Origin of the sequence: Chryseobacterium aurantiacum (genome assembly GCF_003020585.1) — a bacterium.
Lineage (GTDB): Bacteria > Bacteroidota > Bacteroidia > Flavobacteriales > Weeksellaceae > Chryseobacterium > Chryseobacterium aurantiacum.
This window is the reverse complement of the sequence record NZ_PXUE01000001.1, coordinates 403,701-461,371: the sequence shown is the minus strand read 5'-3', so window position 1 is coordinate 461,371 and position 57,671 is coordinate 403,701. Positions and strand designations below refer to the sequence as shown.

General features: G+C 35.4%; 52 protein-coding genes and 1 tRNA gene (1 of these 53 only partly in view). 36 read left to right on the top strand and 17 right to left on the bottom strand.

Annotated features, from left to right (window positions below; translation table 11 throughout):
* Positions 1 to 177 precede the first annotated feature (177 nt).
* The 3 genes from C7D53_RS02050 to fmt all read left to right on the top strand — a co-directional run bounded on the left by C7D53_RS02050 (position 178) and on the right by fmt (position 4,685).
* A complete protein-coding gene (locus C7D53_RS02050) occupies positions 178 to 1,617 on the top strand; it encodes an OmpA family protein (protein WP_106914737.1) in 1,440 nt (479 codons plus the stop codon).
* A gap of 78 nt (positions 1,618 to 1,695) precedes the next feature.
* A complete protein-coding gene (locus tag C7D53_RS02045; RefSeq protein ID WP_106914736.1) occupies positions 1,696 to 3,603 on the top strand; it encodes a RecQ family ATP-dependent DNA helicase in 1,908 nt (635 codons plus the stop codon).
* A 131-nt stretch (positions 3,604 to 3,734) separates the two neighbouring features.
* Positions 3,735 to 4,685 carry a methionyl-tRNA formyltransferase gene (fmt, locus tag C7D53_RS02040; RefSeq protein WP_106914735.1) on the top strand — a complete coding sequence of 317 codons (951 nt, stop codon included), beginning with the start codon at positions 3,735 to 3,737 and terminating at the stop codon, positions 4,683 to 4,685.
* A 117-nt stretch (positions 4,686 to 4,802) separates the two neighbouring features.
* On the opposite strand, the gene C7D53_RS02035 is transcribed toward fmt, so the two are convergent.
* The 3 genes from C7D53_RS02035 to C7D53_RS02025 all read right to left on the bottom strand — a co-directional run bounded on the left by C7D53_RS02035 (position 4,803) and on the right by C7D53_RS02025 (position 7,680).
* Positions 4,803 to 5,384 carry a Crp/Fnr family transcriptional regulator gene (locus C7D53_RS02035; RefSeq protein ID WP_106914734.1) on the bottom strand — a complete coding sequence of 194 codons (582 nt, stop codon included), beginning with the start codon at positions 5,382 to 5,384 and terminating at the stop codon, positions 4,803 to 4,805.
* A 102-nt stretch (positions 5,385 to 5,486) separates the two neighbouring features.
* Positions 5,487 to 6,608, bottom strand: a complete 1,122-nt coding sequence (gene ribB, locus C7D53_RS02030; RefSeq protein ID WP_106914733.1) for a 3,4-dihydroxy-2-butanone-4-phosphate synthase — start codon at positions 6,606 to 6,608, stop codon at positions 5,487 to 5,489.
* A 67-nt stretch (positions 6,609 to 6,675) separates the two neighbouring features.
* Entirely contained in the window at positions 6,676 to 7,680 is a 1,005-nt protein-coding gene (locus C7D53_RS02025; RefSeq protein WP_106914732.1) for an LLM class flavin-dependent oxidoreductase, read from the bottom strand.
* A 284-nt stretch (positions 7,681 to 7,964) separates the two neighbouring features.
* On the opposite strand from C7D53_RS02025, the gene C7D53_RS02020 reads away from it, so the two are divergent.
* The 3 genes from C7D53_RS02020 to C7D53_RS02010 all read left to right on the top strand — a co-directional run bounded on the left by C7D53_RS02020 (position 7,965) and on the right by C7D53_RS02010 (position 9,981).
* On the top strand, positions 7,965 to 8,444 hold the full coding sequence (locus C7D53_RS02020; RefSeq protein WP_162926056.1) for a hypothetical protein: 480 nt from the start codon (positions 7,965 to 7,967) through the stop codon (positions 8,442 to 8,444).
* 44 nt (positions 8,445 to 8,488) lie between these two features.
* Positions 8,489 to 8,917 carry a hypothetical protein gene (locus C7D53_RS02015; protein ID WP_106914730.1) on the top strand — a complete coding sequence of 143 codons (429 nt, stop codon included), beginning with the start codon at positions 8,489 to 8,491 and terminating at the stop codon, positions 8,915 to 8,917.
* 215 nt (positions 8,918 to 9,132) lie between these two features.
* Positions 9,133 to 9,981, top strand: coding sequence for a M12 family metallopeptidase (locus tag C7D53_RS02010; RefSeq protein ID WP_106914729.1), 849 nt, complete (start codon positions 9,133 to 9,135; stop codon positions 9,979 to 9,981).
* Positions 9,982 to 10,019: 38 nt separating this feature from the next.
* On the opposite strand, the gene C7D53_RS02005 is transcribed toward C7D53_RS02010, so the two are convergent.
* The gene (locus C7D53_RS02005; RefSeq protein ID WP_106914728.1) at positions 10,020 to 12,146 is read right to left on the bottom strand and encodes a helix-turn-helix domain-containing protein; all 2,127 of its coding nucleotides are present in this window, start codon (positions 12,144 to 12,146) and stop codon (positions 10,020 to 10,022) included.
* 82 nt (positions 12,147 to 12,228) lie between these two features.
* Here C7D53_RS02005 and C7D53_RS02000 point away from each other — a divergent pair, with 82 nt between their 5' ends.
* Entirely contained in the window at positions 12,229 to 12,681 is a 453-nt protein-coding gene (locus C7D53_RS02000; RefSeq protein WP_106914727.1) for a hypothetical protein, read from the top strand.
* 157 nt (positions 12,682 to 12,838) lie between these two features.
* Here the strand turns inward: C7D53_RS02000 and C7D53_RS01995 are convergent, their stop codons facing one another.
* On the bottom strand, positions 12,839 to 13,375 hold the full coding sequence (locus tag C7D53_RS01995; protein ID WP_106914726.1) for a gamma carbonic anhydrase family protein: 537 nt from the start codon (positions 13,373 to 13,375) through the stop codon (positions 12,839 to 12,841).
* A gap of 166 nt (positions 13,376 to 13,541) precedes the next feature.
* On the opposite strand from C7D53_RS01995, the gene C7D53_RS01990 reads away from it, so the two are divergent.
* The 4 genes from C7D53_RS01990 to hemH are packed head-to-tail and all read left to right on the top strand — an operon-like array spanning position 13,542 to position 16,010.
* Positions 13,542 to 14,420: a NifU family protein gene (locus tag C7D53_RS01990; protein ID WP_106914725.1), complete on the top strand. Its 879-nt coding sequence runs from the start codon at positions 13,542 to 13,544 to the stop codon at positions 14,418 to 14,420.
* A 10-nt stretch (positions 14,421 to 14,430) separates the two neighbouring features.
* Positions 14,431 to 14,700 carry an NADPH-dependent FMN reductase gene (locus C7D53_RS01985; RefSeq protein ID WP_106914724.1) on the top strand — a complete coding sequence of 90 codons (270 nt, stop codon included), beginning with the start codon at positions 14,431 to 14,433 and terminating at the stop codon, positions 14,698 to 14,700.
* Positions 14,634 to 14,960: an NADPH-dependent FMN reductase gene (locus tag C7D53_RS01980; protein ID WP_106914723.1), complete on the top strand. Its 327-nt coding sequence runs from the start codon at positions 14,634 to 14,636 to the stop codon at positions 14,958 to 14,960. The genes C7D53_RS01985 and C7D53_RS01980 overlap by 67 nt, the downstream gene beginning before the upstream one ends.
* A gap of 15 nt (positions 14,961 to 14,975) precedes the next feature.
* A complete protein-coding gene (hemH, locus tag C7D53_RS01975; protein ID WP_106914722.1) occupies positions 14,976 to 16,010 on the top strand; it encodes a ferrochelatase in 1,035 nt (344 codons plus the stop codon).
* A 71-nt stretch (positions 16,011 to 16,081) separates the two neighbouring features.
* On the opposite strand, the gene C7D53_RS01970 is transcribed toward hemH, so the two are convergent.
* Complete coding sequence (locus tag C7D53_RS01970; protein WP_106914721.1) at positions 16,082 to 18,037, bottom strand: M4 family metallopeptidase; 1,956 nt, start codon at positions 18,035 to 18,037, stop codon at positions 16,082 to 16,084.
* A 330-nt stretch (positions 18,038 to 18,367) separates the two neighbouring features.
* Positions 18,368 to 19,582 (bottom strand): type IX secretion system plug protein, encoded by a 1,215-nt coding sequence (locus C7D53_RS01965; RefSeq protein ID WP_106914720.1) that lies wholly within the window; start codon positions 19,580 to 19,582, stop codon positions 18,368 to 18,370.
* Positions 19,583 to 19,653: 71 nt separating this feature from the next.
* Between C7D53_RS01965 and C7D53_RS01960 the strand changes: the two genes are divergently transcribed.
* Positions 19,654 to 20,292, top strand: coding sequence for an MBL fold metallo-hydrolase (locus tag C7D53_RS01960; RefSeq protein WP_106914719.1), 639 nt, complete (start codon positions 19,654 to 19,656; stop codon positions 20,290 to 20,292).
* Positions 20,293 to 20,445: 153 nt separating this feature from the next.
* Here C7D53_RS01960 and C7D53_RS01955 read toward each other — a convergent pair whose 3' ends face one another.
* The 3 genes from C7D53_RS01955 to C7D53_RS01945 are packed head-to-tail and all read right to left on the bottom strand — an operon-like array spanning position 20,446 to position 25,624.
* Positions 20,446 to 22,887, bottom strand: a complete 2,442-nt coding sequence (locus C7D53_RS01955) for a TonB-dependent receptor (RefSeq protein WP_106915546.1) — start codon at positions 22,885 to 22,887, stop codon at positions 20,446 to 20,448.
* Positions 22,888 to 22,910: 23 nt separating this feature from the next.
* Positions 22,911 to 24,392, bottom strand: a complete 1,482-nt coding sequence (locus tag C7D53_RS01950; protein ID WP_106914718.1) for a trehalase family glycosidase — start codon at positions 24,390 to 24,392, stop codon at positions 22,911 to 22,913.
* A 2-nt stretch (positions 24,393 to 24,394) separates the two neighbouring features.
* On the bottom strand, positions 24,395 to 25,624 hold the full coding sequence (locus C7D53_RS01945) for an MFS transporter (protein WP_106914717.1): 1,230 nt from the start codon (positions 25,622 to 25,624) through the stop codon (positions 24,395 to 24,397).
* Between the two features lie 123 nt (positions 25,625 to 25,747).
* On the opposite strand from C7D53_RS01945, the gene C7D53_RS01940 reads away from it, so the two are divergent.
* Positions 25,748 to 26,611 (top strand): AraC family transcriptional regulator, encoded by an 864-nt coding sequence (locus C7D53_RS01940; protein ID WP_106914716.1) that lies wholly within the window; start codon positions 25,748 to 25,750, stop codon positions 26,609 to 26,611.
* Between the two features lie 286 nt (positions 26,612 to 26,897).
* Here the strand turns inward: C7D53_RS01940 and C7D53_RS01935 are convergent, their stop codons facing one another.
* Positions 26,898 to 27,452: a thioredoxin family protein gene (locus tag C7D53_RS01935; RefSeq protein ID WP_106914715.1), complete on the bottom strand. Its 555-nt coding sequence runs from the start codon at positions 27,450 to 27,452 to the stop codon at positions 26,898 to 26,900.
* Between the two features lie 156 nt (positions 27,453 to 27,608).
* On the opposite strand from C7D53_RS01935, the gene C7D53_RS01930 reads away from it, so the two are divergent.
* The 4 genes from C7D53_RS01930 to C7D53_RS01915 all read left to right on the top strand — a co-directional run bounded on the left by C7D53_RS01930 (position 27,609) and on the right by C7D53_RS01915 (position 34,645).
* Positions 27,609 to 28,205, top strand: a complete 597-nt coding sequence (locus C7D53_RS01930; protein WP_106914714.1) for a TetR/AcrR family transcriptional regulator — start codon at positions 27,609 to 27,611, stop codon at positions 28,203 to 28,205.
* A 371-nt stretch (positions 28,206 to 28,576) separates the two neighbouring features.
* Complete coding sequence (locus tag C7D53_RS01925; protein WP_106914713.1) at positions 28,577 to 29,737, top strand: efflux RND transporter periplasmic adaptor subunit; 1,161 nt, start codon at positions 28,577 to 28,579, stop codon at positions 29,735 to 29,737.
* A gap of 140 nt (positions 29,738 to 29,877) precedes the next feature.
* Positions 29,878 to 33,060, top strand: coding sequence for an efflux RND transporter permease subunit (locus C7D53_RS01920; protein WP_106914712.1), 3,183 nt, complete (start codon positions 29,878 to 29,880; stop codon positions 33,058 to 33,060).
* A gap of 172 nt (positions 33,061 to 33,232) precedes the next feature.
* Complete coding sequence (locus C7D53_RS01915; protein ID WP_106914711.1) at positions 33,233 to 34,645, top strand: efflux transporter outer membrane subunit; 1,413 nt, start codon at positions 33,233 to 33,235, stop codon at positions 34,643 to 34,645.
* A 380-nt stretch (positions 34,646 to 35,025) separates the two neighbouring features.
* On the opposite strand, the gene miaA is transcribed toward C7D53_RS01915, so the two are convergent.
* The gene (gene miaA / locus C7D53_RS01910; protein ID WP_106914710.1) at positions 35,026 to 35,940 is read right to left on the bottom strand and encodes a tRNA (adenosine(37)-N6)-dimethylallyltransferase MiaA; all 915 of its coding nucleotides are present in this window, start codon (positions 35,938 to 35,940) and stop codon (positions 35,026 to 35,028) included.
* Between the two features lie 106 nt (positions 35,941 to 36,046).
* On the opposite strand from miaA, the gene C7D53_RS01905 reads away from it, so the two are divergent.
* From C7D53_RS01905 to C7D53_RS21280, 4 genes are all read left to right on the top strand, one after another.
* Entirely contained in the window at positions 36,047 to 36,892 is an 846-nt protein-coding gene (locus C7D53_RS01905; protein ID WP_262497849.1) for a YicC family protein, read from the top strand.
* 52 nt (positions 36,893 to 36,944) lie between these two features.
* Positions 36,945 to 37,508, top strand: coding sequence for a guanylate kinase (gene gmk, locus C7D53_RS01900; protein ID WP_106914708.1), 564 nt, complete (start codon positions 36,945 to 36,947; stop codon positions 37,506 to 37,508).
* A 106-nt stretch (positions 37,509 to 37,614) separates the two neighbouring features.
* Positions 37,615 to 38,634, top strand: coding sequence for a quinolinate synthase NadA (gene nadA / locus C7D53_RS01895; protein WP_106914707.1), 1,020 nt, complete (start codon positions 37,615 to 37,617; stop codon positions 38,632 to 38,634).
* A 52-nt stretch (positions 38,635 to 38,686) separates the two neighbouring features.
* Positions 38,687 to 38,848: a bacteriocin-like protein gene (locus tag C7D53_RS21280; RefSeq protein WP_438829981.1), complete on the top strand. Its 162-nt coding sequence runs from the start codon at positions 38,687 to 38,689 to the stop codon at positions 38,846 to 38,848.
* A gap of 53 nt (positions 38,849 to 38,901) precedes the next feature.
* On the opposite strand, the gene C7D53_RS20815 is transcribed toward C7D53_RS21280, so the two are convergent.
* The 4 genes from C7D53_RS20815 to C7D53_RS21275 all read right to left on the bottom strand — a co-directional run bounded on the left by C7D53_RS20815 (position 38,902) and on the right by C7D53_RS21275 (position 39,867).
* Positions 38,902 to 39,105: a bacteriocin-like protein gene (locus C7D53_RS20815; RefSeq protein WP_162926055.1), complete on the bottom strand. Its 204-nt coding sequence runs from the start codon at positions 39,103 to 39,105 to the stop codon at positions 38,902 to 38,904.
* Positions 39,106 to 39,167: 62 nt separating this feature from the next.
* Positions 39,168 to 39,377, bottom strand: coding sequence for a hypothetical protein (locus tag C7D53_RS01885; RefSeq protein ID WP_106914706.1), 210 nt, complete (start codon positions 39,375 to 39,377; stop codon positions 39,168 to 39,170).
* A gap of 53 nt (positions 39,378 to 39,430) precedes the next feature.
* The gene (locus tag C7D53_RS20810) at positions 39,431 to 39,601 is read right to left on the bottom strand and encodes a bacteriocin-like protein (RefSeq protein WP_162926054.1); all 171 of its coding nucleotides are present in this window, start codon (positions 39,599 to 39,601) and stop codon (positions 39,431 to 39,433) included.
* 71 nt (positions 39,602 to 39,672) lie between these two features.
* Complete coding sequence (locus tag C7D53_RS21275) at positions 39,673 to 39,867, bottom strand: bacteriocin-like protein (RefSeq protein ID WP_106914705.1); 195 nt, start codon at positions 39,865 to 39,867, stop codon at positions 39,673 to 39,675.
* A 334-nt stretch (positions 39,868 to 40,201) separates the two neighbouring features.
* Between C7D53_RS21275 and thrA the strand changes: the two genes are divergently transcribed.
* From thrA to C7D53_RS01845, 7 genes are all read left to right on the top strand, one after another.
* Complete coding sequence (thrA, locus tag C7D53_RS01875) at positions 40,202 to 42,652, top strand: bifunctional aspartate kinase/homoserine dehydrogenase I (protein WP_106914704.1); 2,451 nt, start codon at positions 40,202 to 40,204, stop codon at positions 42,650 to 42,652.
* 10 nt (positions 42,653 to 42,662) lie between these two features.
* Positions 42,663 to 43,592 (top strand): homoserine kinase, encoded by a 930-nt coding sequence (locus C7D53_RS01870; RefSeq protein WP_106914703.1) that lies wholly within the window; start codon positions 42,663 to 42,665, stop codon positions 43,590 to 43,592.
* A gap of 14 nt (positions 43,593 to 43,606) precedes the next feature.
* Positions 43,607 to 44,911, top strand: a complete 1,305-nt coding sequence (gene thrC, locus C7D53_RS01865; RefSeq protein ID WP_106914702.1) for a threonine synthase — start codon at positions 43,607 to 43,609, stop codon at positions 44,909 to 44,911.
* 5 nt (positions 44,912 to 44,916) lie between these two features.
* Positions 44,917 to 45,285, top strand: coding sequence for a dihydroneopterin aldolase (gene folB, locus C7D53_RS01860; protein WP_106914701.1), 369 nt, complete (start codon positions 44,917 to 44,919; stop codon positions 45,283 to 45,285).
* A gap of 34 nt (positions 45,286 to 45,319) precedes the next feature.
* Positions 45,320 to 46,684 carry a DUF4403 family protein gene (locus C7D53_RS01855; protein WP_106914700.1) on the top strand — a complete coding sequence of 455 codons (1,365 nt, stop codon included), beginning with the start codon at positions 45,320 to 45,322 and terminating at the stop codon, positions 46,682 to 46,684.
* Between the two features lie 126 nt (positions 46,685 to 46,810).
* Positions 46,811 to 47,224 carry an RDD family protein gene (locus C7D53_RS01850; RefSeq protein ID WP_106914699.1) on the top strand — a complete coding sequence of 138 codons (414 nt, stop codon included), beginning with the start codon at positions 46,811 to 46,813 and terminating at the stop codon, positions 47,222 to 47,224.
* A 59-nt stretch (positions 47,225 to 47,283) separates the two neighbouring features.
* A tRNA-Cys gene (locus C7D53_RS01845) sits at positions 47,284 to 47,354 on the top strand.
* 827 nt (positions 47,355 to 48,181) lie between these two features.
* Here C7D53_RS01845 and C7D53_RS01840 read toward each other — a convergent pair.
* Positions 48,182 to 48,628, bottom strand: a complete 447-nt coding sequence (locus tag C7D53_RS01840; RefSeq protein WP_106915545.1) for a hypothetical protein — start codon at positions 48,626 to 48,628, stop codon at positions 48,182 to 48,184.
* Between the two features lie 354 nt (positions 48,629 to 48,982).
* On the opposite strand from C7D53_RS01840, the gene C7D53_RS01835 reads away from it, so the two are divergent.
* From C7D53_RS01835 to C7D53_RS01800, 8 genes are all read left to right on the top strand, one after another.
* Positions 48,983 to 49,540 carry a YMGG-like glycine zipper-containing protein gene (locus C7D53_RS01835; RefSeq protein ID WP_106914698.1) on the top strand — a complete coding sequence of 186 codons (558 nt, stop codon included), beginning with the start codon at positions 48,983 to 48,985 and terminating at the stop codon, positions 49,538 to 49,540.
* Positions 49,541 to 49,594: 54 nt separating this feature from the next.
* Complete coding sequence (locus C7D53_RS01830) at positions 49,595 to 51,229, top strand: LIC_10190 family membrane protein (protein WP_106914697.1); 1,635 nt, start codon at positions 49,595 to 49,597, stop codon at positions 51,227 to 51,229.
* Positions 51,230 to 51,279: 50 nt separating this feature from the next.
* Positions 51,280 to 52,350 (top strand): chorismate synthase, encoded by a 1,071-nt coding sequence (aroC, locus tag C7D53_RS01825; RefSeq protein ID WP_106914696.1) that lies wholly within the window; start codon positions 51,280 to 51,282, stop codon positions 52,348 to 52,350.
* A gap of 17 nt (positions 52,351 to 52,367) precedes the next feature.
* A complete protein-coding gene (locus C7D53_RS01820) occupies positions 52,368 to 52,931 on the top strand; it encodes a thioredoxin family protein (protein WP_106914695.1) in 564 nt (187 codons plus the stop codon).
* Between the two features lie 9 nt (positions 52,932 to 52,940).
* Positions 52,941 to 53,480 (top strand): TlpA family protein disulfide reductase, encoded by a 540-nt coding sequence (locus tag C7D53_RS01815; protein ID WP_106914694.1) that lies wholly within the window; start codon positions 52,941 to 52,943, stop codon positions 53,478 to 53,480.
* An 84-nt stretch (positions 53,481 to 53,564) separates the two neighbouring features.
* Complete coding sequence (locus C7D53_RS01810; protein WP_106914693.1) at positions 53,565 to 53,909, top strand: YkvA family protein; 345 nt, start codon at positions 53,565 to 53,567, stop codon at positions 53,907 to 53,909.
* A 119-nt stretch (positions 53,910 to 54,028) separates the two neighbouring features.
* On the top strand, positions 54,029 to 55,408 hold the full coding sequence (gene pyrF / locus C7D53_RS01805) for an orotidine-5'-phosphate decarboxylase (protein WP_106914692.1): 1,380 nt from the start codon (positions 54,029 to 54,031) through the stop codon (positions 55,406 to 55,408).
* A gap of 53 nt (positions 55,409 to 55,461) precedes the next feature.
* Positions 55,462 to 57,671, top strand: the 5' portion of a protein-coding gene (locus tag C7D53_RS01800) for a gluzincin family metallopeptidase (RefSeq protein ID WP_228422145.1). 613 nt of this gene lie beyond the right edge of the window; the window shows 2,210 of its 2,823 coding nt (coding positions 1-2,210); the start codon lies at positions 55,462 to 55,464; its stop codon lies beyond the right edge, outside the window.

Here is a 57,671-nt window from a genome sequence, read left to right as displayed (position 1 = left end):
CTTTTCGGTTTATTTTTTTTCTACTACGAAATATTTTACATACCTTTATATCATTTTCAGGGCAATATGTCCCAAATAAACAAGGTATTAGCATTGTTGATTTGAAAAAAAATAACACAAAATCACTTTTTAGCGTAAAAAATCATTTAATATAACTTAACTTAAAAAAATAACACTATGAAATTAAGTTTAGCAATTGTTGCATTAGCATTGGCTATTCCTACCGCCAGCTATGCGCAGCAAGACTCAACGGCAGTTTCAAATGGAAAGTACCCAAATACTTTTTCTTCCGGGTCTGCCAATGTTTCCCCATTTACCAATCAATCAAAAAGGTTTAATGACTGGTCTATTTCTGCAGGGGTTGGAGTACCACTAATGCAGTCAGCAGATTTAACCTCTATCAAGAATGGTAACGGTAAAAACCTTTTTGGATACTCTGCTTATGTAAGTATTGATAAGGCAATCACCCATGCTTTTGGTATTAACTTACAATATGACAGAGGTGAAACAAGACAAGGATGGTTCAATACCAAGGATGCTGCACCTGACGCAACCGCTGTAGGCGCAAGAACTCAGTATGATGCAATCTCAATCTTGGGAGATATTAACTTCTCTAATCTTTTGAGAAGAGTTGATAACCATTCTCCTTACAGATGGGCTCTTCACGGATATGCCGGTATTGGTACCATTGCGTACAGAGCATATCAGAAAGACATCAAGGGACAAAGTTTGATGACTGAAATCAAGCCTTTCCAACTTGGATCTATGTTTATGCAGACTGGTGCTGGTTTGAAGTTTAAGGTAAACAGAAGAATTGACATTGAAGGTAGATTAATGTATGTTGTTACCGGTGATGATGAATTTGATGGTGGTGGTGACAAATACAGTGCGATCAACAGACGTGAAGAACAGGTTTCTGATAACTTCTTCAATGCAACGTTAGGTCTTTCCTTAAAACTAGGAAAACATGAATCTCACTTAATGTGGCATGACCCGCTTCAGGAGATTTATTACAAGCTTGATGTATTGGCTAATAAAAATCAAGACATTGAAGTATGTAAGAAAGGTGATGCTGATAATGACGGAGTATGTGATGATTGGGACAGACAGCTTGACACTCCTGCCGGTGCAAGAGTAGATGGTGCTGGTGTTGCCCTTGACACAGACCTTGATGGGGTTATTGACCTTTACGATAAGTGTGTAACTGTTCCTGGGCCTGTTGAAAACAATGGATGTCCTACAACCACTACAGGAGCTGTAGTAGAAACAGAAACTAAATTAGAAGGAATTGAATTTGATTTAAATTCTGACAGAATTTTACCTTCAAATACTCCTATTCTAAACAATGCTGTAAATTATATCAACTCTTCAAACGGTTCTTATAACGTAGTAGGTGCAACTGATACAAGAGGTACTGATGCTTATAACAAAAAACTATCTGAAAGAAGAGCAAACAACGTTAAGAGTTATCTAATCAAAAACGGAGTTCAATCTGGTAAACTAAACGCAGTAGGTAAAGGTGAAACAGACCTTAAATACCCTGAGTGCGAACCAGCAACTAAATGCCCTGAATGGAAAAACAGAGCAAACAGAAGAGTATACTTCGAAGCTAAATAATAAACTTATTAATTTATTATACAAAAGTCACGCATTGCGTGGCTTTTTTTGTCATAATTCTTTCCTTATTTTTACATCATGATTTCTTCACAGGATTTTCAAAAGCTAAAATATGATACTCTTAAGTATTTCTGGGGTTACACAGGTTTCAGAGATTCTCAGGAAGAGATTATCAATGCTGTTATTAATGAAAAAGACACACTGGTACTACTTCCTACAGGTGCCGGGAAGTCACTATGCTATCAGCTTCCGGCTTTACTTAAGGAAGGAACCTGTCTGGTCATTTCTCCTTTACTGGCCTTAATGAAAGATCAGGTGAATCAGCTTAAGTTTAGAGGCATAGAAGCAGAATATTTATCCTCAGAACTTGACGAATATGATGCGGAGACCATTTATAACCGTTGTAAAGAAGGGCTTACAAAGCTTCTTTATGTTTCCCCGGAAAGATTGACCAACACCCAGTTTCTTCAAAACATAGAGGAAATTGAATTATCTTTCATTGCTGTAGATGAGGCTCATTGTATTTCAGAATGGGGACAGGATTTTCGTCCCAGCTACCAAAATATTAAAGGATTCAGAAGCAATAATCCTGAGATCCCTTGTCTGGCTCTCACTGCCACGGCTACTCCTAAGGTTCTTAAAGAAATTAAAAACAAACTTGAACTTAGAAATCCCACTGTATTTCAAAAAAGTTTTAAAAGAGACAATATCAAAATCTTTACAGAAGAGGTTTCCGATAAGTTTCAAAGAGTGCTTGATATTCTGAAGTATAATAACGATTCTGGAATTGTATATGTAAGAACGAGAAAAGAAGCAGAACTTTTAGCCGAGTTTCTCAAAAAAAACCAATTAAAGAATGTTGATTATTTTCATGCAGGATTAACAACAAAAGAAAAAAATACAAAACAAAACATTTGGAATAATAGCGATAACCAAGTCCTTATTTCAACCAATGCCTTTGGAATGGGTATTGACAAGGATAATGTACGATTTGTTCTTCACTACTCTCCTGCTCCATCACTGGAAAATTTTTATCAGGAGATTGGAAGATCAGGACGAGACGGAAAGGAAAGTTTTGCATTCATGTTATGGAATAAACAGGAGCTTCTGAATTTTGATCAGATCCTAAAAAATCAGATTCCTAATAAGGCAGAATTTTTAAAAATCATCAGCTACCTCTACTCTATCTTTCAGGTTGCAGAATTTGAGCTGCCAGAAAAAACATTTCAGCTGAATACAGTTGGAATACAAAACTTCACAAGATTATCCAAAGCAAAGATCAACAATGTTCTCAACTTCCTGCACAATCAGGAAATCATTTATTATAACGCCAACAAAAGCCTTTCATCTTTAGAGCTTTTCATCAAGGCGGATGAAATAGATCAATTGCCACAAAAAGATGCTTATTTTATAGAGCTTCTTCTCCGTACCATGTCCGGAATTACAACCCATAAGGTATTGTTCAGTGAACAACAGGTAAGTAATAAGATTGGAGTGAGTGTCCCATTAATCAAGGAACGTTTGAAAGAGCTTCAACAAAAAGATTATCTGGAGTATATAGATGGAGCATTATCCAGCATAAAGTTTTTAAAACCTCGCGATGAAAGGGTTATTCATAACGCCTATTGGAAACTTTTCGAACATATTCAAAGAAATAAGATCCAGAAATGGGAAGAAATGAAGTTTTACGTGGAAGACAATGATTATTGTAAAATGAAACTCATTCTTGCTTATTTTGGCGAAAAAAATTCCAAAAACTGTGGACATTGCTCTGTATGTGAGAAAAATAAACAGTCTATTTTTGGTAAAAATATATCTCAGCAGATCATCAATCTATTGGCCAAGAAATCTTCAACTATAGAAGAGCTTTCTGTACAGCTAAGTTATCATTCCAAGGAAAGTATTTTGGAAAACCTGATCTTTCTGCTGGATTCCGGAAAGGTAAGAATGTTGAATTTCAGAACATATGCTCTGAATCAGGGGTAATAAAATGTTGTGAAATTTTAAAAATTTAATTCTATTTCAACGACATATTTCAATCATGAAATCTGTAACTTCACTTAGTATATAACACGATCCTCTTTCTCAATTTTCAACTAAAAACTTATCTTTGTAGTATGAAATCATTGAAAGTCGTTTTTTTAGGAACTCCTGAGTTTGCAAAAACTTCATTGGAGGCTATTCATCAATCTCATCATAACGTGGTAGGTGTTGTAACTGTAGCAGATAAAGCAAGTGGCCGTGGGCAAAAGATTAACCAATCAGCGGTAAAAGTATATGCTGCAGAAAATAACATTCCTGTTTTCCAACCTGAAAAATTAAGAAATCCTGAATTTTTGGAAGAACTGAGAAAACTTGATGCCGATGTTTTTGTAGTGGTAGCTTTCAGAATGATGCCTAAAGTTCTTTTTGAAATGCCTAAAATGGGAACATTCAATCTTCATGCCTCTTTATTGCCTGATTATAGAGGTGCAGCGCCTATTAACTTTGCCGTGATTAATGGTGAAGAGAAAACGGGTGCAACAACTTTCTTCATTAATGAAAAAATTGATGAGGGAAATATTCTTCTTCAGAGCGAGCTAGAGATTCTGTCTGATGAAAACGCAGGAAATCTTCATGACAGATTGATGGAAATGGGTTCTGAATTGGTTGTAAAAACCTTGGACGGGCTAGCTGAGAATGCTATAGAGGAAAGACCTCAGCCACAAGTAGAACATCCGAAAAATGCTTATAAAATCTTTAAGGAAGATACTAAGATCAATTGGAATGCACCATCAAAAACGGTTCATCAATTTATCCTTGGAATGTCACCCTATCCTGCAGCTTTTACCACTTTAAAAATTGGCGAGGAAGAAAAAGGATTAAAAATATTCAGTGGTAAATTTGAAATTTCAAACCACGGGAAACATCCAGCGACCTTAGAGATTTCGAAAAATGAATTTAAAATCTATACCGAAGACGGGATTTATTATCCACAGGAGCTTCAACTAGAGGGTAAAAAAAGAATGAATGTGAAAGATTTCCTAAATGGTTTCAGAAACTTTGATGAAATAACTCTACAAGATTAAATACATACTTATTTAAATCTCAAAATAAAGAAAATTTTCAACCACTTTAGTTATTGTAAGAAATAAACTTTATACCTCTTAAAGTTCACTTATCATAACTAAGGTGGTTTTTTTGAATCAATTTCTATTGACAATTTTTCTACGAATTCTACTTATAAATTCCGGTGTTACTCCCAAATAAGCTGCAATCTGAATATTGGTAAGACGATGGGCAGTTTCTGAATAATCCTTTAAAAATTCAATATAACGTTCCTCTGAAGATTTACTTAAATTATCTATAATTCTCCTTTGCAACGCTATAATAGACATTTGAAACTTAAGCCTCATCAATCTTTCTACTTCCGGCATTTCCTGATATAATTTTTCTTTATTTTCCTTTGATATAAGAAGAATTTCACTATCCTCAAGAGCCTGAATATTTAGCTTTGAAGGAATACTATTGATAAAACTATCAATATCTGAAATCCACCAGTTCTCAATACCAAAATACAGTATCTGTTCAGAAGCATTTCGATCGGTATGGGAAACTTTAAAACAGCCATTGACTACAAATCCTTCAAATTCACAAATATGACCTTCCTTTAAAAGAAAATCCTTTTTCTTTATTTTTCTAAGAATAAATGCATTACAATATCTTTCCAATTTTTCATCTGAAATGTCCACATATTCCCGGACGTGCGTTTTTAAAGATTCTGTCATAATTCAAAAATAAAAAAAGGTTTAGAAAAATCCTAAACCTTATGTTCTATATGATAAACCATCAGTTACTGTGAACTCAATTCACCACTGATTATTTACGTATTATAATTGTACCAACTCTGTAACCTCTACATCATATCCTCCAACCTGAGGCTTGATATTAGGGTTTTGAGTGATTACTTTAAACTTATTAATTCCTAGATTCTTTAAAATCTGCGTTCCAATACCATAATCTCTATAGTTGTACGCTAAAGTAGGATGCTGCTCCTGCCCATCCTGATAGTTTAGGAACTGCTGAAGTTTTCTTAATGTATTTTCAGAGTTTGAAACGTTGTTGATGAAGATAATTGCTCCTTTACCAGCTTCGTTCACCATACCGGTTACTTTTTCCAATAAAGGTTTTTCACCATTATTCAATCTTGTTAATACATCAAAATAAGAATCCGAAGACTGAACTCTTACCAGAACCGGCTCATCTACTGTCCATGCTCCTTTTGTCAATGCAAAGTGGATCTGATCGTTAGAAGTCTCTCTGAATGCATAAAAATCAAAATCACCGTAGTGGGTCTTTACTTTTTTCTCTTCAAGTCTTTCAACAAGGTTTCCTTTTTTAAGCTGATAATGAATCAAATCTTCAATAGAAACAATCTTCATATCATGCTTTTGAGCAAAAGCGTGAAGTTCAGGTAAACGGGACATTGTTCCGTCTTCATTCATAATCTCACAGATTACCCCTCCTTCTTTTAATCCTGCTAAATGCGTAAGATCAATGGCAGCTTCTGTATGTCCTGCTCTTTTTAATACTCCTCCTTTTCTGGCACGAAGCGGGAAAATATGGCCCGGTCTCATAAAATCTGTAGGCTTGGACTTTTCATCCATTAAAGCTAAAATAGTTTTTGCTCTGTCACCTGCAGAAATACCAGTGGAAGTTCCATTACCCAGAAGGTCAACAGATACTGTAAAAGCAGTTTCTTTAGGGTCACTGCTTCTGCTTACCATCACCTCAAGACCTAGTTCATCACATCTTTTTTCAGGAAGCGGCATACAGATTAGTCCTCTTCCATAAAGTGCCATGAAGTTAATAATTTCAGGTGTTGTCAGCTCTGCTGCACAAAGAAAATCTCCTTCATTTTCTCTATCTTCATCATCTACTACTATGATTATTTTACCATTTTTAAGGTCTTCAATAGCCTCTGGAATAGTATTTAATTTAATATCAGACATTTTTACTTTTTATTTTTGCAAAGATACTCATAAAAATAAGCATCTGCCAATTAATATGAATGGTTTATTACGCTTTGAATAGAGAGTTCACAGCATCTCTTAAAATCTCGTAGGATCTTAATCTTTTCTGATGATCATAAATATGTGAATTGATCATCAGCTCATCAACATTGAATTTTTCCTGAAAATCCTTAAGCTTTGCCTGAACTTCTGCCTGATCTCCGATAAAAGTATATCTCAGCTTCTGCAAAACCATAGATTTTTCCATTGGAGACCAAATATCATCCATGTCATCTACCGGTGGTGCAAAAGGTTTTCTATCATTTCTTACGATATTGATAAATGCCTGAAATAAAGTAGTGGAAATTCTATGGGCTTCTTCTGAAGTTTCGGCTGCTACTCCATTTACACAGGCAATGATATAGGGTTCGGCCAGATATTTTGACGGTTCAAAATGTTCTCTGTAAATTTTAAAAGCCATTTCCATCTGTTCCGGAGCAAAATGACCTGCAAAAGCATAGGGCAGACCAAGCTCTGCAGCCAGCCATGCACTGTCTGTACTCGATCCTAAAATATAAATAGGGATATCCAATCCCTCACCAGGAATAGCACGAACCATCGCATCAGAATTTTCCCTGGAAAAATATCTTTGGAGTTCCAAAATTTGTCTTGGAAACTGTTCATTAATGATCGCTGGATTTCTCCCTAGTGCCTGCGCTGTTAAACCATCAGTTCCGGGCGCTCTTCCTACCCCAAGATCAATTCTTCCCGGGAAAAGAGACTCCAGTGTACCAAATTGTTCAGCAATAATCAGAGAACTGTGATTCGGAAGCATTATTCCTCCTGACCCTACTCTTATTTTTTTTGTTCCATTGGCAATAAAACCAATTAAAACAGAGGTAGCAGAACTGGCAATGCTTTCCATATTGTGATGCTCAGCCAGCCAAAATCTTTTATAGTCTAAGTTTTCAGTGTGATTGGCTAAGGACAGACTGTCCTGAAAAGTATCATGAATGCTTTTATCTTGCTTTACCGGTGCAAGATCTAAAACAGAAATTTCAAAATTTTTCATATTGAGAAGCTAATTTTCAAAAGGTGATACGGAATCTCCTTTATTGATTTCATAATTCTAAATTGGGTTTTTAAAAACCAAACAAATTTAAAACATAAAAACTGCATTAGTTACTTTTTGTAATTGATAGGATTGATTGCTTAGTTCAGGGAAAAACTATTGAAATTCAATTTTTATTTAACCTATTTTACTTATACATTTTCAAGCTTAGCATTTTTAATTCATTTTGTATATTTGGAACCTGTAGAAAAAATCAAAAAACGTCAAATCAATTGAAGAAAACCATGACAAATTCAGAATCCAGAATTGATTTTATCATGAAAGAGTCAGAAGCTTCAATAGAGGACAGAAAATCAATTCACAATAAGAATACAGGAAAGAATAAAATTAAACTGACAAAATCCCAATATGAAGAAACTTCTATTCTGTGGAGACTGTCCCGATTTCTAAAAATGGAGGAAGATAACGGAATTGATTTTCAGTATAGGTCTTCAAGCACTCAATTGACTAGTGGGTTATCGCATGAACCTATTCTATCGTTACTCAACTCAAAAGCTGTATTTGAAAGTTATCAACCGAAAGAAAATGATTCTTTATTGATATGGATAGAGTATAAATATGCTGAAATCAACAAAAAGCCCCGACCTTATATTGGGAATTATATATCTTTTATCTATCATCATGAATGGACATTGAATAATGGATTTGATTCTATTTACGGTGATTATGAAACCTTATGTGAGGGAGAAATAAAAATTTCCTAACCATTATCTTTATTATATTTGAAAAACTAATATTATATAAACTTATGAAAGAAGAAGTAAAATTCAAAAGAAGAATATTTAACATAGACAATCACCCTTTTGAATTATGGATCAATACGAGTGTAATGGATGACCCTAATAAAGGTGACTTCAGCTGGTGTTGGCGTGTTGAGCTGCAAAAATTTGATGATGTTGAAAACGATGAAGCCCATCTTCAGCAATTAATGATTGAAATTGTCCAGAGAATAATGGCTATTTCTAAGATTAAAGTCACAGCAATTACTCTTCACAAAAATCGATACGAAATCATCTTTTATGCAAAAGAAGAGGATTTAAAAAATATCGCGGGAGAATTTATTGAACTTCCTCAAGAAATTGAAGACAGAGAAAAGAGATTTATTGGATATCATTCAAAAAGAGATCAAAACTGGGAAAATGTAAAACTTTATTTTGAAGCAATGACTAGAAAATAATAGTGATTTTATTTTCATAAAAATATAAGAGATTTTGACAGTAGCCAAAATCTCTTTTTTATTATTTACAATTTTTATTTACTACGCAAGAAACTAATAATCATCAAAAAACACAATATTTTAACACATATAATTCATTGATAAGAGAAATAAATTATTATATTAGTATTAAAATTTAGCCACACCACATTTGACACCATTTTAAAAATATTAATATGAACAGACAACATAATGACTTATTTTCTCAGAAGACACTGACTAAAAGAACAATCTTCATGAGTTTTATTGTTGCAGCTACTTTAATTTCTTGTAGTAAAAATAATGAAGAGATAGCAGCAGAAGCACAAACAACGGCTTCCAATATGGAAAATGTTATAAAAGGCCAATTGAATGGTCAGGAGATTAATTATGAGAAAAAAAATGGGATGAATTTCTTTCAGGGAGATATCGTTCTTACGGACCAGCAATTAACAGAGGGAGGTTCATCCAATAAAGGAGGGGCCAGTTTTTCAAGATGGCCGGGAGGTAAAATTTATTATACTGTTGCAAGCAACATGGGTTCTATCAACGTAAATAAAATCAATACCGCTGTTAGTGAGTATAATTCTAAAACCAATACCCAATGGATTCCCCGCACCAATCAGAGTAATTATGTAGAATTTATTTTCGGAAGTTCATCCGGAGCAGATGGATGGGCACATATAGGTTATCAGGGCGGAAAACAGACTGTTTCTTTGGATCAATACATTTCTGTAGGATCAGTCATTCATGAAATGGGGCATACAGTAGGGCTTTATCATGAACATTCCCGTAAAGACAGGGATCAGTATCTTAGTATTCAGTGGAATAATATTCAGGATGGACAGGCCTATAATTTCAATATCTACAACTCAGGAACAGACATAGGTCCTTTTAATATTAATTCAGTAATGATGTATTGGCCAAATTCTTATTCTAAAAATGGACAACCCACCATCAAAAGAGCCAATAATACCACCTTTACATATAATAGAACCGGCTTTACAACCGGAGATATCAACACCATCAATACGATGTATCCATAATATACAATATCAAAGACTTAAAGCAGGAAAAGAATTCTTTACGAATTCTTTTCCTTTTTATAATTATAATGATTGATCAAAATTCTGATCTCATTAAACTCAAAATTGCTTGGCAATGCATTCTTCCATTCGGTTAAGGTTTCGTGTGGATTTTTATAGAACTCTGTTTCAAATGCCTTGATTTTATCGGAAACAATTACTCTTGAGATATCCAGCAATCCCTGCTCTGCAAACTTCGCAAGATGCCCGATAACGGTTTCTTTTACCAATCCCCTTTCCAAAGCAATTTCCCCAATGGTTTTACCTTGTTCAAATAACTGAAAGGTTAAAACCTGTGATGGAACTTTTGCTATTTTCAAACTGACTTCTTTATCATTCTTTTCGTCTAAAAGCTTTGTGTCGAGAAGATGAATTTCTTTCAGACTATTTAAATATTCTTCAATATCTTCCAGCCAGCCTTTGAATTCTTCATTGTATTGTTTCAGACCTTTTGCACCTTTTATTTCAGCATAAAATTCTTTTAGCGGATCGAAGATTTTATTTCTTGTTTCAGTAAAAAAGAAGTTAACGGCTCCTTTAGACTTGCTCTCAATCTCTGTCCATTCTTCTTTTTGTTCAATGAAATTATTGACTTTCTGAAAAATTATTCTTTCTAACTTTTCGAAGATTTTCCCAAGATTGGTTGCTTCATGTTTCAATTGAAGATAAAGTTGATTGGTCTTTGCATGATCAATATTTTTAGTAACAATGGATAGTTTATTCCAATCCTCAACTTCTTTTAAAAACCACTGACAATCCACAGTACGAAGCACTTTTCTGATGCTGTAATCATATTTTTCCTGATTCAGAATAGATTCTACATGATCATTCGCCACTGTATCTGTATGGAAATGCAAAATTCTATTATCCTTAAAGATTACTTCAGGAGTAATTTTTGATTTTAAAACAATTCCCTCAAGTGTTCTACAACGCGATAATGCAACATATACCTGGCCAGCCGTAAAGCTTTTTCCTGCATCTATAATTACTTTATCAAATGTTAATCCCTGACTTTTATGGATGGTAACCGCCCAGGCTAGTTTAATAGGAAACTGTTCAAAGCTTCCCAAAACTTCTTCCTTGATGGTTTTATCGGTATCCAGAAAATATTTTTTCTGTTCCCAGGTTTCTCTTTTTACTGTAATTTCTCTTTCATTTCCATCCAGAACTACACGGATTTCATTTTCATCAAGACCGATAATCTCACCCAATTTACCATTGAAATATTTTTTTTCTCCGGAAATATCATTTCTGATAAACATAATTTGGGCACCAATTTTCAATTCTAAAAACTGTTCATTGGGAAATTGATTTTCTTTAAAGTCTCCTACCAGTTTCGCTTCGTAGGTTTGAGCATCAACTTTTATTTCTGTTAATTTCTCCTGATTAATCTCATCCGCCATTTTATTATGTGAACACAGATAGACATAGGATTCCTTACCCATGTCAAAATCAGGATCATATCTTTTGTTGAGATGATCAAAGTCTATATTGGCTACATCACCATCACGAATAGCATTCAAAATCTCCAGAAATTCTTCATCAGACTGTCGGTAGACCTTTGTCAGCTCAATAGTAACAATCGGGATATCCTTTATGGCATGACTATCGAAAAAGAATGGCGAATTGTAATACATTTTCAGAATGTGTTCATCTCTCACCACTGGCGGAAGCTGAAACAAATCCCCGATGAACAGCATTTGAACTCCTCCAAACCTTTGATTATTTCTTCTTATAAATCTTAAGGAAAAATCCATCATGTCCAGAACATCCGCCCTCAACATGGAAACCTCATCAATAATGATAATCTCAACCTCTCTTAAAAGTTTGAGTTTATCCTTTCTATATTTGAAATGGGGCATCAGATCGGCAATATTATTTGCCAAACTGGTATCTATTCTTTCAGTCGTAGGTAAGAATGTTCTCAGCGGCAATCCAAACATGGAGTGAATGGTCACCCCTCCTGCATTAATTGCAGCAATACCTGTAGGAGCAATTACAACATGCTTCTTCTTGGTTCTTCTTACAAAATCATTAAGAAACGTTGTTTTCCCCGTTCCCGCTTTCCCGGTAAGGAAAACACTTCTATTGGTGTACTCTATTAAGTCAAAAAAATGATTGTTCATCGTTGTCAAAAATACGGAAATGAATTTGAATTTCTTACCTTGGCATAAGTTTTGAAAATTCTTAAAAAGAAAAAAGTCTATTGTGAAAAAATTTTTACTCTACATTCCGGCAGTAGTATTCTGTACTACAACAACCCTGATTTCCTGTAATTCATCGAAGAATCTTAATACCAATCTTCCCGTAGATATTGCCAACCGTCCTGCTGATGAGGACAGTCAAAAATATGATCAGGCTCAGCTGGATAGGTTAAAAGCCTCCATTGAATCTGAAGCTACCGGAGAAAAATGTACCAATGCCAGTGAATGGACATTTGCTGCAATGGGAGTAAAAGCCTGTGGTGGACCACAACAATACATTGCGTATCCTAAAAAGATTGAATCCAGTATTCTGCCAAGGATCAATGAGTATACGGATAAAGTAAGGGTTTTTAATGAAAAATATAATATTACGTCTGATTGTATGGTGATTACACCTCCAACTTCTCTGAAGTGCATCCACGGAAAAGTAAGACTTATCACTCCTGATGATAATTAAAAATAAAGCAAAGGTTCTATAATCAAATCAACAAAAATCCCGGTCTTAGGACCGGGATTTTTACCTATTTCTAAATGAGAATATAGCAAGGAAAGATAAGAGACTAATATTTATCATCTAAGCTTTAAATATTGAATCTTACATTTAAACCCTGATTCTACAATTCATAATCTTTTACGTTCTCTTTATACCAAGACGAATATTTCACATAGTTATCGGCAATTCTGTTTACTTCACCTTCCAGTAACTGAGCATTAATATCCTTGATTTTTTTAGCAGGAACACCTCCCCAAACTTCTCCGGACTTGATGTGGGTTCCCTGTGTTACTACTGAACCTGCTCCTACAATTGAATTTTCTTCAACCAGGCAGTCATCCATAACAATAGCTCCCATTCCTATCAAAACATTATCATGAATTGTACATCCATGAACAATTGCATTGTGCCCGATGGAAACATTATTTCCTATATTCAGGGGGTATTTTTGATAAGTACAGTGCAGCATTGCATTATCCTGAACATTCACTTTGTTTCCCATTTTAATATAATGAACATCTCCTCGAATTACAGCATTGTACCAAACGCTACAATCTTTTCCCATCGTAACATCTCCGATAATAGTAGCCGTTTCAGCTAAAAAAGTGTTCTCGCCGATCTGTGGGCTTTTCCCTAAAAGTTCTTTTATTAGTGCCATAGTTTTAATTTGAAAATTTGAAAATAAGCCTGTTTGAAAATTACGATTTACTCCATTTAATTTTTAGTATCTAACTTCTAAATTAAAGCGATAGCAAAAATCTAACTCTCAATTTTCAGCTTCTGACTTCTAATGCGTATTTTTGTATCTCAAATTTAACGAAAAAATGCGTACCGTACTTATAGAACCAACCGAAAACCCAAAAGTGATGAAATTTGTTGCAGATTACAACTTGATTCCGGGGTCTTTAGAATTGGACAGAACTTCAGATGTTTCAGAAATTCCTTTGGCACAGGAGCTTTTCAATTATCCGTTTGTGGAAAGAATTTTCATTACGGCTAATTTTGTAGCAGTAGCCAAGCAGGATACCATAGAATGGGAGCATGTAGCTGAAAGTCTGAAAAATGTAATTGAAGATGAATTATTGGCTAATCCTAGACTTTATCTTCAGAAGAAAAAAGAAATGTATCAGATCTATTCAGAGATGACACCTAATCCTAATGTAATGAAGTTTGTTTCCAGCAAGCTACTTATGGAGGGATTTGTAGAGGTAAAATCAAGAGAAGCAGCAACCGAAGTTCCTTTGGCAGCAGCTATCTTTAATGAGTTTGACTTTGCAACAGAGGTTTTCATTTCGGATAACTTTGTGGCAGTTACCAAAAATCATTCTGTGGAATGGCATGAAGTAATGAGTACTGTTCGTGCTCTTATCTCTGATTATCTTCAAAATGGTGGTGAAATTTCTAACATTGAACCTCAAAAACATGAAAATCCTGTTGAGAAGATCATCAATAGAGATTATACCGATGATGAGCAGAAAATTTCTGATATCTTAAATGAATATGTAGCTCCTGCTGTGGAAAATGATGGTGGAAAAATCTCCTTAATGGAATATGATGAAGCCAGCAAGACTGCAAAAATGCTTTTACAGGGAGCTTGCTCAGGATGTCCTAGTTCTACCGCTACTTTGAAAAACGGTATTGAGAACATCTTGAAACAATTTGTTCCTGATCTTGTAGAAAGAGTGGAAGCTGTAAACGGATAACAGACCTTTCATGATCTCCCAAAAGAAAATTCTGGTAATTGTTGGAAGTGCTACAAAGAACTCCAGCAATCAGAAACTGATGGAACAGGTATTGGAAAAGAATTCCAGTATTCATTTCGACAGGTATGATGATCTATCTATTCTTCCTCACTTTGATACGTCCTTAACTGATGTTGACACACCTGAGGAAGTAGTGAAGATCAGAGAGAGAGCATTACCCATTCGGCGGGGGTTATATTTTCTACTCCGGAATATATTTTCAGTATTCCGAGCAGATTAAAGAACTTACTGGAATGGTGTGTTTCTACCAATGTTTTCTTGGACAAGCCTGTGGCTTTTATTACAAGTTCTGCCAGTGGTGAAAAAGGTCATGAAGAATTATTATTGCTTTTAAAAACTCTTGGAGCAAAGACCAATGATAAACATCAGCTTTTGATAAAGGGGATAAAAGGTAAGTTTAATAATAATGGCAAGGTTGAAAGTAATACCTTTGCTAAAGTATCAAAATTAGTAACAGATTTCAACGATTCTGTTTCATAATTAAAATTAAAAACATTGAATAAAAAAGGAATTTTACTGGTTAATCTTGGATCTCCGAGGTCTACTGAGGTAAACGATGTAAAAGAATATCTTGACGAATTTTTAATGGATGAAAGAGTCATCGATTACCGTTGGATTTTTCGTGCTCTTCTTGTTCAGGGGATTATCCTGAAAACAAGACCTGCCAAATCTGCTGAAGCCTATAAAACGGTATGGACAGATCAAGGTTCACCATTGATCGTTATTACTGAAAAGATTCAGAAAAAACTTCAGAAAGTGGTAGATGTTCCCGTAGAAATTGGAATGAGGTATGCAGAACCAAGCATTGAAACCGGAATTCAAAAACTGGTGGATCAGGGTATCTCTGAAATTGTTCTTTTCCCTTTGTACCCTCAGTATGCAATGAGTACCACAGAAACTGTGATTGAAAAAGCAGAGGAAGTAAGAAAGAAAAAATTCCCAAAGGTGAAAATCAATTATATTCAGCCTTTTTACAATAGGGATATTTATATTAATTGTCTTGCAGAAAGTATTAAGGAAAAGCTTCCTGAAAACTTTGATGCGCTTCAGTTTTCTTATCATGGAGTTCCTGAAAGACATCTTTACAAAACGGATCCATCCAACACCTGTAAAATTGATGATACCAATTGTATCAACAGTCAGGTAGATACTCATAATGCCTATTGCTACAGACATCAATGTTATAAAACCACGGAAGCTGTGATCGCCAAAATGGGACTTCCAAAAGAGAAAACCATCGTTTCTTTCCAGTCAAGATTAGGAAAAGATAAATGGATTGAACCTTATACGGATGAAACATTGGAAACCATTCCTAAAAAAGGAGTGAAAAATCTGGCCATTGTTTGTCCTGCATTCGTTTCAGACTGTCTTGAGACACTGGAGGAAATTTCTGTGGAAGGAAAAGAACAGTTCATGCATGGAGGTGGAGAAACGTTCCAATATATTCCTTGTTTAAATGATGAAGACCGATGGATAGAAGTGGTAAAAACACTTTGCGAAGAAAAGCTGAATGATTTTTATTTGGTATAATTCATTCATCCAAAATATACAAAAAGGCCGCAGAATACTTCTACGGCCTTTTCTTCGGAATATATTAAAGTTTATTTTTTGATTAGATTTCCTGCAGTCTGTCCGTTCACTGTTACAATGTAAACTCCAGGAAGCATATTGGTTGGAAGCTGAATATTGATTTTATTAGCTCCATCCGTAAGGGTTACTTTTTCAGAGATTTCTTTTTTCCCTGTTAAGCTTACCAATTCTACTGTTCCTTTACCAGCTTTTCCGTCAAATGCAACCGTAAATCTGTCTGTTGCCGGATTTGGACTAATGGTATAAGGTGATTCTTTTGCTGCTGTTGCCACCAATCCTGCCGGAGAAGTACCACCACCAACACCTACAGCATTCCACGCATTGGTAACCTGGGTTACTTCATTACTACCTGCTCCGTATAAATCTGCAGCTGACTGTAGAGAATAAGTTCTCGCGTTAGCATAAGTAGATGTAGAAGTAAGATAAGTAGTTAAAGTTCTATAAGCAATTGCTCCCGCTTTATCTAGTCCGATTCCGGAAACATTATAGGCAAAACCTTTATCATTAGTTCCTGTACCTCCTGTTACCAATAAGTAATACCAGAAATTAAGAACTCCTGAATTGGTATGAACTCCACAATAGTCATTAGCCTGACTAGGGCTGGCACATCCTGAAGTGGTAGTAGCTTTCCAATAAGTTCCCAGATACGTATCCGGTTGGCTGTAAGCATTAGGATTTGCCATATTTCTGATCACATAGCTAAAATCTTCTCCCAGTGTCCAGCTTGCCTGGCTTGGTCTTGCCCATTTTTCTATGGTATTTCCGAAAATATCCGAGAAGCCTTCATTCAAAGCACCAGGTTCTCTCTGATAAACAAGGTTAGCTGTTTTGGAGGTCATCCCATGGGTAATTTCATGGCCACAAACATCCAGAGCGGTTAGAGGCTTACCTCCATTGGTAGAAGAACTTCCGTCACCGTAAGTCATTCTGGATCCATCCCAAAATGCATTAAAATAATTGGTAGAATAATGTACATATGATTTTATAGCAAAATTATTGTTATCAATACTTTTTCTTCCAAATTTTGTATAGAAGTAATCCAATGTCATTTCTGCTCCCCAATGAGCATCGGTAGCATATTGATCTTTATTGGTATTCACATTGTTCCATACATTGTCGGTATCTGTAAAATCTACTGCAGAAGCATAGCTTGTTCCTTTTTTCAAATTATAGGTCTCTACCGATGTTCCTCCGTTTCTACCCGTTTCTCTCAATCTGTAGCTTCCATTATAAGAATCTGCTACGATGCTTCTGCTTCCACTGTAACCTGTAGTGGCCGTTCCCGGAGTGTTTACATCTTGAATAATGGCATCTAACCCCAAGACTTTACCGTTCTTTGCATCTACAAAAACATATTGTCTGCTTAACGGTTTTTCTGCATAAATATCAAATTTATAAGCTAGTTTAAGGTCTTTTAAGCTTTCATCTGTAGGCTCTGAATAATAGACAATTTCAGCTTTAGGAGCAAAACTTGCCTTATCATCGCCGGATTCTTTTTTAATAAAATCTTCTTCTTCTTTATTTTGCCATTTGTATTTATCTGCTCCCACAAAGGAAAGGGCACTTTGCAATGCTGTACTTTCAGAAATATTGGATTTCTTTTCTATTCCCTGTGGAACATCAAGAATCCATTTTCCGGACTGCCCTACAATTTTGCCATCTTTAGTTTGTACAGCCATCATTCCGTATTCTACAGGAATTCCGTTGACTGTCTGTTGAAATCTGTGGGTTTCAAAACCTAAACCATCTTTTTCTAATCCAATCTTACGGGATTCTCCGGAAGAAAGTCGTTGAGAAGTTTCATTAAATAAAACCGGGCTTCCTTGAAAAGCTGGTCCATTTTTTTCAAATCTCATAAACTCTGCATGTAGTCCGCTTTTACCAGGAACTACTTTTGATGGTGTGTTTTGTCCAAAAGCGAAAGAACAAGCTGCAATACTTGCTGCTAGGATAAATTTTGTTTTCATAATAATATTGGTTTGATGTGAAAACGAATTTATAAATTTTTCACAACAAAATGATATATGTTTTAATTAAAATTCAATAGAAAATATAAATCATTAAACAAAACACAATAACGATTTTAAAAAGAAGAGAAATAATTAAACATAATTTTATTATTATTTATATTTTTCATTAATTAATTTAATAAAAATCAACTTTTTGTGAATTATTTTTTCTCGCTGTCCATGTGTTAAACTTGAAATATTTCTACAAATTAATTATTACGTAAAAAAAAAGGCTATCTCAATAGAGACAGCCAAAAAATATTTTATACAGTTTAATTAAAAAGGGAATTATTTTCTAATTGGAGTTCTGAATTCTCCATACCCTATTAAACCATCATAGTTTCTTCCAAAAGGAGCATAATATAAAAATGCCTGATAAAGGTTTTCCGTTTGCCAGAAATTTCCATTCACTTCACCAAAATCCAAAGGACCACTGCCCTGCTTCGTTGCTAAAATATAGTTATAAAACCCTTGCTTCAGGAAAATCTTAGCTACATATTGCTTACCTGCCGCGTCATATTGCATCTGGTTTTCTTTACTTGCCTGAAAATTATTGAAACCACCGAGAACATAAATTTCTTTATCTACGGGTTCTGATTCCAAATAAAAGTATACCCATGAATAATCTGCTTCCCTTTCTGCATCTCTTTCTCTTCCCAGATCATTTCTTCTGTAATACCAGGCTCCGTTTACGTCTGGCTGATATTGATAATTTAAAGGAAATGCCCACACCGGATGCAAATAGGTATAATTACCATCCTCCTTTACTTCTACTGCCCGAACCATATCTGCAGCAATAGTCATGTTTTTATTATCAAAATAATAGAATTCATTGTCTCCCGGAAAGGTAAGATTCATTTGCTGGAAAAGCATTTGATTTCCTAAAACAGTACTTGGTTTCTGATTAGAGATGACCATATTCGGGTTGTTATTCTGCATCACATTTAAGGAAATAGAATTAACATTAGAAGAAAGATCTCCTCCTTTTGGAGAGGCTTTTACTTCTATCCTTTGGTTCACATTAGGATTCTTTGCATCTGCAATTCTTGAAACATTCACTCCTACAGATGCAATGTCTTCTACCAGATAAAATCTTCTTTTGAAAAGAGGTTTATCTGCAGAATCCTTGTAAACAATCAATTCAAAATTCCCTGATACTTTTGGTTGTATCTTATCATTGGGAAACGTCAGCTTATAATGAGTATAAGCTTGTAATGTATTGAAAGAATACTGAAATTTATCTAGAAGTGCATTCATGCTTCCGTTGGCAAACTCTGTGAAGAAGAGGTTGTCATCATTCCAGTTTCTATCGTAATGTTTAATGGTATATCTATAGATCTCGCTGCCATTGGTAAGGTCATCAAAGCTCAAAACCAATTGTTCACCGAACTTTATTACCGGAGTTTCATCATTCGTCTGAGGGTTGAATAACTGGATACTTTGGATATTTTGTCCGTAAACCAGTCCACCCAGGGAGAGTAAAAGTATTCGCAAAGTTTTCATTATTACGAAGATAACGAAAAATAGCCATTTTCTTAATAATATCGTATTTTTGAATAAAAAATATTCAGATTATGCTTCAGATTCAAGGTTTCGTATTCAACTTTGCCAGCGAAAATACATATATCATCTATAACGAAAACAAGAACGCCTGGCTAATTGATCCGGGAAATATGAATGTTCAGGAAACTCAGGCTATTGATGGTTTTATCAAAGAAAAGGGACTGAACATTCAGAAAATTCTTTTGACCCATGCTCATATTGACCATGTTTTAGGGCTTCAGTGGGCATTTGATACTTTTAAAGTGCCTGTATATATGCATCAGGAAGATCAGGAGGTTCTGGATATGCTTCAGGCCAGCGGAATGAGGTTTGGTTTTTCTGTAGATCCTGTAAAAGTGGATATTAATTATGTAAAAGAAGATGACGAACTGGATCTTGATGGTGAAAAATTCAAGATTTATCATGTTCCTGGGCATTCTCCGGGAAGTGTTGTCTATCACAACGAAAATCAGAAATTCATGATTTCCGGTGATGTACTTTTTGAGGGAAGTATTGGTAGAACGGATCTTTACAAAGGAAACTATGAACAATTAATTGAAGGAATCAGGACAAAACTTTTCATTTTAGATTCTGAGACACAGGTCTTCTCTGGTCATGGAAATCCTACCTCAATTGGTTTTGAGAAACAATATAATCCGTTTTTAAAGTAGCAAACAAAATTTAAAGATTGAGCGAATATGATGTTTTCATTTCGTTGATTTTGCAGATAAAGCTTATTTCATTTTTCCTGAAATAGGCAAACAATACATAAAAACCGTCAGGATCTGTTTTCCCGACGGTTTCGTGTTATAAAGAAATAGAGTTTAGAAATCTAAAGTAATGGAAGCTCTGGCTGCTGCCCCCATAATTGGTCTTGCCATGATGGTACCGTCACCATTTGGCGAGCCTGCTCTTGGGTCTCCTTCTGTAATACCAATTGTGTTAAAGATATTGGTACCATCAACTGCGAAACGTATTTTTCCCAGCTGATAGGACATTCCTGCCCCAAATTCCGTGAAAGACGGTAAGGTCTGTACATTCAGTTCATCCTGGAAACGTTTTCCATAATAATTCATATTCACATATGCTCTCCATGATTTTGTAATATTAACTGCCGGTGAAATGTTAAAATAAAACTTCGGCATTCTTCTTACCACATTTCCTTCAAGCAGACTTCCCGCTTCGAGATTTTTATATTTTGGACTCTGGATGGTCCCATTAAATGTAACTTCCAAAACATTATTGAATAAACGGGTATACCCTTCAAACTCAACTCCATAGTTTTCAGTATTAGCGAAGGTATTTTCAGATTTTCCATCAGAGAAAATGTCAGTAAACGACAGGTTTTTCAATGTAGAATAGAAAGGAATAACTGCTATATCAAATGTACGCGAGTAATATTTATATCCTACTTCCAACTGATTGGTCGTTACAGACTTTAAAGGCTTATCACGCGTCGGATTGGAAAAATAATTATAGTAAGCTTCTTCATTCGGGGACCTGAAGCCGTTAGAAAAACGGGCATATACCGCATTTTCTCTGTTGATTTTATAATTTGTAGCTACCGTGAAAGATACTTTGTCAATATTATAATTCCAGTATGTATATTTATTTCCCAATACACTCATATTATCATCAGCAGTTGTAGTTCTGAAACCGTGAATTCCATCTGTTGTGAGCCCTGAGTTATTTAAATTAGCAGTTGTTGTATTGGCAAAATTCCCTTTATAATAATCATGGCTGTAACGAAGACCTCCATTTACACTTAAAGCATCGGTAATGTTATAATCCAGGTTTACATACAGGTCATTCAAACTTCCTTGAGTCTGAGTTCTTCTTTGCAAAAATGTCATATCTATCACCCCATTATAGGTTTTAGAATACCCATCATCTGACGGATGAATAGAAGGGTTTATCAGATTTAAAAGCTCTGGTCTATCCGTAGCAGTCGCAAGAACATTACTCCAGTTCCAATACTGTTGAGATTTCCAGTTGGATTTATAAAAACCTGCTGTAACATTTCCTTTGTCAAATTTATAATTGAACTGTAGATCATTTACAAAGTTATTCATCTGCTTATCAATCGCCCAGAATCCAAGTTTTTGTACAAACGCAGGATCAACAACCGCTCCGGTACTCACCAGTGAATACTGATAATTAGCCATTCCCATTCCTCCTTTATCTAAAGGTTTTGTAGCAAAACCTGCTCCTGTTTTTGGCCCTCCCGCTGGAAAAATCCCCGTATAGTTCATATCAATATTTGTATAACGGGTTTTATTTAAAACGCTGAAATTATTTCCAAGATCATATTTAAACTCAGCACCTAATACATCTACTTTCGGATGAATTCCGTCTTCCAGATTTCTATTGAAAAATCCACCTCCGGCCTGTGGAATATTCAGCTGACTGATTGCTCTGTAGCTATAGGTTCCATAGTTAGGATCAAACCCTTGGAATCCTTTCAGTTTATTTCCGTTTTGGGTTAGTGGAATCGGAAGGAAGAATGTATTTCTGTCATCCAGTTTTTTGTAATATACTTTTACATATCCTTTATCAAATACATATTTCAGGTTCATTCTGATTTGTCCACCATTATTGGCTTTGAAACCTGTTTTTCTTATTCCGTCATCTGTTCTGTAAAAACCTCCAACATTGAAAAATAATTTATCTTTCACCAAAGCTCCTCCCACATTAATATCAGTACGCATCAAACCATAGGTACTTGTTTCCAGTTTTGCAGTACCCCTGAAGTCATTGGTACCTTCTCTGGTAATAAAATTGATAAGACCTCCAGGTGAATTGGTCGCAAAAATGGATCCGGAACCTCCTCTCAAAGCTTCCATACGACTCACTGTATTATCTACACGGAAAAAATTATCTGCATTGGCAAACTGAAGGGCTCCGTCCTCAAAAACAGGAAGGCCGTCTTCCTGCACCTGTACAAACTCGTAGGCTCCTGCAGACGGAATTCCTCTTGCAAAAAGATTATTCCCAACCTCACCTCCTGAGGTTTCCACGGCAAATCCCGGAACTCTCTGTAACAAAGCAGCAGCACTGATAGGGTTTTGCTTTTGAATTTCCTTGGCACTGAACGTTGAAATAGCAGTACTGGATTCTATTTTTTTCTTGGGATTGGAGTTACCCGTAATGACAATCTGATCGATAGAGGAAACTTTTGCAGAATCTTGTGGAGTTTCCTGAGCATAAGCATTATTAAAATATAATGTAGCTGTAGCGGCGATTAAAAAGATTGATTTTTTTTTCATAGCCATATTTTTTATTGTTAGTTTCAGTTTTGTTGTAGTTTTAAATACACTCCATTGGTCCAACCGAATCCATCCTGATTGGGGTATTCCCCGCCTCCTGCTATTGTTTCTGTATCTAATGCATTGTATTTTTCCATCAGTTTTCCTGTGTTTTTATAAACCCTTTCTACGTTAGAACACCAGTTGTTTTTAATACGCTCTGCCAATTCAGCAAAGCCATAGTTCTTCATTGCCTTAAAGCCAAGCCACTGATAAGGAGCCCAGGCATTGGGTAAATCCCATTGTTGTCCGGACTTTTTGGTAGTAGTCACAAGCCCCCCCTGATATAAAAATTTCTCAGAGATAGCTTCTGCTATTGCTTCAGCCTGTTCTTTATTGGCAATTCCAAGGAATAAAGGGTAAAGAGCAGCAATATGTTCAGACGGTGTGTTTGTGTTTTTTATAATATGATAATCCCTGTAAATCTTAGTCTTTTCATCCCAGAAATAGTTATTGATCATCTGTCTTCGGCTTGCTGCTCTTTCAGTAAAATAATTTTCTTTTTCTCTCAGATTCTGAAGCGCTGATGATTTTGCCAGGGTTGTTTCCAAATGCCATAAAAGGCTATTTAAATCTACCTCTGCAAGGTTCAGCGTTTCAATTGTCTGTATATGTTCTCCGTCTGCAAACCATCTGCTGGAAAAATCCCAGCCAGATTCGCAGGCACTTCTTATATTTCTGTAAAATTCATCTCCTGAAGCATTCTCTTGATCTTCAATATCAATTAAATAACTTTCAGGGCGTGGTTCATTTTCAGCATCATAATATCTGTTCAAAATATCTCCATCAATGGTTTTCACCACTCGTTTAAGGCCTGAACCATTTTCAACCTCATCTTTTCCATCCATCCAAAAAGTATATTCTTTCTCTAAAGTATTGTGATACTGAGTGTATATGGTTTCATCATTGGTAGTCTCAGCAAGAAGCTCCAACATCAGCGAAAAGTACGGTGGTTGTGAACGGCTTAAGAAATGGGTTCTGCTTGCATTGGGTACAAATCCAACATTTTGAATAAGATAAGAACAATTCTCCACAATATTTTTCATCATTTCTACCCTGCCGGAAACCTGTAATCCAAGCATGATAAAATAACTGTCCCAGTAGAAAAACTCATTGAAACGTCCCCCCGGAACAATGTAAGGTTTGGGTAACTTTAAAAGCGTACCTTTTTCTTCATAGGCTGTGCGAGTCAGTTCATCCCAAAGCTTTTCGATATGCTGCTCAATGGGAAGATGATCTTCTTTCCGAACAGAAACTCTTGCTCCTAAAAAATCAAAATGGGTCATCACAAAATTTCTTAGGTCAAAACCAGCAGAATCTTTCTCCTGCTGATATTTTGCGTTGATTTCAGCAATCGGAAATAACGGAACTGCATCTGTCATCATTTTTTGATCTTCAAAGATCTTCGACTTCTGCACCGCATCAAAAAGAGTCTGGATTTCGTTGATGTAAAGTTGATTACTCATTGTTATTTTTTAGGATTAATTTTTAATTTATTCATGAAAATTGCTGATGTGATCAACAATGAAAGAGGAATCAGGGATAGATAAAACGCCTGCTGCCCACTGAACTCCTGAAATACAAAGCCTGTAATGATTGAGCCTATGGTTCCTCCAATAGCAGAGAATACGACAATCAAACCGGACATGGCACTGTGTAAATATTTAGGAATAGAAGCCAGAATAACGGAGTTAATACTCGGATAAATAGGTGCCAGTAAACCTCCCATTAAGGGAAACAAATATACTACCAGCGGAGCGTTCAGCCAGGTTGTATGGGTATCAATATGAATATCATGTGTCAGCGGTAAAACCAAAAGTAAGCTTATGGCAAAACCAATTACACAGAATGAAACAACATAAATCCAGCTGAATTTCTTGGAAAAGAAACCTGATAAAAATCTTCCTAAAGCAAAGGCTCCTGCCAATACTGCCCCAGCCTGAATGCTCATTGAGGTTGGAACCTTTAGGATCTCTTTATAGAATGTGGGTGTCCATGTTTGAAAACTCTGCTCTACCAATACAAAAAGGAAAGCACACAATAAAAAGAACAATACTTTTTTATAACTAAACAGACTGGCACTGTTTCTTAAATCACCCAATAAATCGGTTTTCTCACTTTTTGCCTCTCCTTCATTCAATTTTGAAAAGAATAAAAACAGAAATGACAATGTTGAAAGAACACCCAGTACCCAATACACATTCAGCCAGTGCGTAGATTGTGGATTATGATCATCAATATATAAACTGAATAAAACATTTCCCGCCAAAACTCCAATCATGAAAAATCCTTCTAAGAATCCCATGAAGCTTGAATGCTCCTTATCCGTTTCTGTAACCAGTCCAATGGAAGTAAAAACAGATATTTTAATCAGGGCAAAGGAAACTCCTACAATGGCAAATAGTAATTTAAATACCCAAAAACTATTTGTAAACGGCATCACAAAACACATACCGCTTACCAAAAACAAAGCAATCAGCATGGATTTTTTGATTCCGATTTTGGGAAGAAACGAAGCCAAAATGAATGAACAGATTGCAATGGGAAGATCTTTAAATCCTTCCAATATGCTGGCAGATGATTTTGAAATTCCAAAGTTCTGCTGTACCTGCAAAATAACCGTTCCCACAGAATTCAAAAGAATTGCGAAAACAAAATAGTTCAAAAACAAAACCGCCTTTATATTGAAATTTTTCATCCAGATCATTTCTTGTCGGCTAAGATAGAAGCATTTGTATTAACGATAATTTAACACAATAAATCAATATTTGAACAATATTAATATAATTAGTATTTTTAGCGATTAAATATGATTAATTAAATGAAAGTCACTTTTGAAAGGGTAATTCCCAATGAGAAAAGCTCTTTCCGCACGATTCATAATAACTCCCCTATTTCGGAATTCAAATGGGAATATCATTATCATCCCGAAATTGAGCTTGTCTGCGTTATTTCCGGGAGTGGAACCCGCCATGTGGGATACCATAAAAGCAATTATACGAACGGAGACCTTGTGCTGATAGGCACCAATATTCCACATTCAGGATTTGGCTTAAATTCTATCGACCCACATGAGGAGATTGTACTGCAATTCAAGGAAGAAATTCTTCAGTTTCCTCAACAGGAGGTTGAAGCTCGATCTATCAAAAACTTGCTGGAGCTTTCTAAATATGGTATTCATTTTCACCATAAGGTAAAAAAAGCCATGCTTCCGAAGCTAAAACTTATGCTTGAATCCGAAGGATACAAAAGATATCTGCTTCTGCTGGAAATACTTTTTGAACTGTCAAAATGCAAAGACTATGATCTTCTGAACAAGGAAATTATGCCCTACACCATTATTTCAAAGAATAAGACCCGTCTTGAAAATATTTTCACCTATGTGGAGCATCATTATGATAAGGAAATCAACATTGAAGAAGTAGCTAAGCTCGCTAATCTCACCTTGCCTGCCTTTTGTAATTTTTTTAAAAAAGCAACCCAGATTACATTTACCGAATTTGTGAACCGCTATCGGATCAATAAGGCATGCTTGCTGATGGCCCAGGATAAATCCATTTCAGAATGCAGCTATAGCTGTGGTTTTAACAATGTGACTTATTTCAATAGAATGTTTAAAAAGTATACTGCGAAAACACCCTCTGAATTTATTAAGGATTATTCTCATAATAAGGTAAATGTGTAAGGAGACCACGTTAATTCTTTTATATGATATAAAAGTGGATGGATAAACTAACCGTTCTATTTGGCATTCTGTAGGAATCCAAATGACTTTATTTTAAATCTCACGCAAATTTGGCGAATTTCGCAGATATTTACGTATAAAATTCCCACAGTAAAAAAGCTGCATAATCTCCTAAATCTGCGAGAATAATAATCAGTGAAATCGGAGCGATCTGTAGGAAATAAAAAAGCTGTTCTTTAAAAAAAACAGCTCAGTATTATACTAGTAAGAATTAGTAATCAGAAAGTTACTTCCATTTAATATTACATCCCATACTTGGTCTCTGAATTTCTTCCTGAGGTTCTCCAATTAAAAGATTTTCAAAGGCAATAATTAAATCTTCACCGGTTACATCCTTATTATTTCCCGGTCTTGAATCATCCATCTGACCTCTGTAAACAAGGTCCAATTTATCATCAAAGAAATAAAAATCAGGGGTACATGCTGCATCATATGCTCTTGCCACTGCTTGACTTTCATCAAATAAATAAGGAAAATCAAAATTTCTATCGATTTGAAACTCGATCATTTTATCAGGGGAATCAGCCGGATATTTTTCAATATCGTTAGCATTAATCGCGATGAATTCAATTCCTTTTTCATTATAGTCTTCATATAATTCATTGATCTTGTCGATCACATGAAGAACAAACGGACAATGGTTGCACATAAAGATCACCAATGTTCCTTTTTCTCCTTTCAGTTCTTCTAAAGACTGAAGTTCATTCGTTTTTGACGGGTTTGGAAGCTCAAAAAACGGAGCTTTTGTTCCTAATGCCAACATATTTGAGGGAGTATTCATATCCTTTTTTCTTTAGTTCACAAAGATAAAAATTTCTTTTATTAATAGCCTATTCAGTAATTTATAAACTTTCGTTAAATGTTAAAATTAAAATAAGGTTTGGAAGATAACCTTAAAAGTTTGTAGTTTTGCTAACACTGTTAGTAAACAAATATCATGGGCCTACATGAACGTCGTCAAAGAGAAAAAGAATCCATTCGTGCAAATATCTTGCAGGCTGCATTCACTTTGGCCAAAACTGAAGGCTGGGCATCACTTTCTATGCGTAAAATAGCAGACGCTATTGAATACAGCGCACCAGTGGTGTATGATTATTTTGAAAATAAAGAAGCTATTTTATTTGAAATTTCATTAGATGGCTTTCACAAGTTACATATAGAATTACTAAAAGCACAGCAGAAACACAACACTCCTGAAGAACAGCTTGTTGCTATTGTGGATGCTTATTGGAGCTTTGCTTTTAAGAATAAGGAATATTACCAGCTTATGTTTGGTTTGGGAATGCAATGCTGCGGAAAAGGACAGATGAAGAAAGAATTCTCATCATTCCAGGAGCTGATTTATGAGTGTACTGCGAGTATTATCAAAAAGAATGGATCAAATCCTGATAATGCATGTCATATGTCTCATGCGCTGTTCTCGGCAGTACACGGAATGATTTCCATTATGATGATGCGTACGGCAGATATTCCTTCTACAATGAATAAATCGGCTTTGGATGAAACTGTTTCGTCTTTTATTAAGTCTTTATAATATTTTTTTGAACTAAAAATTAACACCGTTAGGAAATATAACACTGAATTAATAGACACAATTCATTTAAACCTAATAAAAAAACAAAATCATTTATGTAGAATCTTGATCAATTCATTTGTTAAAAGTAGTGATTTTTTCTTTTAAAATTAACACTGTTAGCAAAAATAACACACATTACACCTCACATCTTCATATACTTAAACTTATTAAAAACAATTTCAATTATGGAAATTATCGATCTGATCGGACATTAAAAATTCTGTATTTTTTTTTGAACAAATCGTTAACACTGTTAGGAAAAAAAACAGCATTTATTAAAAAGAAACATTACTTAAATCTAACACTTCATTAAAAAAATTAAACCAACAATGAAAATACCTGGAAAAACAAGGTTTATTGTACTTATATCAAGTATAATTCTTTTACAGAGCTGCACCAAGGCTGCGGAAGGATCCAATGCCGCACCTCCAGCTCCAGAACTTCCGGTTTATACCGTTATCAGCTCTCCTGCTACCATTTATCAAGAATTACCAACCGCTTTGGAAGGAAAAAATAATGTGGAAATAAGATCGCAGGTAGATGGATATCTTGATAGAATTTATGTAGAGGAAGGGGCTTATGTAAGAGCCGGACAGCCTTTATTTAAGATAGATTCAAGAAGCTATGGCGAGCAGATGAATATGGCACAAGCTAATCTTCAGGCGGCTAATGCCAATATACAGAAAGCGAAAGTAGAGGTTGACAGACTTCAGCCACTGGTAGCTGCTAAAGTGGTATCTGATGTACAGCTTAAAACAGCAAAAGCCAATTATGAAGCTGCCGTTGCCGCTGCCTCACAGGCAAGAGCATCAGTAGGAAGCGCAAAAATAAATGTAGGATTTACTACAATCACAGCACCTGTAAGTGGTTATATTGGTAGAATTCCTTATAAAAAAGGAAGTTTAATCTCCAGAACAGATCCTAATCCATTGACTTTATTGTCAGACATCAGTGAAATCTATGCCTACTTCTCTTTAAGTGAACTTGATTTTATTGCTTTCCAAAATAAATATCCGGGAGCTACTTTAGATGAGAAGCTGAAAAATATGCCGATGGTAGAACTGGTAATCGCTGACAATAGTACTTATCCTGAAAAGGGGAAATTAAGTATTGTAGACGGACAGTTTGACAAAACTACAGGATCCATCAGTGTACGTGCGGTTTTCCCTAATGCAAACGGAACTCTGAGAACCGGTAATACAGGAAGAATACGTATGCCGCAGCTTATTTCAAATGCAGTCATTATTCCTCAGGAATCTACTTTTGAAATTCAGGATAAAACCTATGTCTATGTAATGGGTAAAGATCAGAAAGTGACTGGAAAACCCATCAAGATCTCAGGAAAAACAGACAGCTATTACTTTATTTCTGAAGGGCTTTCGCCAGGAGACAAAATTGTCTTTACGGGAATTGGAAGTCTGAAAGATGGAGCCTCCATTAAACCGAAAGCAATCTCTTCTGATAGTTTATTGAGAGCAAAACCTTTGTAATAGATATCAATATGATTATTTAAGAGCAGTTTAAACACCATTCTTTTTAACACTTAATCACTTGAAATAATGACTATTACATTGATTAAGAATATTAAGTGTTTAAAAAAGTTTAAACAACATTAAAAAATAAACTTCTTATGTTAAAACAATTTATAGAAAGACCGGTCCTTTCAACGGTCATCTCCATAATACTCTTATTATTGGGAGCCTTGTCTCTCTTTAATTTACCGATTGCCCTCTTTCCGGACATTGCTCCGCCGAGTGTTCAGGTAACGGCTTTTTATCCGGGAGCAAATGCTGAGGTAGTGGCTCGTTCTGTAGCAACACCCATTGAGGAAGCAGTGAACGGGGTTGAAAATATGACCTACATGACCTCTAACTCTAGTAATGATGGTACAATGACCCTGAGCGTTTTCTTCAAGCAGGGATCTGATCCTGATAATGCAGCTGTAAACGTACAAAACCGTGTATCCAAGGCAATGAGTCAGCTTCCTCAGGAAGTAGTACAAGCGGGAATTTCTACGCAGAAAGTTCAGAATAGTATGATTATGTTCATGGGGCTATCCAGTGAGGATCCGAAACAATATGATGAACTTTTCTTACAGAATTACCTTAAAATCAACGTAATTCCACAGATTCAGCGTATTCCTGGAGTTGCTCAGGCACAGGTTTTCGGAACTAGAGATTACTCCATGAGAATCTGGCTAAAACCGGATAGACTGGCTGCCAACAATCTTTCTCCACAGGAAGTTTTGAATGCCATTAAAGACCATAACCTTGAAGCTGCACCAGGGCGTCTTGGACAGGGAAGTAAGGAAACTTATGAATATATCCTTAAATATAAAGGGAAACTGAACAAAGGTGAAGATTACGAAAGTATCGCCATTAAAGCGAATAGTGACGGATCATTCCTAAGATTAAAAGATGTTGCAAGAGTAGAATTTGGTTCTTACACCTATACTGCAACCAACAGAGTAGATGGAAAACCTGTTGCAGGATTTGCCATTCTTCAAACTGCAGGTTCAAATGCCAATGAGATCCTTACTGAGATTGAAAAGCAGGTAAAAGTAATGGAAACTTCTCTTCCAAAAGGAGTGAAACCCATTATCATGTATAATTCCAAGGATTTCCTTGATGCCTCTATTCATCAGGTAGTAGAAACATTGGTGATTGCATTCGTATTGGTATTTATTGTAGTATTTATTTTTCTTCAGGATTTCAGATCTACTTTAATTCCCGCCATTGCGGTTCCGGTAGCCATTATTGGTACATTCTTCTTCCTGCAATTATTTGGTTTCAGTATTAATATGCTTACGTTGTTTGCATTGGTATTGGCCATTGGTATTGTAGTGGATGATGCCATTGTAGTGGTGGAAGCCGTCCATTCCAAAATGGAACAAACAGGAATGCCTGTGGAACAAGCCACTATGAACTCTATGAGTGAAATTTCCGGGGCCATCATTTCCATTACATTGGTAATGTGTGCGGTATTTATTCCCGTAGGATTTATGCAGGGACCTGCAGGGGTTTTCTACAGACAGTTTGCCTTTACATTGGCCATTGCTATTTTGATTTCAGCAGTAAATGCATTGACATTAAGTCCTGCCCTATGTGCGCTTTTCCTTAATGATCCTCAGGGAGAACATGGTGAGCATGGTCACAAGAAAGGTTTTGGAGCAAGGTTCTTCAACGCATTTAATGCGAGCTTCAATAACATGACCAAAAAATATATTTACAGCCTTAAGTTTTTAATTAAAAACAAATGGGTTGCCATAGGAGGTCTTGTAGCGATAACTGCACTCAGCATATTCATGATTAAAAAAGCTCCTTCAGGGTTTATTCCTACAGAAGATCAGGGATTCGTATTGTATGCCGTGAATACGCCTCCGGGAAGTTCACTGGAAAGAACGCATAATGCAACTGCACAAATTGATAAAATCATTAACGGAGAAAAAGCAACCAATCACCTTTGGGTAGCAGACGGGATGAATTTCATCAGTAATGCTAATGCTTCTCCCTATTCTGCAGGTTTCATCAAGCTTAAAGATTATGATAAGCGTGGTGAAATGAAAGATCCTGATCAGATTGCAGCTACATTGACAGGCAAAGTAAGCCAGGTAAAAGATGCCAATGCATTCTTTTTCAACTTCCCAACAATTCAGGGATTTGGTAACGTTTCCGGTTTCGAATTTATGCTTCAGGATAAAACCAACGGTTCTTTTGAACAATTGGGAACTACAACACAACAATTCATTGGCGAGTTAATGAAGCGTCCTGAAATTGCATTTGCATTTACTACTTATGCAGCCGGAAATCCACAATACACCATTGACGTAGATACAGATAAAGCCAATCAATTAGGAGTTTCTGTTACAGAGCTAATGCAGACTATGCAGATTTACTACGGAAGTAGCTTCGTTTCAGATTTCAACAGATTTGGGAAGTATTACAGAGTAATGGCACAGGCAGATATTCCTTATCGTACAGATATCAACTCTTTGGAGGGAATTTATGTAAAAAATAAATCGGGAGAAATGGTTCCTGCTAAAACCTTAGTTACCTTAAAAAGAACCTTTGGCCCTGAAACGGTAACCAGAAATAACTTATTCAACGCAGTAACCATCAATGGTACTCCAAAACCTGGGTACAGTACCGGAGATGCCATCAAAGCAGTAGAAGAAGTAGCAAAACAATCACTTCCGAGAGGCTATGGCTATGAGTGGACAGGGATTACCCGTGAAGAAATTAAGACTGGTGGACAAACTACATTCATCTTCCTTTTAAGTATTCTTTTTGTTTACTTCCTATTGGCAGCACAGTATGAAAGTTATATTCTTCCGTTTGCCATTATCTTAACTATTCCAACGGGAATCTTTGGGGTATTTGCCTTCACAGGACTGGCAGGAATTGATAATAACATCTATGTACAGGTCGGATTGATCATGCTGGTCGGATTATTGGCGAAAAATGCCATCCTGATTGTAGAATTTGCCGTTCAGAGAAGAAAAGCAGGAAGATCATTAATTGAATCCGCTCTTCAGGCTTCAAGATTACGTCTAAGACCAATTTTGATGACCTCTTTTGCCTTTATCGTGGGGATGCTTCCATTGGTATGGACACAGGGTGCTTCTGCAAAAGGTAACCACTCCATCGGTTATAGTACAGTAGGAGGAATGCTTACAGGAGTTGTATTCGGAATTTTTATTATTCCGGTAATGTATGTGGTCTTCCAGTATCTGCATGAAAAAATGCCTAGCAGAAAAAAGAAAAGACTTCTGAAAAAACAAATGGAGCAAGAACTTTCAACTGCTACTCACTAATAAAAATGAATTACAAAAACTTAGAGAAAATTTTAAGAGCACAAAAGATTACCTATTTTCTTATCTGTTCTTAATTGGTTTAGAAAAGCTAAATATTTTCTCCTACTAAAGACAATTTTTGCATCAACAGAAACCTCTCTAAGTTTTGTATTCAATTAAAAGTTTAAAAACTATGAAAAGAGTAAAAAATATTATTCTAACATTTGCGCTGGCTATAGGATCTGTTTCGTGTGTGTCAAAACTGGCATATACGGAGCCGGATCTCCCGCTTCCGGAAAAGTTTCAGTATACAGCAACTGCCGATACAGCAAGCATTGCCAATCTGGAATGGAAACAATTCTTCAATGATCCTATTTTACAGGGATTGATTGAAAAAGGAATTAAAAATAATTATGATCTTCAAATTGCCTTAAAACAGGTTGCCTCTTCACAGGAAAAACTAAAACAGGCAAAATATATGCAATATCCGGACGTTGGCTTCGGGGTATCCGCGCAGATTTCAAAACCATCCAAGAACAGTATGAATGGGCAAAGCTTAAATTTATTTTTAGGACAAAGCCATGTTGAAGATTACAACGCTGCATTCAACTTATCTTGGGAGGCTGATATTTGGGGAAAGATTAAAAACCAACAGGAAGTTTCAAGAATGCAATATCTACAAACTTACGAAGGTTCAAAAGCTATCCAGACACAGGTTATTGCAGCCATTGCCCAAGGATACTACAATCTTTTGATGCTTGATAAACAATTAGGTATTGCAAAATCTAATCTGGAATTGAGCAGCAACACCCTAATGATTACACAAAAAATGTGGGAAAGTGGGGATACAACTTCTTTGGGAGTACAACAGGCTGCAGCCCAGAAACAGGCAACAGAGCTTCTGATCTCTCAGCTGGAACAAAATATTGCCATCCAGGAAAATGCCTTAAGTATTTTGGTGGGTGAAACGCCTAATAAAGTGAACAGAACCATTGAAATGTCTGACACTTCACTTCCTCAAAATATTTCGGCAGGGCTTCCGGCAGCTATGGTAAGCAGAAGGCCTGATGTACGTCAGCAGGAACTTGTTTTACTAGAATCCAATGCAATGGTAGGAATTGCGCAGGCCAATATGTATCCTGCATTAAAAATTACAGCAAACGGAGGAGTTAACTCATTCAAAATTGACAACTGGTTTCAAATTCCGGCATCATTATTTGGATCTGTTTTAGGTGGAATTACTCAGCCTATCTTCCAGAAAAGACAATTAAAAACAGATTTAGCTGTAGCTAAAATTCAAAGAGAGAAAAATGTCTTGGCTTTTCGTCAATCGGTTTTGAATGCCGTGGGTGAAGTTTCTGATGCCCTTGTTTCCAATGAAAACTTAAAAATTCAGGAACAAAAAGCGACAGAGCAGTCCACTACATTGAAAGATGGAATTAAAAGCGCACAGCTTCTTTACAGAGGAGGTTCAGCCAATTATCTGGAGGTAATTACCGCACAAGGAAATTCTCTTCAGGCCGAGTTGAATCTTGCTTCCATTAAGAGACAGAGATTAAGCAGCATTGTAGATCTATACAGAGCGCTAGGCGGCGGTTGGAAGTAGTAAATTTAATTATATTGTTTGAGGTGCGGTTCTTTACAGGACCGCATTTTTTATAAGAAAGCTTTTTAAACTTTTTTATTAAAACACAAAGGAGATACAAAAGCTTTTTAAACACGTAAGTTATTTAAGTGATATACTTTGTATATAAGAAAGGACACTCAAGTTTTGTTGAAAATCAAAAATTTTCATCTGATGTGAACGTAATTGTGCTGTATTTCCTTACACTTTCTAAAGTGTACTAAAGTGGTAAAAAAAATAAATATTTTGTGACTTTTGCGGTTAAGTTTAAACAGACTTTATAAATAAATTGGAAAAACGATAAGACACTAAACCTATTAAAAAAATTGCGTCTTTGCGATGGCCAACAAAAAAATAACCATTTATTTCTGAAACTGCTCAGCAATCCACAAAATCAGATTTTCAAAGTCTTGTTGAGAATATCCCAGTTGCAAATAATGAATATCTTCGGCTCTTCTGTACCAGGTCAATTGACGTTTAGCATATCTTCGGCTGTTCTTTTTAATTTCTGAAACAGCAAAATCAAGATCCCATTCTCCGTCAAAATATTTAAATAATTCAGCGTATCCAACTGTATTCAATGCAGTCATACCTTTAAATTTCTCCAAACTTTTCACCTCATCCAAAAGACCTTTCTCCATCATAATATCAACCCTGCGATTGATCCTGTCATACAATTCTTCTCTAGGTGCTTCAATACCAATCCTGATGACATTAAAATCTCTGGAGTCTTGGGAAACTGCAATTTGTTCAGAATATTTTTTATTGGTTTGCCAGATCACATCAATGGCACGCAGAAGTCTTCTGTGATTGTGAATATCTACCACCTCAGCATATTCGGGATCAAGCTCCTTTAAAATTTCCTGAAGTTTTTCAATTCCTTCCTGCTCCAAAAGTTTCTGAAGTTTCTCCTGATTTTCAGCATCTGCTTCTGGCAGATCATTCAACCCCTCAATAACTGCTTTCTCATACATCATACTTCCACCAACAAGAATTACGGTGTTATGATTTTGAAAAAGTTCATTAAGTTTTTGCAGGGCATCTTCTTCGTACTGCCCAATAGAATAGTAGTCTTCTACCGAAAGATTTCCAATAAAATGATGAGGTGCTTCAGCCAACTCCTCTTCAGAAGGGGATGCAGTTCCTATTTTCATTTCCTTAAAGAACTGGCGGGAATCGCAGGAAACAATCTCAGTATTGAAATGTTTTGCCAGATCAATTGCCAGTCTCGTTTTACCTATTCCGGTGGGTCCTACTACAGAAATTAGATTTTTCATCAGTTCACGTTCATTATTTTATTGCTCATATGGAATCTTTACAGATTTCACAGTGCTAATTTAAATGTTTATCTTTGTAGAACAATAAAAAACTATGATTTTATCAATGACTGGCTTCGGTAGAGCCGAAGGTGTTTTTGAAGGAAAAAAAATAACAATAGATATTAAATCATTGAACAGCAAGAGCTTTGATTTAAATATCAAAATTCCTTTACGTTATAAAGAAAAAGAATTTGAAATCAGAAAAATTCTTAATGATAGAATTATCCGTGGAAAGGTAGACTGCTACGTCAATCTGGAAAACCTTGAAGAATCCAATGATGTGAAGATCAATAAGAGTTTAATTGAATCTTATGTCAATGAACTTAAAAATATTGCATCCGACGGACCTGATTTCGAATATCTAAAAATGGCTGTAAGACTTCCTGACGCCATTACATCAAGACCTGATGAACTTACAGAGGGTGAATGGGAAGCATTAGCAAAAATCGTTAATGGTGCTGTTGATAGATTTGAAGAATTCAGAAAAACTGAAGGCAGTATTTTACACGAAGAACTGAACAGAAATATTCAAAATATTGATAAATATCTGGGTGAAGTGATTCCTTTTGAAGAAGAAAGAATCATAAGTGTAAAAGAACGTTATCAAAAATCTCTGAAGGAGTTCGAAAATGTAGATGAAACTCGTTTTTATCAGGAAATGGCTTACTTCACAGAAAAATTAGACATTTCAGAAGAAAAGGTAAGACTTACCCAGCACCTGAAATACTATAAGGAAGTAATGGACAATGAATCTTTCAACGGAAAAAAACTGGGCTTTATTTCTCAGGAAATCGGAAGAGAGATCAATACATTAGGTTCCAAAGCCAACCATGCTGAAATCCAGAAGCTGGTGGTAATGATGAAAGATGATTTGGAAAAAATTAAAGAACAAACGTTAAACGTATTATAAATAGTTGACTGCTGATAGTAGGGATAACTCCTATCCGGCAACTGAGAACTCTATGGATAAGGTAATTATATTTTCAGCACCGTCTGGAAGCGGAAAAACTACACTGGTAAAACATTCTCTGGAAACATTTCCTGAACTTGAATTTTCAATTTCCTGTACTACGAGACAGCCAAGAGGAAGTGAAGTTCATGCAGTGGACTATCATTTTTTATCTCCTGATGAATTCAGACAGAAAATTTCTGAAGATGCTTTTGTAGAATATGAGGAAGTATACACTGATAAATATTACGGTACTTTAAAATCTGAAGTGGAAAAGATCTGGAATCAGGGAAAAGTTGTTATTTTTGATGTAGATGTAAAGGGAGGAATTTCCTTAAAAAAATACTTCGGAGAAAAAGCATTGTCTATTTTTATAGAACCCCCTTCCATTGAGGAACTGGAACGAAGATTGATTACAAGAAATACAGATGATGCAGAAACCATCAAAACCCGTGTAGAAAAGGCAGAAGAAGAAATGTCCTATGCCGGCGAGTTTGATAAGATTGTGATTAATTCCGATCTGGATGAAGCTAAAAAAGAAATAGAAAGTTTAATAAAAAGTTTTATCAACAATTAATAGCTGGAAGATGGAGGTCAGAAAATGGAAGCAATACACTCCCATTTTTATCTAACTTCTAATTTCTAATCTCTAATTTCTGATAATAAAAAACATTGAGGTTGATATGAGTACCGAAACATTAGAAAAAGCTAAATCTGCAATTCCTGTAAAAGGATTTCTGGATATAAAAGATATAGCAATTCCTCAGGGAGAAGAATTGGTAAAAGCCATTCTAAAACTTAAGGAAGAAAAAAATGCTGTAATCCTTGCCCATTATTACCAACCGGGAGAAATTCAGGACATCGCTGATTTCCTTGGAGATTCTCTACAATTGGCAAGACAGGCAAAAGATACCAATGCTGACATGATTGTATTCTGCGGGGTGCACTTCATGGCAGAGGCTGCTAAAATTCTGAACCCAACTAAAAAAGTAGTTCTTCCAGACACCATGGCCGGATGCTCTCTTGCAGACGGATGTTCAGGCGAAGGATTGAGAAAAATGCGTGAGCAGCACCCGAATGCCTTAATCGCAACTTACATTAACTGTAATGCTGAAACAAAGGCAGAAAGTGATATCATCGTAACAAGCTCAAACGCTGAAACGGTAATTGAAGCGCTACCAACCGACAGACCTATCATTTTTGCACCGGATAAAAACCTTGGAAGATATTTATCTAAAAAGACCGGTCGTGATATGATCCTTTGGGATGGAAGCTGTGTAGTACACGAAGCATTTTCTATGGAAAGAATTGCCAAGCAGTTGGCAGACAATCCGGACGCTAAAATGATTGCACACCCGGAAAGTGAAGAAGCTGTTCTAAAATTGGCTCACTTCATTGGTTCTACTTCTGCTCTACTTAACTTTGTAGAAAAAGATGACTGCCAAAAATTCATCATTGCTACTGAAGAAGGAATTCTTCATGAAATGAGAAAGCGCGCACCACACAAAGAATTAATTCCAGCTTTGGTTTTTGACGAAAGCTGTAACTGTTCCGAGTGTTTCTACATGAAACGCAATACGATGGAAAAATTGTACTTATGCATGAAGTACGAGCTTCCTGAAATTCTTATTGACGAAGAATTAAGATTAAGAGCATTAAAACCAATTGAGGCTATGCTTGATCTTTCCAAAAGCATAAAATAATTTTTTCGTTTTTGAATATTTATTACATTTAGCATTCAAACTAATAATAAATATGAAAAATCTTAAAAAATTAAACCGAGAAAATCTTAAAAGAGTAAACGGTGGAGCAGGAAATTTCTGCAACTTTTGTGAAATACATGAAACCTGTGGATCAGGATGCAATGGAGAATCAATTTGTATTCCAAAAGGAGAACATTTCCCTCCTAATTGTTAATAAAATTAAAGCACTGTTTTTACAGTGCTTTTTTATTTTAATGAATCGTGTTATTAAGAAACGCCACCATCCATGCATTCTATACTTACAATCACACACATTTTGCAGCGGAAAGGAAGCGCATTATAAGCATCACATGGCGCATCAGTAGGTCCATTTCCATAAGTAGTATTTCTTGGACACCCGCTGCAGCCTGGTCCTGCTGCCCCATTGAGTTGTTCAAGTTCTTTTCTGTTTAATTTCTTTAGATTTTTCATAGTGGTTTTAATTTTTTGTATTAGATACTGAATTCTTCTTAAGAATGAATTAGTTTAAATCTTTAATTATAAAAATCGGAATAATCCGGACCATAGCAATCGGCACTTACATCAACACAATTTCTACAGTTTGGAGATAATGCCCAATAGCTGGAGCAACTATTCGTATATTCAGGGCCGTCTCCATAATTTCCTCCGGTTGGGCAACCTGCACATCCTGCCATTCCCTTACCGTTGATATTTTTTAGTTTTGTTCTTGATAACTTTTTCATATTATTTATTTTTATAAGTTATGTTTATTGCAGGTATCAGAATATATACTTCACTATAATTTAGGATCATAGCAAGTTCCACCCGGTTTTAAGGAGCATCCCCATCTTCCACCTCCTTTGAAGCACACAAACTGTGCACCTCCACAAGCTTCTATTTGCATGTCTGTAACACCTCCATTGATGGTTTTCTTTTGTTCTCTTGATAATTTTTTAATTGCTTTCATGATATTTTAATTTTGATGTTAATGAGAAGCATAGAACATTATTTTACAATGCTGTTCTATACCTTAAAGAATTAATAAGGACCAAAACAATCCATGCTTACCAGCACTCTTAGTTTACAGCACTCTGGTAGGCCCATAAATTCTCCACACGATTTTGGTTCATTCGGACCATAAGGACCCGGAGGACAAGACTCATTACAATTTCTTATTCCTCCTCCATTAATTGATTTTAGGTTCTCTCTGTTAATTTTTTTTGAATTTTTCATGATTAATTTTAATTATAGTTTGAATATAAATGTAAGATTTTTAATCAATTACACCAAGTATTTCTCTAAAAAAGGAATTATTAATTTATTATGTTAAAAGTTTGTTATTCCAAAATAATTTGTACATTTGTTTCACTACAATGAATTTTTTAAGAAACATATCTGATATTTCTGCCCTGAAGTCACCTATTTCAGGCATATCTTCTGTTTCTACATTCACAACTACAACGACTACCCCATAAAGGGGTAAATTTTCACATATTATTTTCGGGACCCTATACTCTTTTTTTAAAGAGTAACCATTCTTCTTTCTCTAACCTCAAATAAATAATTGATGAAAATTTTAAAATTCGGTGGAACATCAGTCGCCAATTCTCTGAATATACTTCTCGTGGAAAACATTATAAGAAAAGAATCCCTGCAAGACAGGATTGTCGTTATCGTATCAGCACTTCACGGAGTTACAGACCAACTCATTAAAGCAGCAGAATATGCTTCTTCCAAAGATGAAAGTTATTTGCAAATAGTAAAAAATCTTGAAGAAAAACATTTAACCCTAGTTAAAGATCTTATCCCCATTTTAGAGCAAAGTTCATGGCTAAGCTTCGTTAAAAAACACTTCAATGACATAGAAGATCTATACAACGGAATTTTTGTTTTGGGTGAACTTACAGACAGGATCAAGGACAAGGTTGCTTCATACGGAGAATTTTTGTCCTCCCATATCATTGCTTCAAGACTGCAATATCAAAACCTTGACTGTGTTTGGATGAATTCTGCCGATCTTATCAGAACAGACAGCAATTTTACCCATGCAAAAGTCAATTCTGACGTTACCGAAAAAAACATTAGGACTTATCTTAATGACCACTCAAACCGTATCATCATAGGGCCCGGATTCATAGCCCGTGATGATAAAAACAACGCAACAACACTAGGACGTGGAGGCTCAGACTATACAGCTTCCCTTATTGCTGCTGCCGTTCATGCTAAAGAACTTCAGATCTGGACAGATGTAAGTGGGATGATGACTGCCGATCCACGTCTGGCTTCCAATGCGAAACCCATTTCGGAAATATCTTATCATGAAGCCATGGAACTTTCTCATTTTGGAGCAAAAGTTCTTTATCCGCCATCCATTCAGCCTGTCATGGTGAAAAATATTGATCTTAAAATCAAAAATACTTTTAATCCCATCGCCAAAGGAACTTTGGTTTCTCATAATCTGGAAATTCTGGAGAATGAAAAACAACAAGTAGCGGTAGGAGTTTCAAATATGAGCAATATTGCCCTGCTTACTCTGGAAGGCAGTGGAATGGTTGGTATTCCCGGTATTTCAGCAAAATTATTTCAATGTCTTAGCCAAGAGAAAATCAATATTATTCTTATTACACAAGGTTCATCGGAACATTCCATTACCCTTGCCATTCATGAGAAAGATAAGTCTGTTGCTGAAAGTGCCATCAATTCCTCATTTGCAGATGATATCAGCCTAAAGAGAATTGCTCCTGTTAATATTGAAAGTGGGCTTTCCATTGTGGCAATCGTAGGTGAAAGCATGAAAAGTAAAAGTGGTGTAAGTGCGAAAATGTTCGGATGCCTCGGAAATAACGGAATCAATATAAGAACAATTGCCCAAGGTTCCTCAGAAAGGAATATCAGCATTGTCATTTCAGAAAAGGATACAAAAAAAGCGGTAAATGTCCTCCATGAAGAATTTTTTGAATCGGAAATAAAACAAATTCACCTTTACATCTGTGGAACCGGTAATGTAGGCTCAAAGCTTATTCAGCAGATCTATGAACAGAATCAGTATCTGAGAGAAAATTTTTTAATTAATTTAAGAATCGCAGGATTATCCAACAGTCGCAAAATGATCTTTTCAGACAAAGGAATCTCCGAGCACGAGTACCTCAACTGGAATGAGTCAGGGATAGAATCCTCTCCACAGCATTTTGCTACAGAAATCATTTCCCGAAATTTGAGAAATTCTGTTTTTGTAGATATTACAGCCAGTTCTGATATTCCGGAAGTGTATGAAAAACTACTGAAAAGAAGTATCAATATTGTAGCCTGCAACAAAATTGCCGCTTCATCGGACTTTGAAAGGTATAAAACCTTAAAAAATACAGCCCGAAGTCATAATTGCAAATTCTACTTTGAAACCAATGTAGGTGCAGGTCTTCCGGTAATAGGCACCATCAATGATCTTATTAAAAGTGGGGATAAAATAACTTCCATTGAAGCTGTACTAAGCGGAACATTAAATTTTGTATTCAATAATTATGATGGAAGCAGAACATTTTCGGAAGTAGTAGCCCAAGCCCAAAAAGAAGGATATACAGAACCGGATCCAAGGCTGGATTTATCAGGAACTGATGTCGCCCGTAAAACTTTAATTCTTGCCAGAGAAGCCGGATACCCACTTCAATTGGAAGAAATTGAAAATATAGGATTTCTACCTGAAGCGTGCATGCAGGGAAGCGTAGAACATTTCTATGAAAAACTTTCAGAATATGAAGATCATTTCAGAACACTTCTTAAAGAAGCAAAAAGAGAGGGCAAAATATTAAAGTATGTTGCCGAATTTAAGGATGGAAAAGCAAAAGTAGGCCTGCAGCATGTTGCTCCGGAAAGTGATCTTTTTCACCTCTACGGAAAAGACAACATTGTTATTTTTAAAACTTTAAGATATTCAGAGCAGCCGTTGGTCATAAAAGGGGCTGGTGCAGGAGCTGAAGTAACGGCAAGTGGAATTTTTGCAGACATTATACGTTCAATTTAAAAACATAAAAATGAAAAAGATAAAATTAAAAATTCCGGCTACAGTAGCCAATATGGTATGTGGGTTTGACATTTTGGGAATGGCCATACATGAGCCTTATGATGAAATGGAAATCACATTATTGGAAACTCCGGAAATCATCATCAAACATAAGGATCAATTTAAACTTCCCGAGGAACCCTCTAAAAATGTTGCCGGAGTTGTACTTCTGAAAATTCAGGAACATCTGAACTTAAATCAAGGTTTCGAGGTTGTGATTCATAAGCACATAAAACCAGGAAGCGGGCTTGGCTCCAGTGCGGCTAGCGCCGCCGGAGCCGCACTGGGAGCCAATATTTTATTAGGAAATATTTTTACTAAGGAAGAAATGATTCATTTTGCCATGTTTGGAGAGGAACTCGCTTCCGGGGTTCGCCATGCAGACAATATTGCCCCGTGCATTTATGGAGGTATCACATTGGTGAAATCAACCTACCCTATTGATATTATTCCCCTGAATGCACCTGATTTATTTGTAGCAGCAGTACATCCTCAGGTTGAGGTAAAAACATCAGACTCCCGACAGATTCTAAAGAAAAATATCACTCTGAAAAGTGCGATTGAGCAGTGGGGAAATATTGCAGGACTTGTAGCAGGCATTCAGAAAAATGATTTCCCTTTGATTGGTAGAAGCCTTAACGATGTCATTATAGAACCTATACGAAGCATTTTAATTCCAAAATTTGATGAAATTAAAATGAAAAGCATTCAATTGGGTGCATTGGGAGGAGGAATTTCCGGATCAGGACCTTCCATTTTCATGTTGGCTGAAGAAAAGGAAACAGCCGAAAAAATTGCTTCCCAGATGAAGTCCGTGTATGACGAAATCAATATTGAAAGCTTTGTATATGTTTCAAAAATAAATCCAACTGGGATTGAAATCGTTGAAGAATCCAAATAATACTAAAAAAACAAATGAAATATTATAATTTAAAAGACAGTCAGGAAAAAGTTGATTTCAGAACTGCCACAATAAGAGGTCAGGGAAAAAGCAAAGGATTATTTTTTCCGGAAAACATTCCACAGTTTGAAGAGGAATTTATCCAAAATCTTCATCAATATTCTGACGAGGAAATTGCCTACCGATGCATGAAAGATTTTATAGGAGATGAAATTCCATCAGAAGTACTACAGGAGATCATCTCTGAGACCATTAGCTTTCCTATTCCTTTACAGAAGATCAATGACAGGATTTCAATCCTTGAGCTTTTCCATGGGCCTACCCTTGCATTTAAAGATATTGGAGCCAGATTTATGAGCCGATGTCTTTCATACTTTTTGAAAGATCAGCAGAAAAAAGTGACAGTTCTTGTTGCGACTTCCGGAGATACAGGGGGTGCCGTTGCTCATGGATTCTATGGCATTCCGGAAATTGACGTTGTTATTCTTTATCCTAAAAACAGAGTAAGCATGGTTCAGGAAAAACAACTTACGGCATTGGGTAAAAATATTTTTGCATTGGAAGTCAAAGGCAGCTTTGATGATTGTCAGGACCTGGTAAAGCAGGCTTTCGCAAATGAGGAAATTAATCAACAATTATTTCTAACCTCAGCTAACTCTATCAATATTGCGAGATGGCTTCCACAGCAGATTTACTATTTATTGGCTTTAAAACAATGGCAAAAAACGGAAAAAGAGTTACCCGTAATCTGTGTTCCCAGTGGAAATTTTGGAAATATTTGCGCTGGACTTCTCTCTCATCTTCGTGGAATTCCGGCTGAACATTTTATTGCTGCCTGTAATGCCAATGATGTGGTTCCCGAGTATTTAAAAACTCAAAATTTTAAGCCTAAAAAAGCTTTAGCCACATTATCTAATGCAATGGATGTAGGGGATCCCAGCAACTTTGTGAGAATTATGGAACTCTTTGGGCAGAACTTTGACTCGTTAAAAAATAAAATATCCGGTTATTCGGTTAATGATGAAGAAACAATGAATACCATTACAGAAGTTTATGAAAAATATAAATACACTCTTGAACCTCACAGTGCAGTAGCTTTCTCTTCCATGGAGCAATATTTGAGTGAAAATCCTGGAAAAAAGGGATTCATCTTAGGAACAGCCCATCCGGTAAAGTTCCCTGATGCTGTAGAAAAAGCCATCAAAGTAAAAATTGAAATTCCTGAATCTTTGAATGACTTGATGAAAAAGGAGAAAAAAACTGTAGAAATAAACTCCGATTTTGAAGAATTAAGCCGATTTTTGCTTGATAAAAATTAAATGTAATGAGCAAAATATATCTTGAAGATGTAAAAATATATGCCTACCATGGAGTGCTGCCTGAGGAAAACATTATTGGAACGTATTATATTTTAAATGCAGAGCTCCATACCGACCTGTGGAAAGCCGCAGGGTCTGATGACCTGAATGATACCATCAGCTATGCAGACCTTAATGACATTATCCACCATGAAATGAAAATAAAGTCTCAACTGTTGGAGCATGTGGCTGGAAGAATTATTTCAACAATGCATGCTCGCTTTTCACAAATCGATTATATTAAATTAAAAATAACCAAGACTGCTCCCCCAATGCAGGGAGAAATGAAAGGGGCCAGCATTGAACTGGAAAAAAGCTTTAAGCCGGAAAATTAAAATTCTTATTTTCGTTTTATAAAAAAATACAAAATTGAAACTCGTTAAAATATTATTCTTAGTAGCATTTATCAACGCCTTTGGCCAATCTGGAGTTGATAATCAATTGGCAAATTATAATTTTCCAAAGATCAAATCCAGTATTACTATGCCGGTAACTATTCCTCTTTCGGAACTGAGTAACATGATTAATGCCTCTGTGAAAGACTTGGTTTATCAGGACGATTCTTATACCGATAACAATAACGATCAGTTTAAGGTAAAAGTCTGGAAAACCAGACCGATCCGTTTGGTAGGAGGAACCAGCCAAAATCTGTTGATTGAAGTTCCTTTAAAAATCTGGGCAGAAAAGGGCATTGGAACATTGGGAGTTTACAGCTATCAGAATACAACCTTTGAAACTGTAATGTCCTTTAACACCACCGTTACTTTTAAAAATAACTGGACCATTACAACCTCTACACGGCCAAATGGTTTCAGATGGGTGACCAAACCCGTACTGGATTATGGAAGAATACAAATACCTATTACTCCAATTGTAGAGAAAAGCCTCAAGGAGCAACAGGAGAAATTTTGTAAAACCATAGATCAGCAGATGGCTACTCAACTGAATTTCCAGCAATATGCTGTGATGGCATGGAATACCTTTTTGCAGCCATTTAATATTTCTGAAGAATACAATACATGGTTGAAGATAAGCCCGATGGGGGTTAATATTACTCCATTAAAATTTTACGGAAACCAGATCAATGCAACGTTGGGTATTGATATTTACTCTGAAACTTTCACAGGAAATAAACCCGTAGCTTCCCAACCTGTGGCCTCGGCTACCAACTTTAACTTCTCTCCTACTGTTGCAGATAAGTTTCTCCTGCAAACCACCGCCAACATTCCTTTTACAGAGGCTAGCAATATGGCCAGAAAGACTTTCTTAAATAAGGAATTTGACATCAGGGATTCAAAGGTAAAAGTAACAGACATTAGAGTCTATGGTTTGGATAACAGAGTTGTTATTGAGGCGCAGACGGATGGATATATAAAGGGAACAGCTGTTATTTCCGGAATTCCGGTATATGATGAAGCCAAAAGAAAAATTGTTTTGTCTGATACCAAGTTCAAATTGAAAACCATGAATATTCTTCAAAAAACAGCTTCTCTCCTTTTTCAGGGGAAAATTGTAAAAATGATTGAAGAGGAATACGGAATTCCTACTCAGGAATTGGAAGAAACATCCAGAAAAAGTATTGAAGATGCCTTTAATAAAGAATATTATAAAGGTTTAAAAATGAGTGGAAAGGTATTTAACCTGAAGCCAAGCAAAATACTACTAAACAACACAGGCATTACAGCAGTCATTGATACCAATGCCTCATTAAAATTACTTGTTAACGGATTTTAAAATAATAAATAAAACTCCACTTAAAAAAACTAATACCCCCAATGAAAAGAATTCTAAATGTTGTTGAATACAATAAGGCTTCGTTATGGACTAGGTTTGCGAACAATTTCATAGACCTTATAATCCATATATATTATCAATTATCTCATCGCTATTTTTTTCAATTTCCTTTATAAAATAACTTCGATTGAGTTTTTCTACTTCTATAGTAATGGCAGTATTTTATGGAGCCTTTTTATTGGAAATTTCAACTATTGTCTTTATTTCTTTCTAATGGAAAACTATTTAGACGGGAGAACCATCTCAAAATATATCACAGGAACTAAAGTAATCAGTACAGATGGCACTAAACCCACTACTCAACAAATGATTTACAGAACTCTTTCCAGAATTGTTCCTTTTGATGGAATATCATTTCTTGGGGTAAACGGATGGCACGACAGCTGGAGCTATACAAGAGTAATTAATGTTAAAAATTATATTGCTGAAAATCAATCAAAAAGCGAAATTGATAGTTTGGGAAAGAAAGAAATTGCATGAAAACTTTTGTTCATAAAGAAATTTCGCTATATTTGCACACCTCAAAAATGGTAAAACATGGTACTTTGGCCGAGCGGCTAGGCAGTGGTCTGCAACACCATCTACAGCGGTTCGAATCCGCTAGGTACCTCTTCAAAACCTCTAAATAAAATTTAGAGGTTTTTTTATTTCTTACATTCTCTTTTAAATTCAAAAAAAGACCATTCTGCAGAACTTAATCGCTTTAAAATACCTTTTCAATAAATTTATAAATTCAATTCATTTCATCCAGAAAAAGAAAATACGGTATTACATTAGAGACACCCTAAAGAATAAAAGCTTAATTCTTTTTTAATCTACAATTTCAACTTAATCTATAGGAACAAAAAAAATCCTCGGAAATTCCGAGGATAAAAACTAATAACCATGAAAACTCAAATTAAACATGAGTTGCGTTTGTATATTGAAAAATCGTGCCAAGAATTACAAATTTTGAAAAAAAATTGGTTTCTATCCCCTAAGATCAGCTACCTTATTTTTTATTTTTACAACCTTATTAACATACATTATAATAATTTTATCAAAACAATTAATTATATAAAATTAAAAACAACACAACAAAATAAAATTTAATAAATAATTAATAATCGAAAAATAAATGAAATTTGTATAATTCATGAATTAAAAAAATAATTCATAAAGCAAAATTGGACTTAAATTCTGCTTTTGAGGAGTCAATATTTTTAATTTTAATCTAAAAAACCAAAAGACCTCCCATTCAGGAGGCCTAAAAAACACAAATGATGAAAAAAATCTATTTAGATAAATCTAAACAGAATATTGTAGTATGCTTTCCTTTATTTTTCATATAAAATTTAAAACTTCAGGATAAGCCATTATATATAACTGTATATTGATTAAAAAAATCCTCATTTCGAGGATTGGTAAATTTAGATAAATATTTTGTTTTTCACAAAGTTATTCCTCCCATGTAATGGGAACATATACCGTAATGTATCCATCGGCATCTACATTTGCCTCAGAAACTGTAGCAACTACCGTTCCATAACCTACCCAGCCTCCCTGGCCCTGAATTCCGGAAAAAGCATACGTTCCTGCCGGAAGATCCTCCTCAGAATACTGTGGAAGTATGGTATTATACCCATTATTGCTATAGTACGTCTCTCCGGTCACTGTATTTTCTGCAATAAAACCTCCCAAATCAAATCCTGAACCTGAAAGAATTTTTGTTCCACTCTTTGACAAAAGACCATAACGAACTTTAAAAGTCTGTGTTTTTGAATCTTTATGAGATACTTCTGAACGAACTTTAGATTGACCTTCAATAACCTCCGTAGAAGAAAAAGAAGTAGTAACAGCCAGTAATCCTACAACAGCTGCAACTGTAAAAATTGTTTTTTTCATATTTAAAGTAATTTGATACTCAAAAATAGTCAACATAAATGAATTCAACAAAAACTAATGATTAACTATACTTTACAATTACTTATAACAAAAAAATTCCCCGGAAATACCAGGGAACTATGATGAATCTTGTTTAGAAGATTAATTTTCAAATTTGAAAACTGTAAACATATCGACAAACTCTGTGCCTAAATGATCAATAAACCTCCTATTTCACCTGAAATTTGTCAGGATTTAAAAGTTATTAATAGTATCAATCTCAACTTTAACGTTTTTTAACTGAAACTTGGCTTCATAATTGAAAATAAAATAGATCTAGAGTCGTTTTGGCTTAAGCTTATTAAAATTTGAATTATGAAAAAGATAGTATTAACAGGTTTTTTATCCGTCTTTTTATTGACGGCCTGTAAGAAGGATGACACAGTTGCTGAAAAATCACTGGAAGTACAAAAACTTGAATTTCAAGCAAGACAGCTTGAAATAGAAAAGCAAAAACTTGCCATTGAGAAAGAAAAGCTCGTATATGAGGCTCAAAAAAAATCAGACAGCATCTCTGAAAGCAAAAAAGCTAAAGCTGCTGCTGATAATAATTCAAAACCAAAGGTGATAAGAGAAACCAGAACTGTATACCGCGACAGAAGTTCTAATTCTAACTCTGGAGGAGGAAGCAACGGAGGTTATGCAGATAACGGAAATGGATCTTCACAAGGAACCACCCAAAAAAAAGGAATGAGTAAAGCGGCTAAAGGAACTATCATTGGTACCGTAGGTGGTGCAGCTGCCGGCGCAATCATTGCCAAGAAAAACAGAGGTCTTGGTGCCGTAATTGGAGGTGTAGTAGGTGGAGCCACAGGATATACTATTGGTAGATCACAAGACAGAAAAGACGGAAGAGTACAACCCCGCAGATAATTTTTTTTACAATAAAATATAAAGATTGCTTATTTTTAGGCAATCTTTTTTTTTATGATACTAATCCTGTTTTCTTCAATTTTTATCGTTCCGGTCTTAATGGGACTGGGTACAATTATGGAGAAAATCTTCGGAATTTTATTTCGCGGGATTTCAGGCAAAATTCTTTTGGGAATAATGGGGGTAAGTCTTACGTGGAACGTCACTTCATTTTTTATCCCTTTGAATATTTATGTAGAAATTATAACTGTTCTGCCAGGACTATTCTATTTCTTTAAAGAAAAACTTTATCTGGAGTTTTATCGGTTGACAAAAAAAGAAATTACTTTAGGCGTCATTATTTCTGTCATCATTCTATTATCCGGTTCATACTATCCTTATATATTGGATCATTTCGGATACTATGTTCCAACCATCAAATGGCTTACAGAATATGGATTGATAAAAGGAATTTCCAATCTGGACTTTATCTTAGGACAAATGTCTGTATGGCACATTTTTCAGGCTGGTTTTTCAAATTTCTCAGATCCTTTTTTAAGAATCAACACCATCCTGCTGATCGTCTATACCCTTTATAGTATGGAGAGAAAAAACTGGATCCATCTATGCTTTCTCCCTATTTTACTATTATTCTCACAGTCGCCCAGTCCCGACCTTCCCGTTATTGCATTTTCTTTGATTATTTTAAATGAAATTCTATCAGGAAACAAAAACACATCTCTTCTATTTGCTTTTTCAGTTTTTGTTTTCATCATAAAACCTACCATGATTTGGGTACCAATATTCGTTTTCCTGAACGGTATTATTGTTTTAAAATCAGGGTTCAAAAAATTTCTTTTCGGAAGTTCAATTTTGTTTTTATTCTTTATTAAAAATATCTGGACATTCGGCTATCCAATATTTCCGGTGGCAATAATTGACTTGGGTTTTAACTGGAAGCCTAATCCTGAAGTTTTAAAAATTTCGTCACAATACGCCATTATGAAAACCTATGATATGCAGTACTCTTATGAAGAAATTCAAAGGTTTTCTACATTTGATCATATTAAAAACTGGTTCTTTCTGAAAGGCATCAAATCGGTAATTAATATTTTGTTCATTCTCAGCTTACTTATTTTTTCAGTATTTACTTGGATAAAGAAAAGAAAACTGATCACTCTGATTTGTATTTCTCTACTAATAAAAACGATATTCGTTCTTGCTTTCTCAGCACAGTACAGATTTTTCATCGATGTTTTTTTTGTAATATTCCTTGTCTTCTTTCATCAATATTTTGACAAAAGAAAATCACTGATTGTTTTTTCCGGACTCAGTTTACTTTTTATTTCAATATTGTCCTTTCCCAGCTTTATTCAACAATCCATTCCAAGTTTCCGCCTGGGAAGCTTCATGGCTGGATTCAAAAAGGAACAGCTTTATCAGCCCTCAACCTACCAATATCATCAATTCAATAGTTTTAAGGTGGGAAATTTAAATTTCAATGTTTCTAAAAATTACCCCTATAATTTTGACACCCCTCTTCCGGCCATCTCCGGCAGCTTTATTTTTGATGATGTGAAAGCTCAGATTTTCCCTCAGTTTATTGACAAAAATGACATAAGAAAAGGATTTATCTGGAAAAAGATGACTCCTGAGGAGAAAAAGGAAGCTACAACAGTGATCAATAATATCGAAAACGTTGATAAATAGAACAAATCCAGAAACTTTATTATCTGAAGAAAAAAAGGTAATTTTGTATCATGTTCAATTCATTAGGTAATCTTCTTAGTCTTACAACATTTGGAGAAAGTCACGGAGTGGCTTACGGCGGTATCATCAATAATTTTCCGGCAGGTTTAACGGTAGATCTCGATAAAGTTCAATATGAACTGGGACGAAGAAAGCCCGGCCAGTCTGCTATTGTTACTCAAAGAAAGGAAAGCGACACTGTAAAGTTTCTTTCTGGGATCTTTGACGGAAAAACAACAGGTACCCCCATTGGTTTTATCATTGAAAACGAAAATCAGAAATCAAAGGATTATGACCATATTGCAGGAGCATATCGTCCTAGCCATGCTGATTTTACGTATGACCAAAAATTTGGTTTTAGGGATCATCGTGGTGGTGGAAAATCTTCTGCAAGAGAAACCATGAACTGGGTAGTAGCTGGAGCTCTTGCCAAACAACTTTTACCGGAGATAGAAATCAATGCTTACGTTTCTTCCGTAGGTGATATTTTTTGTGAAAAACCTTACCAGGCTTTAGATTTTTCTAAAACTGAAAGCAATGATGTACGTTGTCCGGATGCTGAAACGGCAGAAAAAATGATTTCCAGAATTAAGGAGATCAAAAAAGAAGGCAATACCATTGGCGGAACGATTACCTGCGTGATCAAAAATGTTCCTGTAGGAATAGGTGAACCCATATTTTCAAAGCTTCAGGCAGAACTAGCAAAAGCAATGCTGAATATTAATGCCTGCAAAGGTTTTGAGTATGGAAGCGGATTCTGTGGAGCCAAAATGACAGGAAAGGAGCATAATGATGCATTCAACACTGATTTTACTACAAAATCTAATCTATCAGGTGGTATTCAGGGTGGTATTTCTAATGGAATGGATATCTACTTCCGTGTAGCATTCAAACCTGTAGCCACTATTTTAAGACCTCAGGACAGTATAGATAAGGATGGAAATCCTGTTATTGTAGAAGGTAAGGGGCGTCATGATCCATGTGTAGTACCCAGAGCTGTTCCTGTAGTGGAAAGCCTTGCTGCATTTGTATTGGCAGATTTATTTTTGATCAATAAAACAAGAAACATCAATAATTTTTAATATAAATATTTTTGGTAATGAAAAATTACTGGGATCAGGGAATTTCTTTTGAAGAGTATCTTCAAATAGCAAACAAAAGATTAGAGAATCCTGCCAACGAACAGGAACTTGAATATAAACAATACTATGAGCTTGGGCTTCAGAGAATGGACAGAACTATAAAAAAGTATGTCCCAGATGAAGAACAACTAAAAGAATTGGCAGCCAAAAACTTTGACGGAAAAATTCTAGTTATTTCCGAAGCTTGGTGTGGCGATGCCAGTGCAACCGTTCCTGCATTATTCAAATTCTTTGAAGGACATAATGAAATCAGAGTATTTTTAAGAGATAGTGACAAAAGCTTAATTAACCAGTTTTTAACCAACGGAACGGAATCTATTCCTAAAGTTCTTATTCTGGATAAGGATTTTAATGTAAAAAATTCTTGGGGACCTCGTCCCAAGTATGGGTATGAACTACTAATGAAATACAAAGCGGATCCGGAAGGGTATCCAAAAGAGACATTCTATAATGATCTACAGGTATACTATGCCAAGAACAGAGGAAAAGATGCTGTTCAGGAAATTTTAGATCTGCTATAAAAACGGCTTATGAAAAAAGGTATCATTTTTATTGTACTAATTGTCATCATCGGTATCATTGCGATTGTACCGGGAGTAAGGAATTTTCTGAAAAATCAGTTTTTTCCTATTGCTACCATTGAAAATGCGGTGCATGTAGGTGAAGAAGACTACGATATTGACCTTAAAGGAATCAATGCACCCAGCACCAATCTTAAAAACTTTAAGGATAAGGCTGTCTTCCTGAACTTCTGGGGAACGTGGTGCCCACCATGCAGAAAAGAGTGGCCTTCCATTCAAAAGCTGTATGATTCCAGGAAAGGAAATGTAGACTTTGTTCTTATTGCCATGAATGATAAGGAGGAAGATGTAAGAAAATTTTTAAAGGAAAATAATTATACAGTTCCAGTATACATCGCCCAAAGTCCTATTTCTGAGAAAATTCTTCCTAAAGTATTTCCTACTACTTTCCTTTTGGATAAGACCGGGAGAATCCTTATTAAGGAAGATGCATCCAAGGATTGGGACACAGAGTCTGTGCATCAATTCATTGACAATATTATAAAATAATTTTTTAACTAAATTTTATAATTTGTTGGTACAGGATTTGTGAAATTTATAGCATTGAAAAATTTATTTAAATCCAAACACAAAATGAAATATTCAAAATTAAATCTTGCAAAAGAAGCTATCAGTCACAAGGGCTTTGTAAAAAAGATCCCTGATATTTTCAGAATGGTAAAACTATGGAGAAAAGGAGTTTATCCAATAAAATCCATTGACATTATTCTTCCTCTGTTAGGAATTCTATATGTCATCTCTCCTATTGACCTTCTTCCTGAATTTGCCATACCGGTACTTGGAGTAATGGATGATTTGGCTGTATTGTCACTTACCATTCCAAAGCTCATTAAAGAGGTAGACAAATTTTTAATGTGGGAAGCTGAACAAAGATATAAGGGTACCCAAGTCATTGATGCTGAAATCGTAAAACAATAGTTTATTATATTTTTCAAACCATTCTGTAAGTTACAGGATGGTTTTTTATTTATCAAATGAACGATAAATTTTTAAGCCTTATTTCAAATCCTTAAATTTGCAATATCTAATAAAAAATAATGGAAAGTAAAAAAGAATTCTTCTTAGAGTGCTACAAGCTAGGTATCATTAAATTCGGAAGGTTTACCTTGAAAAGCGGTATTGAAAGCCCGTTTTATGTAGACCTGAGACCTTTAGCCTCAGATCCTAAAATCTTAAAAAATCTTGCTAATTATTTACTGGAAATGCTTCCTTTGGATAATTTTGATTTAATCTGTGGAGTTCCTTATGCTGCCCTTCCTATGGCTACTGCAATGTCATTGGAGAGCTATATTCCATTAATTATTAAAAGAAAAGAAGCGAAGAGCTACGGTACAAAAAAGCTGATCGAAGGAATTTACCAGAAAGGACAAAACTGTCTTTTGGTAGAAGATGTGATCACTTCAGGAAAATCTTTGTTAGAAACCATTCCTGAAATAGAACAGGAAGATCTTAAAGTTTCTGACATTGTGGTGGTACTAGACAGAGAACAAGGTGGAAAACAACTTTTAGAAAGCAAAGGATATAGAGTACACACTCTTTTCAACATTTCTGAAGTATGTGACATTCTTCAGCAAACCGGAGAATTGTCTGATGAGGAGGTAAAAAGAATTCAGGACTTCCTGCAAGGAAATCACATTCAGTTTGAAGAAGAAACCAGATCTTCTTATGAGCACAAGCTTCAGAATGCACAACATTCTGTTTCAAAAAAATTACTGGAAACCGCTTTGGCTAAAAAATCTAACCTTATTGCTTCTGCAGATGTAACCACTACTCAAGAGCTGTTGAATTTTGCTGAAAAAGTAGGACCTCACATTGTTGCTTTAAAAACGCACATTGATATTATTTCAGATTTTGATTACGAAAAAACGATTACTCCTTTAAAAGAAATTGCTGCAAGACATCAATTCCTATTAATGGAAGACAGAAAATTTGCAGACATCGGAAATACTCAGGAATTACAATTTACAAGCGGAGTTTTTAAGATTACAAACTGGGCTGATTTTGTAACCTCTCAGGTTATCGGAGGTTTTGAGTCTTTAGACTGTTTCAATAATGTAGGTGTAGTAGCAATTGTTGGGATGTCTTCCAAAGGGACTTTAACCACTGCCAGCTATCGTGAAGAAGCATTAAAGGTGGCTTTATCTCATCCTAACGTAATTGGGGGAGTTTCTCAGAATAAAATTCCGGAAGACCTATTGTTATTCACTCCAGGAGTAAATCTTGCAGACTCAGGGGATGGAAAAGGGCAACAATATAATACGCCTGAACACGTTTTCAAAACCCTTCATACTGATTTTATCATTGTAGGAAGAGGAATCTACAAGTCTGATAATCCGGAAGTATCTGCTGTTACCTATAAAACGGAAGGGTGGAACGCTTATATTAATTCTTTGGAAAAAAAAGCAATTCAGGGTTAAAATCTTATAAAGTATATACAAAATAAGTTATATTTGAGCTTTATCACGGATATTTGAAAAAGATCAGCATTTGCCTTATTTTGTTTTGGGGAGTTGTACAGGTTTCTGCACAGAAAGACAGTATTTATATTGAGGCTAAACTGTCTCCTGACAGGAAATCTTTGGAAGTCAATCAGGAAATTGTTTATTACAATCATTCTGACAAAGACCTGCATACTGTAAAACTTCTGAATTGGGTTTCTGCCTATAACAAGCGCGGAACATCTTTAGTCTACAGAAAACTGGAAGACAGAAACAATGATTTGCATTTTGCTAAGAATGATGAACTGGGAAAACTTGTGGAACTGAATATTAAAAATTCAGAAAATCAGCAAATTCCCGTCAATACCTTTTCGGATGAAAATCTTTTTCTCCCTCTGAATGAAGCATTAAAACCTGGCGAGAGCATTACTCTACAGCTTCAATACAAGATGTTGCTTCCCGATAAAAAATTTACGGGATACGGAACATCTTCCCAGATGACTGCATTAAAATATTTCTTTATTGTTCCGGATCATTTTGATCCGGACAATATTTCTCAAAATAATTATCACGACATTGAGGAACCTGTAAGTTTCAATACTTTTTGGACTGTAAATTTTGATATTCCTGTCAATAATTTCATTGAAGGAAACCTACCTCAGGTTCAAATGAATTCTTTTAAAGGATATCTGGATTCCGATCCTGAATTTTTAATTTCACAAACTGCCTATCCCTCTATAATAACTAACGTTGAAGGGAGCAGTACTGTAATTAAATTTGGGTATAATCTTAAACCTGAAGAGAAACAAAATCTTGAATTTTACCTGCCTCTCCATTTAAAGTTTCTTAAGGAAAAAATAGGTTTTCTGCCGGAAAGCATATTCATTTCAGAAAAATTTAAAGCCAAGGAAGATTTTTTCGGGAATAATGATATCACTTTCTGGAAATTCAGATTCCAGTTATTTAATGATGCTGAAAAAACCGACCTCGATTATTTTGGAATTATTACAAAAAAAATTCTTGATGAGAATATTACTGCAGATAAGCAAAAAGATCATTGGTTTAAAAATGGTTTAAAATCATATATTGAGATTCAATACCTTAATAAATTCTATAAAGACACTAAGCTTTTGGGTACATTACCAGAGGCAAAATTATTTGGTCTCAAACCTTTAAAATTATTTCACGCTTCAAAAGTCAAGCTTCTGGACCGATATGGTTTAGCCTATCAATACATCATGCTTCAAAATCTGGATCAGAAAATTGACGAAAACTTTGCTGTATTAAGTAATTTTAACGACATGGCTATCAGTAGTTTTGAAACAGGAAGTCTTTTCAATTATTCAGCTGATAAAATAGGTGGTTCTACTTTCGATGATCTTATAAAAACTTATATCTCTCAAAATTCAGGGAAGAAAATCAATCCGGAAGACTTTTTGAAAGAGTTGTCTAAAAAAGATAAGTCCACAAATTACCTTACAGATTTTTTTAAACAGAAAAACAGGGTTAACTTTAAGCTGAAGCGCATTCAGAAAGAAAGTGATTCCCTGCACATCAAAATAGCCAGAAATACAGATGCCCCAATTCCTGTAAAACTGGAAACAGAAACCAGACAGGGAGAAAAAAAAGAATATTGGGTTGAAACTGAAGAAAACGAGAGAATCAAGGATTTTCCTCTTCCTGCATCAGACAATATTTATAAAATTACTTTAAACAACGGATATATTTTCCCAGAGTCTAACTATCGGGACAATTTTCTGTATGCAAAAGGAATATTTTCGAATACAAAAAAGATTAAGCTTAAGCTGATAAAGGATATTCCCAATCCTGAATACAATGAAATTTATATCAGCCCGAGAGTTCGTTTCAATAATACCTATGATAAATTCCTTTTGGGAGTTAATTTAAAAAATCAATCATTTTTTGATCAAAAATTTCTGTACTCATTTACTCCCACGTACAGTACTGGTACCGGAAAACTAACAGGTTCGGGAGCGGCTTCTTATTCTTTTCTACCTGCTGAAAGTATTTTCCGAAGCCTCACGTTTGGAGCTTCAGGTTCTTATTTTCATTATGATTATGGATTAGCTTATAGAAAAGGATCCTTATTTTCTAATTTCAACTTTAGAAAGAACCCTAGAAGTACGGTTAGTAGAAGTGTAGGATTTTCCTATAATTATTTTGAAAGAGATTTAAGTCCTCTTATGATTGCCAATGATGACTATAAAAAATATAATCTTTG

Coding starts and splice junctions, on each gene's coding strand:
- C7D53_RS02050 (WP_106914737.1), top strand. CDS start 178: ATGAAATTAAGTTTAGCAATTGTTGCATTAGCATTGGCTATTCCTACC.
- C7D53_RS02045 (WP_106914736.1), top strand. CDS start 1,696: ATGATTTCTTCACAGGATTTTCAAAAGCTAAAATATGATACTCTTAAG.
- fmt (WP_106914735.1), top strand. CDS start 3,735: ATGAAATCATTGAAAGTCGTTTTTTTAGGAACTCCTGAGTTTGCAAAA.
- C7D53_RS02035 (WP_106914734.1), bottom strand. CDS start 5,384: ATGACAGAATCTTTAAAAACGCACGTCCGGGAATATGTGGACATTTCA.
- ribB (WP_106914733.1), bottom strand. CDS start 6,608: ATGTCTGATATTAAATTAAATACTATTCCAGAGGCTATTGAAGACCTT.
- C7D53_RS02025 (WP_106914732.1), bottom strand. CDS start 7,680: ATGAAAAATTTTGAAATTTCTGTTTTAGATCTTGCACCGGTAAAGCAA.
- C7D53_RS02020 (WP_162926056.1), top strand. CDS start 7,965: ATGACAAATTCAGAATCCAGAATTGATTTTATCATGAAAGAGTCAGAA.
- C7D53_RS02015 (WP_106914730.1), top strand. CDS start 8,489: ATGAAAGAAGAAGTAAAATTCAAAAGAAGAATATTTAACATAGACAAT.
- C7D53_RS02010 (WP_106914729.1), top strand. CDS start 9,133: ATGAACAGACAACATAATGACTTATTTTCTCAGAAGACACTGACTAAA.
- C7D53_RS02005 (WP_106914728.1), bottom strand. CDS start 12,146: ATGAACAATCATTTTTTTGACTTAATAGAGTACACCAATAGAAGTGTT.
- C7D53_RS01995 (WP_106914726.1), bottom strand. CDS start 13,375: ATGGCACTAATAAAAGAACTTTTAGGGAAAAGCCCACAGATCGGCGAG.
- C7D53_RS01990 (WP_106914725.1), top strand. CDS start 13,542: ATGCGTACCGTACTTATAGAACCAACCGAAAACCCAAAAGTGATGAAA.
- C7D53_RS01985 (WP_106914724.1), top strand. CDS start 14,431: ATGATCTCCCAAAAGAAAATTCTGGTAATTGTTGGAAGTGCTACAAAG.
- C7D53_RS01970 (WP_106914721.1), bottom strand. CDS start 18,037: ATGAAAACAAAATTTATCCTAGCAGCAAGTATTGCAGCTTGTTCTTTC.
- C7D53_RS01965 (WP_106914720.1), bottom strand. CDS start 19,582: ATGAAAACTTTGCGAATACTTTTACTCTCCCTGGGTGGACTGGTTTAC.
- C7D53_RS01960 (WP_106914719.1), top strand. CDS start 19,654: ATGCTTCAGATTCAAGGTTTCGTATTCAACTTTGCCAGCGAAAATACA.
- C7D53_RS01955 (WP_106915546.1), bottom strand. CDS start 22,887: ATGAAAAAAAAATCAATCTTTTTAATCGCCGCTACAGCTACATTATAT.
- C7D53_RS01950 (WP_106914718.1), bottom strand. CDS start 24,392: ATGAGTAATCAACTTTACATCAACGAAATCCAGACTCTTTTTGATGCG.
- C7D53_RS01945 (WP_106914717.1), bottom strand. CDS start 25,624: ATGAAAAATTTCAATATAAAGGCGGTTTTGTTTTTGAACTATTTTGTT.
- C7D53_RS01940 (WP_106914716.1), top strand. CDS start 25,748: ATGAAAGTCACTTTTGAAAGGGTAATTCCCAATGAGAAAAGCTCTTTC.
- C7D53_RS01935 (WP_106914715.1), bottom strand. CDS start 27,452: ATGAATACTCCCTCAAATATGTTGGCATTAGGAACAAAAGCTCCGTTT.
- C7D53_RS01930 (WP_106914714.1), top strand. CDS start 27,609: ATGGGCCTACATGAACGTCGTCAAAGAGAAAAAGAATCCATTCGTGCA.
- C7D53_RS01925 (WP_106914713.1), top strand. CDS start 28,577: ATGAAAATACCTGGAAAAACAAGGTTTATTGTACTTATATCAAGTATA.
- C7D53_RS01920 (WP_106914712.1), top strand. CDS start 29,878: ATGTTAAAACAATTTATAGAAAGACCGGTCCTTTCAACGGTCATCTCC.
- C7D53_RS01915 (WP_106914711.1), top strand. CDS start 33,233: ATGAAAAGAGTAAAAAATATTATTCTAACATTTGCGCTGGCTATAGGA.
- miaA (WP_106914710.1), bottom strand. CDS start 35,940: ATGAAAAATCTAATTTCTGTAGTAGGACCCACCGGAATAGGTAAAACG.
- C7D53_RS01905 (WP_262497849.1), top strand. CDS start 36,047: ATGACTGGCTTCGGTAGAGCCGAAGGTGTTTTTGAAGGAAAAAAAATA.
- gmk (WP_106914708.1), top strand. CDS start 36,945: ATGGATAAGGTAATTATATTTTCAGCACCGTCTGGAAGCGGAAAAACT.
- nadA (WP_106914707.1), top strand. CDS start 37,615: ATGAGTACCGAAACATTAGAAAAAGCTAAATCTGCAATTCCTGTAAAA.
- C7D53_RS21280 (WP_438829981.1), top strand. CDS start 38,687: ATGAAAAATCTTAAAAAATTAAACCGAGAAAATCTTAAAAGAGTAAAC.
- C7D53_RS20815 (WP_162926055.1), bottom strand. CDS start 39,105: ATGAAAAATCTAAAGAAATTAAACAGAAAAGAACTTGAACAACTCAAT.
- C7D53_RS01885 (WP_106914706.1), bottom strand. CDS start 39,377: ATGAAAAAGTTATCAAGAACAAAACTAAAAAATATCAACGGTAAGGGA.
- C7D53_RS20810 (WP_162926054.1), bottom strand. CDS start 39,601: ATGAAAGCAATTAAAAAATTATCAAGAGAACAAAAGAAAACCATCAAT.
- C7D53_RS21275 (WP_106914705.1), bottom strand. CDS start 39,867: ATGAAAAATTCAAAAAAAATTAACAGAGAGAACCTAAAATCAATTAAT.
- thrA (WP_106914704.1), top strand. CDS start 40,202: ATGAAAATTTTAAAATTCGGTGGAACATCAGTCGCCAATTCTCTGAAT.
- C7D53_RS01870 (WP_106914703.1), top strand. CDS start 42,663: ATGAAAAAGATAAAATTAAAAATTCCGGCTACAGTAGCCAATATGGTA.
- thrC (WP_106914702.1), top strand. CDS start 43,607: ATGAAATATTATAATTTAAAAGACAGTCAGGAAAAAGTTGATTTCAGA.
- folB (WP_106914701.1), top strand. CDS start 44,917: ATGAGCAAAATATATCTTGAAGATGTAAAAATATATGCCTACCATGGA.
- C7D53_RS01840 (WP_106915545.1), bottom strand. CDS start 48,628: ATGAAAAAAACAATTTTTACAGTTGCAGCTGTTGTAGGATTACTGGCT.
- C7D53_RS01835 (WP_106914698.1), top strand. CDS start 48,983: ATGAAAAAGATAGTATTAACAGGTTTTTTATCCGTCTTTTTATTGACG.
- C7D53_RS01830 (WP_106914697.1), top strand. CDS start 49,595: ATGATACTAATCCTGTTTTCTTCAATTTTTATCGTTCCGGTCTTAATG.
- aroC (WP_106914696.1), top strand. CDS start 51,280: ATGTTCAATTCATTAGGTAATCTTCTTAGTCTTACAACATTTGGAGAA.
- C7D53_RS01820 (WP_106914695.1), top strand. CDS start 52,368: ATGAAAAATTACTGGGATCAGGGAATTTCTTTTGAAGAGTATCTTCAA.
- C7D53_RS01815 (WP_106914694.1), top strand. CDS start 52,941: ATGAAAAAAGGTATCATTTTTATTGTACTAATTGTCATCATCGGTATC.
- C7D53_RS01810 (WP_106914693.1), top strand. CDS start 53,565: ATGAAATATTCAAAATTAAATCTTGCAAAAGAAGCTATCAGTCACAAG.
- pyrF (WP_106914692.1), top strand. CDS start 54,029: ATGGAAAGTAAAAAAGAATTCTTCTTAGAGTGCTACAAGCTAGGTATC.